The sequence below is a fragment of the Actinomadura montaniterrae genome (genome assembly GCF_008923365.1).
GTDB lineage: Bacteria > Actinomycetota > Actinomycetes > Streptosporangiales > Streptosporangiaceae > Spirillospora > Spirillospora montaniterrae.
Genome location: NZ_WBMR01000060.1, coordinates 1 through 46,900, shown reverse-complemented (window position 1 = coordinate 46,900; position 46,900 = coordinate 1). Strand labels below are relative to the sequence as shown.

The 46,900-nt window shown below is 69.3% G+C and carries 42 protein-coding genes, 1 tRNA gene and 3 pseudogenes; 22 read left to right on the top strand and 24 right to left on the bottom strand.

Going from position 1 to position 46,900, the window contains the following annotated elements; all coding sequences use genetic code 11:
• Nucleotides 1–1,257: 1,257 nt before the first annotated feature.
• Nucleotides 1,258–2,478: a WD40 repeat domain-containing protein gene (locus tag F9B16_RS21340; RefSeq protein WP_151541868.1), complete on the bottom strand. Its 1,221-nt coding sequence runs from the start codon at nt 2,476–2,478 to the stop codon at nt 1,258–1,260.
• A complete protein-coding gene (locus F9B16_RS21335) occupies nt 2,475–3,002 on the bottom strand; it encodes a SigE family RNA polymerase sigma factor (protein WP_151541867.1) in 528 nt (175 codons plus the stop codon). Before F9B16_RS21335 ends, F9B16_RS21340 begins: the two co-directional genes overlap by 4 nt.
• 689 nt (nt 3,003–3,691) lie before the next feature.
• On the opposite strand from F9B16_RS21335, the gene F9B16_RS21330 reads away from it, so the two are divergent.
• From F9B16_RS21330 to F9B16_RS21295, 9 genes and pseudogenes are all read left to right on the top strand, one after another.
• On the top strand, nt 3,692–4,576 hold the full coding sequence (locus F9B16_RS21330) for an IS3 family transposase (RefSeq protein ID WP_225991823.1): 885 nt from the start codon (nt 3,692–3,694) through the stop codon (nt 4,574–4,576).
• Nucleotides 4,521–5,108: a transposase gene (locus F9B16_RS21325; RefSeq protein WP_225991822.1), complete on the top strand. Its 588-nt coding sequence runs from the start codon at nt 4,521–4,523 to the stop codon at nt 5,106–5,108. Before F9B16_RS21330 ends, F9B16_RS21325 begins: the two co-directional genes overlap by 56 nt.
• Before the next feature lie 131 nt (nt 5,109–5,239).
• Nucleotides 5,240–6,163: pseudogene (locus tag F9B16_RS53905) on the top strand (HAMP domain-containing protein); the annotation flags it as partial.
• Nucleotides 6,164–6,207: 44 nt separating this feature from the next.
• Nucleotides 6,208–6,651 carry a sensor histidine kinase gene (locus tag F9B16_RS51030; RefSeq protein WP_318839251.1) on the top strand — a complete coding sequence of 148 codons (444 nt, stop codon included), beginning with the start codon at nt 6,208–6,210 and terminating at the stop codon, nt 6,649–6,651.
• 20 nt (nt 6,652–6,671) lie between these two features.
• Complete coding sequence (locus tag F9B16_RS21315; protein WP_151541865.1) at nt 6,672–7,205, top strand: hypothetical protein; 534 nt, start codon at nt 6,672–6,674, stop codon at nt 7,203–7,205.
• 631 nt (nt 7,206–7,836) lie between these two features.
• Entirely contained in the window at nt 7,837–8,088 is a 252-nt protein-coding gene (locus F9B16_RS21305) for a hypothetical protein (protein ID WP_151541863.1), read from the top strand.
• A 273-nt stretch (nt 8,089–8,361) separates the two neighbouring features.
• Nucleotides 8,362–8,897 (top strand): annotated as a pseudogene (locus F9B16_RS52780) (transposase family protein); the annotation flags it as partial.
• On the top strand, nt 8,864–9,718 hold the full coding sequence (locus F9B16_RS21300; protein ID WP_225991820.1) for a hypothetical protein: 855 nt from the start codon (nt 8,864–8,866) through the stop codon (nt 9,716–9,718). The pseudogene F9B16_RS52780 and the gene F9B16_RS21300, both read left to right, overlap by 34 nt.
• Before the next feature lie 1,443 nt (nt 9,719–11,161).
• A complete protein-coding gene (locus F9B16_RS21295; RefSeq protein WP_151541861.1) occupies nt 11,162–11,566 on the top strand; it encodes a hypothetical protein in 405 nt (134 codons plus the stop codon).
• A gap of 389 nt (nt 11,567–11,955) precedes the next feature.
• On the opposite strand, the gene F9B16_RS21290 is transcribed toward F9B16_RS21295, so the two are convergent.
• On the bottom strand, nt 11,956–13,098 hold the full coding sequence (locus tag F9B16_RS21290) for a YbfB/YjiJ family MFS transporter (protein WP_151541860.1): 1,143 nt from the start codon (nt 13,096–13,098) through the stop codon (nt 11,956–11,958).
• A 133-nt stretch (nt 13,099–13,231) separates the two neighbouring features.
• On the opposite strand from F9B16_RS21290, the gene pdxR reads away from it, so the two are divergent.
• Nucleotides 13,232–14,590 carry a MocR-like pyridoxine biosynthesis transcription factor PdxR gene (gene pdxR, locus F9B16_RS21285; protein ID WP_225991819.1) on the top strand — a complete coding sequence of 453 codons (1,359 nt, stop codon included), beginning with the start codon at nt 13,232–13,234 and terminating at the stop codon, nt 14,588–14,590.
• 34 nt (nt 14,591–14,624) lie between these two features.
• Here the strand turns inward: pdxR and F9B16_RS21280 are convergent, their stop codons facing one another.
• Together F9B16_RS21280 and F9B16_RS54155 are read right to left on the bottom strand one after the other, a co-directional pair.
• Nucleotides 14,625–14,870 (bottom strand): transposase, encoded by a 246-nt coding sequence (locus tag F9B16_RS21280; RefSeq protein ID WP_225991818.1) that lies wholly within the window; start codon nt 14,868–14,870, stop codon nt 14,625–14,627.
• Nucleotides 14,871–15,874: 1,004 nt separating this feature from the next.
• A pseudogene (locus F9B16_RS54155) lies at nt 15,875–15,976 on the bottom strand (transposase); the annotation flags it as partial.
• Nucleotides 15,977–16,126: 150 nt separating this feature from the next.
• Between F9B16_RS54155 and F9B16_RS21270 the strand changes: the two are divergent.
• Nucleotides 16,127–16,978 carry a transposase gene (locus F9B16_RS21270; RefSeq protein ID WP_151541858.1) on the top strand — a complete coding sequence of 284 codons (852 nt, stop codon included), beginning with the start codon at nt 16,127–16,129 and terminating at the stop codon, nt 16,976–16,978.
• Between the two features lie 970 nt (nt 16,979–17,948).
• A complete protein-coding gene (locus F9B16_RS21265; RefSeq protein WP_151541857.1) occupies nt 17,949–18,254 on the top strand; it encodes a hypothetical protein in 306 nt (101 codons plus the stop codon).
• Nucleotides 18,255–18,676: 422 nt separating this feature from the next.
• On the opposite strand, the gene F9B16_RS21260 is transcribed toward F9B16_RS21265, so the two are convergent.
• Complete coding sequence (locus F9B16_RS21260) at nt 18,677–19,324, bottom strand: hypothetical protein (protein WP_151541856.1); 648 nt, start codon at nt 19,322–19,324, stop codon at nt 18,677–18,679.
• A gap of 763 nt (nt 19,325–20,087) precedes the next feature.
• Between F9B16_RS21260 and F9B16_RS21255 the strand changes: the two genes are divergently transcribed.
• The gene (locus tag F9B16_RS21255; protein ID WP_192808916.1) at nt 20,088–20,390 is read left to right on the top strand and encodes an MDR/zinc-dependent alcohol dehydrogenase-like family protein; all 303 of its coding nucleotides are present in this window, start codon (nt 20,088–20,090) and stop codon (nt 20,388–20,390) included.
• A 339-nt stretch (nt 20,391–20,729) separates the two neighbouring features.
• Here the strand turns inward: F9B16_RS21255 and F9B16_RS21250 are convergent, their stop codons facing one another.
• From F9B16_RS21250 to F9B16_RS21240, 4 genes are all read right to left on the bottom strand, one after another.
• Entirely contained in the window at nt 20,730–21,776 is a 1,047-nt protein-coding gene (locus F9B16_RS21250; protein ID WP_151541854.1) for a hypothetical protein, read from the bottom strand.
• Between the two features lie 1,654 nt (nt 21,777–23,430).
• Entirely contained in the window at nt 23,431–23,604 is a 174-nt protein-coding gene (locus F9B16_RS51025; RefSeq protein ID WP_192808915.1) for a hypothetical protein, read from the bottom strand.
• Nucleotide 23,605: 1 nt separating this feature from the next.
• On the bottom strand, nt 23,606–23,905 hold the full coding sequence (locus F9B16_RS21245; RefSeq protein WP_151541853.1) for a hypothetical protein: 300 nt from the start codon (nt 23,903–23,905) through the stop codon (nt 23,606–23,608).
• Between the two features lie 380 nt (nt 23,906–24,285).
• The gene (locus F9B16_RS21240) at nt 24,286–24,852 is read right to left on the bottom strand and encodes a TetR/AcrR family transcriptional regulator (protein WP_151541852.1); all 567 of its coding nucleotides are present in this window, start codon (nt 24,850–24,852) and stop codon (nt 24,286–24,288) included.
• Between the two features lie 124 nt (nt 24,853–24,976).
• Here F9B16_RS21240 and F9B16_RS21235 point away from each other — a divergent pair, with 124 nt between their 5' ends.
• Nucleotides 24,977–26,071 (top strand): saccharopine dehydrogenase family protein, encoded by a 1,095-nt coding sequence (locus F9B16_RS21235; RefSeq protein ID WP_151541851.1) that lies wholly within the window; start codon nt 24,977–24,979, stop codon nt 26,069–26,071.
• A gap of 351 nt (nt 26,072–26,422) precedes the next feature.
• On the opposite strand, the gene F9B16_RS21225 is transcribed toward F9B16_RS21235, so the two are convergent.
• From F9B16_RS21225 to F9B16_RS21215, 3 genes are all read right to left on the bottom strand, one after another.
• Nucleotides 26,423–26,635 carry a transposase gene (locus tag F9B16_RS21225; RefSeq protein ID WP_404800511.1) on the bottom strand — a complete coding sequence of 71 codons (213 nt, stop codon included), beginning with the start codon at nt 26,633–26,635 and terminating at the stop codon, nt 26,423–26,425.
• Between the two features lie 345 nt (nt 26,636–26,980).
• Nucleotides 26,981–27,463, bottom strand: coding sequence for a hypothetical protein (locus F9B16_RS51020; RefSeq protein ID WP_192808914.1), 483 nt, complete (start codon nt 27,461–27,463; stop codon nt 26,981–26,983).
• Nucleotides 27,464–27,655: 192 nt separating this feature from the next.
• Nucleotides 27,656–28,567 (bottom strand): alpha/beta fold hydrolase, encoded by a 912-nt coding sequence (locus F9B16_RS21215; protein WP_151541849.1) that lies wholly within the window; start codon nt 28,565–28,567, stop codon nt 27,656–27,658.
• Between the two features lie 91 nt (nt 28,568–28,658).
• Between F9B16_RS21215 and F9B16_RS21210 the strand changes: the two genes are divergently transcribed.
• From F9B16_RS21210 to F9B16_RS21200, 4 genes are all read left to right on the top strand, one after another.
• The gene (locus F9B16_RS21210) at nt 28,659–29,225 is read left to right on the top strand and encodes a TetR/AcrR family transcriptional regulator C-terminal domain-containing protein (RefSeq protein ID WP_151541848.1); all 567 of its coding nucleotides are present in this window, start codon (nt 28,659–28,661) and stop codon (nt 29,223–29,225) included.
• A gap of 205 nt (nt 29,226–29,430) precedes the next feature.
• Nucleotides 29,431–29,586: a SigE family RNA polymerase sigma factor gene (locus F9B16_RS53900; RefSeq protein ID WP_318839250.1), complete on the top strand. Its 156-nt coding sequence runs from the start codon at nt 29,431–29,433 to the stop codon at nt 29,584–29,586.
• A gap of 29 nt (nt 29,587–29,615) precedes the next feature.
• Nucleotides 29,616–29,885 (top strand): sigma factor-like helix-turn-helix DNA-binding protein, encoded by a 270-nt coding sequence (locus F9B16_RS53895; RefSeq protein WP_318839249.1) that lies wholly within the window; start codon nt 29,616–29,618, stop codon nt 29,883–29,885.
• A 287-nt stretch (nt 29,886–30,172) separates the two neighbouring features.
• A complete protein-coding gene (locus F9B16_RS21200; protein ID WP_151541847.1) occupies nt 30,173–30,397 on the top strand; it encodes a hypothetical protein in 225 nt (74 codons plus the stop codon).
• A 564-nt stretch (nt 30,398–30,961) separates the two neighbouring features.
• Here F9B16_RS21200 and F9B16_RS21195 read toward each other — a convergent pair.
• Nucleotides 30,962–32,419: an MFS transporter gene (locus F9B16_RS21195; protein ID WP_151541846.1), complete on the bottom strand. Its 1,458-nt coding sequence runs from the start codon at nt 32,417–32,419 to the stop codon at nt 30,962–30,964.
• 91 nt (nt 32,420–32,510) lie between these two features.
• On the opposite strand from F9B16_RS21195, the gene F9B16_RS21190 reads away from it, so the two are divergent.
• Nucleotides 32,511–33,428: a LysR family transcriptional regulator gene (locus tag F9B16_RS21190; RefSeq protein ID WP_192808913.1), complete on the top strand. Its 918-nt coding sequence runs from the start codon at nt 32,511–32,513 to the stop codon at nt 33,426–33,428.
• A 403-nt stretch (nt 33,429–33,831) separates the two neighbouring features.
• Here the strand turns inward: F9B16_RS21190 and F9B16_RS51015 are convergent, their stop codons facing one another.
• On the bottom strand, nt 33,832–34,347 hold the full coding sequence (locus tag F9B16_RS51015) for a hypothetical protein (protein ID WP_192808912.1): 516 nt from the start codon (nt 34,345–34,347) through the stop codon (nt 33,832–33,834).
• Between the two features lie 493 nt (nt 34,348–34,840).
• On the opposite strand from F9B16_RS51015, the gene F9B16_RS53890 reads away from it, so the two are divergent.
• Nucleotides 34,841–35,062 carry a helix-turn-helix domain-containing protein gene (locus tag F9B16_RS53890; RefSeq protein ID WP_318839248.1) on the top strand — a complete coding sequence of 74 codons (222 nt, stop codon included), beginning with the start codon at nt 34,841–34,843 and terminating at the stop codon, nt 35,060–35,062.
• A gap of 392 nt (nt 35,063–35,454) precedes the next feature.
• On the opposite strand, the gene F9B16_RS21175 is transcribed toward F9B16_RS53890, so the two are convergent.
• The 3 genes from F9B16_RS21175 to F9B16_RS21165 form a co-directional block, all read right to left on the bottom strand.
• Nucleotides 35,455–35,526: transfer RNA gene (locus F9B16_RS21175), tRNA-Val, on the bottom strand.
• A gap of 80 nt (nt 35,527–35,606) precedes the next feature.
• On the bottom strand, nt 35,607–36,632 hold the full coding sequence (locus F9B16_RS21170; RefSeq protein WP_151541844.1) for an ABC-2 transporter permease: 1,026 nt from the start codon (nt 36,630–36,632) through the stop codon (nt 35,607–35,609).
• 24 nt (nt 36,633–36,656) lie between these two features.
• A complete protein-coding gene (locus tag F9B16_RS21165) occupies nt 36,657–37,034 on the bottom strand; it encodes a PGPGW domain-containing protein (RefSeq protein ID WP_225991816.1) in 378 nt (125 codons plus the stop codon).
• Between the two features lie 327 nt (nt 37,035–37,361).
• Here F9B16_RS21165 and F9B16_RS21160 point away from each other — a divergent pair, with 327 nt between their 5' ends.
• Nucleotides 37,362–37,775 (top strand): SsgA family sporulation/cell division regulator, encoded by a 414-nt coding sequence (locus F9B16_RS21160; protein WP_151541842.1) that lies wholly within the window; start codon nt 37,362–37,364, stop codon nt 37,773–37,775.
• On the opposite strand, the gene sthA is transcribed toward F9B16_RS21160, so the two are convergent.
• Complete coding sequence (gene sthA / locus F9B16_RS21155; protein WP_151541841.1) at nt 37,776–39,188, bottom strand: Si-specific NAD(P)(+) transhydrogenase; 1,413 nt, start codon at nt 39,186–39,188, stop codon at nt 37,776–37,778. It lies immediately after the preceding gene.
• A 132-nt stretch (nt 39,189–39,320) separates the two neighbouring features.
• On the opposite strand from sthA, the gene ppgK reads away from it, so the two are divergent.
• Nucleotides 39,321–40,073: a polyphosphate--glucose phosphotransferase gene (ppgK, locus tag F9B16_RS21150; RefSeq protein WP_151541840.1), complete on the top strand. Its 753-nt coding sequence runs from the start codon at nt 39,321–39,323 to the stop codon at nt 40,071–40,073.
• A 42-nt stretch (nt 40,074–40,115) separates the two neighbouring features.
• Here the strand turns inward: ppgK and F9B16_RS21145 are convergent, their stop codons facing one another.
• The 5 genes from F9B16_RS21145 to F9B16_RS21125 all read right to left on the bottom strand — a co-directional run.
• A complete protein-coding gene (locus F9B16_RS21145) occupies nt 40,116–42,824 on the bottom strand; it encodes a glycoside hydrolase family 38 N-terminal domain-containing protein (RefSeq protein WP_151541839.1) in 2,709 nt (902 codons plus the stop codon).
• 14 nt (nt 42,825–42,838) lie between these two features.
• Nucleotides 42,839–44,038: a CehA/McbA family metallohydrolase gene (locus tag F9B16_RS21140; protein WP_151541838.1), complete on the bottom strand. Its 1,200-nt coding sequence runs from the start codon at nt 44,036–44,038 to the stop codon at nt 42,839–42,841.
• Nucleotides 44,035–45,159 (bottom strand): ABC transporter ATP-binding protein, encoded by a 1,125-nt coding sequence (locus tag F9B16_RS21135; protein ID WP_151541837.1) that lies wholly within the window; start codon nt 45,157–45,159, stop codon nt 44,035–44,037. Before F9B16_RS21135 ends, F9B16_RS21140 begins: the two co-directional genes overlap by 4 nt.
• Nucleotides 45,159–45,986, bottom strand: a complete 828-nt coding sequence (locus F9B16_RS21130) for a carbohydrate ABC transporter permease (protein WP_151541836.1) — start codon at nt 45,984–45,986, stop codon at nt 45,159–45,161. Before F9B16_RS21130 ends, F9B16_RS21135 begins: the two co-directional genes overlap by 1 nt.
• Nucleotides 45,983–46,900 (bottom strand): carbohydrate ABC transporter permease (locus F9B16_RS21125; protein ID WP_225991815.1); only part of this gene is annotated, 918 nt, incomplete at its 5' end. The genes F9B16_RS21125 and F9B16_RS21130, both read right to left, overlap by 4 nt.

Here is a 46,900-nt window from a genome sequence, read left to right as displayed (position 1 = left end):
CTGCAGGCCGGGCGGCAACGCCCGGCCCTTGCTGCCGATCTTCTTGCGGTGCCGGCGGACGACGCCGGTGGCGTAGGTCAGAGTCTGGCGCGACAACGGCAGCGAAGCACGATACAAAAGCATGCGGGGCCTCTGGTGCGGACGAGGGATTGTGAGAGATCAACCGTCCTACCAGGGGCTCCTTGACGTTCCGGGGCAGCCACACCGACCGCGACCACCATGTGATCAGCAGACCCCGCACGGCTGCTGAAAAAGGGTTCCGTGTATTTCCTTCCCGAGTCATCTATAGCAACTCTATGAGAGCACTCTTCAAGAACGGCTGGACTCTTGCGGCGATTCGGTTGGGTGCCGCTGAATCACGATGACTGAGGGGTGGGGCGCACAGAGATGTTCGGCGCGTCGGCGACGAGGGATGTTCGCAGCGACGACCCAATGGGTTGTTACGACTTCGGGCGATCGACGGCCTGCCGGTCCAGAGCTGTCTGCGCCTCTGGTGGGAGCTCGGCGCCGTCGAGTTCGAACATCAGCGACCGGATGGTCGTGGGCGGATCAGTGCGACCGGTCCCCCAGTGACCGGTGAGAAGTAACGGCCCCTCACATGCCCGCACCGCGTCACCCACACCGTGACCCGTACGCAATCCCCGCGGCATAGCGCGTTCCTGTTGGATGGTCGGTGAGTTCGGCCATGTCCGCACGACCCCAGACCGGCGCATGGGCATCGCCTGCGGGGCAGCGTCCGCCCCGGTCCACCAGGGCCAAAGGGCCGCCTGTGCGGGACTTCGCTCGCAGCCAGAGCCGAAGCGATGAGGTCGTTGTCACGGAAGGAAGCCGACGCCATGTCCGCACGGTACGCCAACGCATTCCTGACCGTGACCAGTACGACAACTGGCGCTCCAACACGGCCACCTGATGCCGCAACACCAGAATCCCGGTTTCCTTCTCCCGATCAGTCAGCGGGAGAAGGCGGAGGGCCGCGAAGGTGTTCGTCACCGGTCAAGTAGGCCAATCGCAACAGCACAGCCACCCATCATCCCGCGACACAGCGGCGTCGTGCCCCACCCCGAAACCGTCCAAGTCAGGTGCCACCGCATGCCAGGCACTACGTCTCTCACCTGTGCGGACCTAGTTTTCAGAAAGCACAGGACCGGCCTTGCTGACCGGGCCTCCGTTCCCGGCGAAGCCGGCACACATCGTCTTCCGCCAGTGCGGGGCTGCGGTGCGATGCCGACGCTCGCGCGGAATTCATTCAGCAGACATTCAGGAGAGGAAGCCTCCAAAGGCCACTGTGGACTGCCACGCCTGGAATTTGAAGGTGGGCCCCCTATAGGTGAACTTGCCAGTGGCCAGGTCGACGATGGCGCCGCGCTTCTCCTCGGTGGGGATGTCGTTCCTACCGCGCGGTTCGAAGGCACCGGCCGGGCTCCTCACGCTGAAGTACTTCGTCGGTCCCGCCCAGGCCAAAACGGCTCCGACTCCTCCGCGCACCGGGCGCACGGAAGTGACCTTGCCTGTGTGCGCGTCTACGAGCACGGCTTTGTCCAGGGTGGGCGAGGGAGTGACCAGAGTGCGTCCGTCAGGTGAGAGCAGGTTGCCGGGGACGCCGGTCAGCTTGACCCCGGAATCGAGGCTTATCCGAACTCGCACGGCGCCGTCCGGGGCGGCGAACACAAGAGGCTTTTCCTTCCGGCTCCAGACGTTCCCGAGAACGATCGTCGACGCGTCCTGGTCGAAACCGATCAGGTCGCCGGAGGGAAGGGCCGTGAGGGCGCCGCTGCTGACATCGGCCAGCAGCGTGCGACGCTGGCCGGGCTCGCCCGAGGTGACCGCGAGCCGCGTTCCGTCATTGGAGAACAGCAGGCTGCCGGGCGCCCTGGCCAGCTGCGGACCGGTTGTTCGCTGTCCGATCAGAGTCGCCTTGCCCGTTGACAGGTCACGGACAACGAGGCGCCGGTCCGCTGCCCGGTAGTACGCCAGGCGCAGGCCGTCCGGGCTGATCGCCATCCCCGCGTCGCCGCTCATGTAATCGTCGGGCTTTACCACCATGGAGCCGATCCCGTCCGCGAGCCGCCACTGCTTCCCAGAGCGGCCGACCACCCGCCACTGGGCACAGTCGCCCGAGACGCTCGTGGTCTCCTCGAGGCTCTGCTTCCTGCAGTGGTCCAGGAAGGCGAACATGATCGGCTCGACCATGCCCGACGGCAGTGGGCCGGGCAGTACACCCGGGGGGTTAAGGATCTTGCCGGGCTCGGTGACCAGAGGCGGGGCCGGCTGTTCGATGGGTTCGGCAGGCTCGGTGCCGCGCCCGACGAGCGTCGCGCCGATGAGGATCGCGGCGGCAATGGCGGCGGCAACGGAGGGGACAGTGATGAGGCGGACGCGCCTGCGGCGGTGCACACCGGCGAGGACCCGGTCGGCGCTCACCTCGCGCGGCGCCCCCTCGGCCAGCTCGTGCAGTGCCTCGTGCAGGTGCGGGCTCATCGTGCCACCTCCGAGATCTCGATGTCGGTCAGGAGATAGACAAGGCCGGGTTCGAGGGCGCGCAGCCGAGCCAGGGCACGGTGGGTCTGGCTTTTCACGGTGCCGATCGAGCAGCCCAGCAGCCGCGCGGTCTCGATCTCGGAGCGGTCCTCGTAGAAGCGCAGCACGATCATCGCGCGCTGCTTGGCGGTCAGCCTCCCGAGCGCCTGGCCGAGGAGCATCGACCGTACGGCGCGGTCGGCGATGTCCGGATGACCCGCGGGCTCGGGCGGCGCCGCGGTCGGGTAGCCGTGTCTGCCCCGCCGCTTCCACCAGTTGAGGTGCTCGTTGTAGAGGATCTTGCGGACGTAGGACTCGGGGTCACCGCCGCTCGATACCCGCTGCCACCGGGGCGCGAGCTTGACCAAGGTCGTCTGCACGAGGTCCTCAGCGAGATGCCGGTCACCGGTGAGCAGGAACGCCGACCGCAGCAGCGCCGGGCCTCGAGCCACAACAAACTCAGGCAAACCGTCGTATCGCACCATCCGCCTCCTTATCACTCGTTACACACACCTAAGAGGCGGCAAAGGTTGGCACCCGGATGAAATTTATTTGATCAAGGCTGGCCATCCGGCTAGGGCCTGGTTCTTGGGTCAGGTGCGGAGCAGGATGGGCAGTTGATGGCGCGGTCGAGGGCGTTCGGCGCTTTAGTGCCCGAGGTCGAAGCCGGGTGGTTGGCCACGGCGGCGTCCCTGGCCGCGGCAGCGCTGCTCTTGCTCGGCCGGCACGGAAATCGTGCGTCCGATCCGCGTCGCCACAGGCACGCGCGGCTGGCGCGCGAGGAGTAGGTCCTGTCGGCCCGCACGAGGTCGGGGCGACGGCACGGGCGGCTCAGCTGGCCGTGCAAGGTTGACAACGTTCACGACGGCGAGGAACTGCAGGCTACCCCTCGACCGAGCCCCCAAGAAGACGCTTCGAAGCCATCGCGGTGATAGCCGGTGAGGGGCTGCCCATCAAGGTCTGCTGCCGCGTTCTGGGCGTCTCTGAGTCCGGGTCTCCACATGTGGCGCAAGCGGCCACCCCTCGATGCGATCGATCCGGCACGCCTGGCTGACCGAACAGATCCGCCGGGTGCACACCGACTCCCGCGGCACCTACGGCGGACAGCGCGTGCACACCGAACTCACCCTCGGCCTGGGCACCCAGGTCGGCCACGGGGCCGCAGACGACGCTGATGCGCCGCGCCGGCCTCCGTGGCCTGCCCGCCTCCCGGCGGCGCCGCCCGATCCACCAGACACCGACAGCAGCCGACCCGGTCGGTTGTCGGTTCGTCCGCGACCGACCCGACCAGTTGCGGGTCACCGACATCACCGAACACCCGACCCGCGAGGGCAAGGTCTACTGCTGCGTGGCCCTGGACGCCTTCTCCCGCAAAATGGCCGGCTGCTCCACCGACTCGGCACAGACCGCCACGCCGGTCACCAACGCCCTGGGCATGGCCATCCAGAACCGCCGACCCGAGCCCGGGACCTTGATCCACTCCGATCACGGAGTGCAGTCCGCCCAGTTCACCTCCTGGATGTTCACCCAGCGTGCCAAGGCCTCCGGACTGGTCGCCTCGATGAAATCGATCGGCGACTGCTTCGACAACGCGGTCATCGAGTCGTTCTGGGGCCGGATGCAGGTCGAGCTGCTCAACCGGCAGCGGTGGCGCACCCGAATCGAGCCGGCCAACGCGATCTTCGAGTACCTGGAGATCGTCCACAACCGCCGACGCCGCCACAGTGCCGCAAGGGATGCTCAGCCCCATCGAGTACGAAAGACACCACTCAGCCCAACTGATCGCGAGAGATTCCAGCATCCCGACCCCACAAAACTCGGGGTACATCACGGACCTCATCGAACCCGGTGGGCTTCAGATCGGGTCCTACTCGCCGCGTTGTCGCGGATGCTGCCCGCGGCACGTGGGAGCACGTTCATGGTGACGCCCGCGACGTTACTGCGGTGGCACCGTGAGCTGGTCGCCCCGCCGGCCACCGGTCCAGCAGGAGATCCGCCGGCTGGTGCTGCAACTGGCCGGCGAGAACTCGGGGTGGGGCCATCCCCGCCTCCACGGTGAGTTGGTCGGGCTCGGTTACCGGGCGTCGGCGGTCACGGTGTGGCGGATCCTGCGCCGCGCCGGTGTGGAGCCGGCACCGCGACGGACCGACGCGCCCTGGGCCGCGTTTCTGCGCGCCCAGGCCTCCGGCGTCCTGGCCTGCGATTTCTTCACCGTCGATACCGCCTTCCTCCAGCGGATGTTCGTGGTGGAGATCGCTACCCGCCGGGTCCACATGCTGGGCTCCACCCGCAACCCGACGGGCGCGTGGGTGACGCGCCAGGCTCAGAATCCGCTGATGGACCCGGAGGCGAGCGCAGGGTTGATCGGCAGCCTCCGCCGCGAGTGCACCAACCGGTTACTGATCTTCTCCCGACGCCATCTGGAAGCCATGCTCAGGATCAACGCCGATCATTTCAACGGCCGTCGTCCACATCGTTCCCTGGGACAACGACCTCCCACTCCAGCGATCACCACGTCTGAAGCGACACGGAGCCCCAGGTCGAACGCAGAATCCGATATCGAAGCCCCACAGGAGGCCACGAGCCGGTGATCTGCGCAAGCCATCGGGCGAGCGTGATTCCGGAAGATGTCTGGATTTCGGGACATAGCCGCTACACGATCACGGTCGTTGGATACTTGCCCGGTGATGAGCGTTCTCTACGTGGTGGGCGATCGGTCGGCATGACGAGCCTGCGGATGCGGGCGGCGGCCGCGTTCGCCGCCGTGGCGCTGCTCTCCTCGGCGCTGGCGTCCGGGGTCGGGTATCCGTTGATGCGGAACGCGACGCTCGAACGCACTCAGGACGCGGTGACGTCCCAGGTGCGGCAGACCGTCGCGCGGCTGGTGCCCGTGCGGATGCCGGTGGACGCGGGCCGGACGCTGGCGGGGACCCTGGAGGCGGCGCTGCGCAGCGCCGACGGCCGCCAGCGGGCCTGCGTGGTGACGCCGCCGCTGACCCGGCCGGCGCTTTCGCCCTCTCCCGGGTGCCTGCATGTGCCAGTGCCGGGCGCTTTCGCCGCGCGGGCCGCGCGGGCCATGGTCGTCCAGCGGGTGCGGTACGCGGGCGGGCTGTACATGCTGGTCGGGACATCCGTGGCCGGATACCGCGTGGCCGACGCGCGGCGCACCACCCCGCCGATCGTCCTGGTCAGCGTCGACCTGGACCGGGAGGCCGCCGACCTGCGGTCGTTCACCCGAGCGATGGCTACGGCGGATGCCGCCGCGCTGCTGTTCGGGCTGGGGCTGGCGCTGGCGGCCGCGCACGGGCTGCTGCGCCCGGTGCGGCGTCTCGGCGCGGGGGCGCGGGCGCTCGCCGAGGGCGAGTTGACGACGCGGGTGGAGGTCCGGGGTCACGACGAGCTGGCCGACTTGGGTCGCGCGTTCAACCAGGCGGCGATCGCTCTGGAGACCACGGTAACCGGGCTTCGCGCGGTGGAAGCGGCGGCGCACCGGTTCGTGGCGGATGTCTCGCACGAACTGCGCACCCCGCTCACCTCGATGACCGCGCTCACCGACGTGCTGGAGACCGACCCGGACCCGGCGGCGGCGCGGCTGGTGGTGACCGAGACGCGCCGGCTCGGCACTCTGGTGGAGCACCTGATCGAGATCAGCCGATCGACGCGGGCGCGGCCGCGCTCGTCACGGACGAGGTGGTCGTGGCCGACACCGTCGCGGCCGCTCTCGGCGCGCGCGGCTGGTCCGACCAGGTTACGGTCACGGTCCCCGACGACCTGGTCGCGCGCGTGGATCCGCGCCGATTCGACGTCATCGTGGCCAACCTTGTCGGCAACGCGTTCCGGCACGGACGGCCGCCGGTGCGCCTGGAGGCCCGCCGCCTGCGGCGCGACGGCGTGCCCGGGTTCCAGTTGTCGGTCGCGGACGCCGGACCGGGTGTCCCCGACGACCTGCTGCCGCTGATCTTCGACCGGTTCGTCAAGGCCGGCGCGGCCCGCTCGGCGAGCGAGGGCAGCGGACTGGGCCTGGCGATCGCGCGAGAGAACGCCTTGCTGCACGGCGGCACGCTGGAGGTGTCCGCCGGACGTGAGGCGGGTGCGGTGTTCACCCTCTGGCTGCCCCTGGAAGCAACATCATGAGGAGCAGGAACGCGCTCACGGTGCTCATCGTCCTGGCCATGGTGTGCGGGTGCGGCCTCCAGCCATCCGACGCCACCAAGGTGGGGTCGCTTCCCACCGCGCGGGGCCCGGTCGTCAACAACACCGTCTACTTCGTCAGGAACGGCAAGCTCGTGCCGGTGGTCCGGCCTGGACTACCGGGTGCTCCGCTGATGCCGTTGTGGCAGCTCGGGTACGGCGTCACCGACAAAGAACGCAGCGCGGGGCTCAGCAGCACACTGCCCGGTGTCGGAATCGTCACCGGACTGCCCGACCCGTCCTTGCACGAGATCGATCCACCCGAGGCCCCACCAAGGGCCGTCGGCGAAACAGGCGACTCCGACACCATCACATTGGCCCTGCAGACCACCATCCGGCCGGAGAAATGGCCCCGCGTCTGGCAGGCGCAGATCGCCTGCACCGCGCAGGCGATCCCCGGCATCAACCAGGCCGAACTGAACATCTTCGACGGCCGACCAGGCCGCACCGTGCGATGCGCCGACTACCGCGATCTGCTCAGCCCCGCAGCCAACTGATCCATTGCCCAAGAGGCACCCGGCTGATCGATCGCAAGTTCACAGTTCCAGCTCCCCTGACCGAGCTGTGACGGCGGCATCGCCTACCTTCCCAGTCGGGAAGGATCGATCCCTCCACCGCGCAACCATGATTTGACCTCTAATGAGGGCCCAACTACCGAATGATCGGTCGCTGACCATCGCCTGCGACCACCTGCGCGACCGGCTGCTGTTCGCGCTGCTGCTGGACTGCGGGGTGAGAATCGGCGAGGCGTTCGGCCTGCGGCACGATCCGGCCGGTCGCAGCCTCCAGCACCGAACGCGCGGACCTGTGGCGCGCCCTCGATGCCGAACCCGAGCCGGGCTGCCCAGCCGCCGCACCGGCCCCGCCGTTCCTGGCCTACCTGACCACCGACGCCCCGCAGGCGAGGGCGATCGGCGCAAGGCGGTGCGGCTGCGCGGTCGCGTCATGACCGCCGCGCGCAGCGCGGCCGAATAGCACCGCACCTCGTTCTCCGCGACCGAGTCCACCGTCACGATCGGCATCTACGGGCGCGACGCCGACCTGTGGATCCACCCCAGCTCCGCGCCGCATGCTGGGCTGGCCCCGTGTGTGCCTCGCCGCCCCGAGGTCTCCTTTACCGACCCTGAGATGAACACCTGGGGCGACTGCGAGGGCAAACTCTTGGCGGACGCCACGTCATACGTCCTCGTCGAGCGTTACGGCCATTGGGCCGTGGGCTGGCGATGGGCCCGCGACGAGGGGGACTTCGACCGCAGCCCGGTCGGCAGCTGGCGCTGCCCGCGGGACTCGATCACCACGCCGGAAGAAGCATTCGGCCGCGTCGTCGCGGGCGCTGTGCGAGTGGCGCGCGTGGCTGGAGATTTTCGCCGATGGGTTTGAGGCCTACCCGCTGGGTCCGGCCGCTGTCGCCGACCAGCGGAGCCTGTGGGAGCAAGCCGCCCGGAACCTGATCCTGCAGGCCGTTGACCGCACCGGCCATGGCGGCTGGAACGCGCACTGTGCACAAGTGCTCACCTGATTTCCCCAACGCTGGCATGTTGCAGCCGAGGACGCGGCGGCTCAGGTCGACGACGCCGCCGAACGGCTCTCCCACTCCCTGCATCAGGTCGGCACCGCCCTTCCTTTTGAGCCCGGCTCCGGTGAGCCCACACCATGAGCGCTGGGTTCGCTGTGTCGACGTCCACCGCCTGGCGCTATGTCAACGGACCCTCGACGCGCTGGGCAGACCGCTCGCCCAACCTGGGCGCCGTGTTGTCCCGGGCATGCCGTGACCGGCTGGGGTACCTGATCCTGCACGGCACGCTCATTTGCGATTGATCGGGTGGCTGTCGACCGACCCTTCTACTCCGGAAAGCATCGCAAGCACGGAAGGAATTTGCAGGTCGTCGCCGATCCGAACGGCGAACTGCCGTGGGTGTCGAGGCCGTTGAGCGGGGCGGTGCACGACCTGGCGGCCGCAAGGATCTGGGGCATCGTCCGCGCGCTGACCGGTACTCGCCTGCCCGTGCTGGCAGACAAGACCTATCAGGAGCCGGCGCGCACGTCCTCACGCCGCACCGGGGACGCGGCAGGCCCGAGTCTCAAAAGACCGCCAATCGTGCGCACGCGCGGCTGCGCGGGCAGGGTGAACGCGCCAACGCCCAGCTCACAAAGCATGGCGGCTCCTGCACAAGCTACGTTGCTGCCCCTGACGAGCCAGCAACATCGCCAAAGCCGCCCACGTTCTTCACCCTACGCGAAGCTGCATGCAGAAAAGGGACTCATCGACCCATCAAAGCAGCTGTATAATCAAAGGGCATCGCATGGCCTTGTCTGGAGTTTCATGTCCGAATGGAAGAGGGATTTCTTTACTCGTCGTCCCATTTGCGGACTGATCACGTCGCTCGCCGGTGGATCACCGGACCCCATAGAATGGGAAGTGCTACGTTATCAACGTCTTCTTTGCCCTGACTATATAGAAACGGCTTTCAGTTCCGCCAGAGTCGACTTTGTCGCAGCCGAACTTGACTATATGTCACAGACCCATGAGGACACCTTGCTCGCGCAAGCCGGGTCCAGCGTGCAGTCGACCTGGCAGATCGCAGCACGGGAACATGCGGGCAGCATTCCCGGTCTGCTCGCCCTGCTGGCGCAACTGATGCGACAGGTCGGCACGAAACCACCGCCGGACTTCGACGAGGTGCCATTGGGCAGATGGGAGGCCATGGAAAGATATCCTCGACTCTTCAATCTGGCCGAACTAGTCAAGGAATGCTCGGTATCGAGCGAACACGCCATCACCAATGAACATCCCCAGGGATGTCAATACTATGTATCGCCCATGATAGCGGAAGCCCTGGAAGCACTTGCCCTGTGCCAGCAATACCGAAAGTTCCGCAGACTATTCCGTCAATTCGTTTATCTTGAAGCCGAAGAGCTTGCTGCGATCGCGGATGCCGCATTTGAGCACATGAAAGTCCACCATCGCCGAAGAACCTGGATCTCACCGGCCGACTTCAGTCGATTTTAAGAGCGCATCCCACGTGATCATGGGGCTTTCTGCAGAATAACGCAAGATCGTGCTGTCGAGTCTTGCGCTCAGGTTGGCGCCAGACGATAGTGCCCTGGACTTGTTGGATTGCGAGCCTCGACAGTGCCAAGGTGATTTCAAAGTCGTTGGGTGAACTCTGCCCCTGACGCTAGGTGAGTAGCGGAGAGCTCGTAGAAAGTTCCGGTCGATCGTTTGCGCGGCCTACTTGATCTGGATGACGCTGTCGGTGCCGAACAGGCCGAGAGTAAGGTTGCGGGGGTGGCCATGGCGCGAGGGCCGTTGCCGGTCCCAGGCTTGCTGGTCATCTTCTCGCCAGGCGGTGTCTTTAGCCGGCGTTCGAGATCTCGATTCCCTGGCGGCGGCGTTCGAAGTGTTCCGGTGGGCGATGGCGGCCGGGGGACGGCGATGGTCACGCGGCCGGGCGAGCAGCGAGCTTTCCTCAGGATGCGCCAGCCTTTGAGCGTCGCCGTACCCTGCTCGCCCGCGTGCGGACCTGGGCGTGGTGTCGTGAACAGCTTCTTGTGCTTGCCGGGTTGTGGCTCTTACGCCCGACGTGACGTTCACGGCGCTCCACCTTCGGCAGCAGCGGCTCGGTCCAATCCCACAGGCTGCCGGCACGATCCATGGGGATCGCTCACCCTTGCGCACCCCACACCATACCGGCCATCACCACATTTCGCATCACATACACTGGTGGTTGTAGAATCGCTTCGCCGTAAGGGCCGACTCTTTTATAGAGGCGTGCCTAGGTCAGTGCCTTGAAAATGAGCTGTCGGCTTCGGCGGCGGGGCGCTCAGCTTCCGCTGCCCACTTGACGCAGGCTCGCGCACAGACTTTCTGTGCCTTTCGCATGAGTTGTCGGCCGGGCGGCGGATCACCAGAAGCGGTCCGAATGAAGAACGTCCTGGTGGTGGGATGAGCCGGTGAACGACACGCCGCTCGCCTCGTGCTGGCCCCTGCCTCCACGCTGCCCCGGTGTCCAGTCGTTGCCCCGCCGTCCAAGGAACTTGGGGCGGCGCAGTGGTGCCCGAAATGGGCCACGTAGTGACTTGGTAGGAGTTTAACCGCGCTAGCCAGCACGGCCTATACCAGTGATGTTCAGCAGCTCCGCCCGTCACCGACTCCGTGAGCGACAGGAGAAGAGGCGACGTGACCATCAACGACCCGCACGGCTTGGGAGGTCTGGGTGGGCGTCGACACCCATCAGGGACATCAACATTGCGGTCGCCCTGGGCGAGCGGGGCCGCAGACTCGGCGACGTCACGGTGCCGACGACCGGCGAGGGCCACACCACATCGCTGGAGTGGCGCACTCGCGCGGCGAGGAGCTGCGCGGCTTCGCGGTCGACGTCGACGGCCTGCGCGCGGCCAGAGCGCTCTGGCCGACTAGCTCGACACCGCACCCAAGCACCGCGACGGCGACGTGGAGGCTCAGGCTCTGCGGACCCTCCAGGTCGTCAAACGCGGAGCCATCAAGGCCCGCACCTCGGCGATCAACGCCATACGTTCCGTCCCTGTCTCCGCATCTGATGAGTTGCGCGACCGGTCCCGCAACGTCAGAAAGAGTGACCTCATCGAACACTGCTTGCGGCTACGCCTCGGCACTGACGGCCCGGACGCCAGCGTGAAGAAGGCGCTGCGCCGCCTGGCGCGCTGTTGCAAGATGCTCAACGAGGAGCGGGCCGACGTCGACGCCGTGATCGACGTGCTCGTCCACCGCTGCGCGCCCGCGTTGCTGGAGCTGGACGCCATCGGGCCGGGCATCGCGGTCACGCTGCTGGTTACGGCGGGCGACAACCCGCAGCATTTGCGCAGCGAGGCCAGCTAGCCCATATGGCCGGGCCCACGCCACTGCCCCTGCCCACCCGGCAGCAGCCTCACCAGCGGCTGGCACCGCTTCAACCGCGGCGGCAATCGCCAGACCAACAACGCCCTCTGGACGATCGTGCTGACCCGCGTCCGGATGGACCAGTGCACCAAAGACCACGTCGCCCGCCGCACGGCCGAGGGCAAGACCAAGTAGGAGACCGTCCCCTGCCTCAAGCGCTAACGTCGCGCGCGAGGTTCACCAGATGATCATTCGCTCGACGGCACTCCGGCCACCGGTTGCGCAGACATAGGAGCGTCATTCTGTTGTGCACCCTAGCCAACCCGTGGACACGCTTGATGGAGGGAGTCGGGCGTATCGAGAATCCATGCTCCCGCGAGATGGAAGCATCACCGCGGATTTGTCTCGGTGGCCGGCTCAGCTGCGAGGGAAGAGAGGGACGGGTGGAACAGGGCGCACGCCCCGCTCGCCGCCAGCAGCACTGTGCCGGTGAGCAGGCCAGCCCGCAGCCCGTGCGGGCCGTCGGCCACTGCTCCGCTAATGACCGGGCCAGCGCACTGCCCGATCCCGAAGGCGGCGGTGAGGCCAGCGATTGCGGGCGGCCACTGGGTGGGTGGCAGGCTCCGGCGGGCGGCTGCGGTGACGGTGGCGCTGACTGAGAAGAAGCTGCCGAACAGTGCGGCGGAGGCCAACTCGGCCGTGCTGCTGCTCGATAGAAGGGGAAGGCCTGAGGCCAGCGCGGTCGTCGCAACTGTCACTGCGATGCCTCTGCCTCCGCGGATCCGGCTCAAGGGCGCGGCCAGCGTCAGACCGATCACGATGCCGGCCACACCGAGGGCGAACCAAAACCATTCGAGTTGGCTCGGCGTTCGCCCGTTGGCGCGCAGATAGGCGACGGAGAAGGTCATGTAGGTGATGTAGCCCGCGCCGAACAGCCCGTAGGAGGCGAGGAGCGCGCCGACGCGACGGCGTTCCCACGATCGCGGGCCGCTCAGCACTGGCTGCGCTAGCGGCATCCGTGCAAGCACTGGAGCGACCAGCGCCAGGCACGCCGCACACAACACGCTGTCCAATAGCCAGCCCGTCCGCCAGTGGCCGGCGACCGCGATAGGTGTGACGAGGAGAGCAGAGGCCGCAATACCCAGCCCGGGCCCGGCGAAATACAAGCCCAAGGCACGTGTCTCGCGTTCGGCGGTGAGCCTCGTCAACACTGCGGCACCCGCCACGAAGGCGACAGCGCCTGCAGCCCCCGCTACCAGCCGGAGGACTGCCAGCGCTATGACGTCGCCGGTCGCGCCGCACGCAAGGACGGTCAGCGTGGCTACGGCGAGCGGGCCGAGAACGGCGTTGCGCTCGCCGAATACCGTCAGGGCACGGTCGGCGATGATCGCGCCGATCAGATAGCCGACAGAGTTGGCGGCGCTCAGCGAGCCGGAAGTGAGGCTGGACCAGCCGAGATCGTTCTGCATGGCCGGAACGAGCAGTCCGTACGCGAACCGCCCCAGCCCGTTCGCGGCAGCCGGCACCAGCATCAGTGCAAGTATCCACGCCCGAGGGCTCTTCACCGCGTACCTCCCCAGTCGATCGACTAGGAAGGACGCTAGGAGCGAGCATGGCCTGTGCTCATGGTCCAATCAGGATATGAGCTCTTGGGCCAAGCAGGGCGTGGACTTGCACCTGCACGTGGAGCGGACCTGCGGAACCGGCCTGCGTGCCGGGCTGGAGCATGCGCTGCGAACCGCAGTACGCGGCGGCCGACTTGAGGCGGGAACACGTCTGCCTTCCTCCCGTCAGCTCGCGGTAGAGCTCGGGGTCGCCCGCAACACCATCGCCGATGTCTACACCCAGCTCGTCGCTGAGGGGTATCTGACGAGCCGTCGCGGCGGGGGCACGTACGTCGCGGGAACCCCGAGCCGCACCACGGCACCCGTAACGAACGACGAGCAGGCCGGCCCGCGGTACGATCTGCGCCCCGGCCGGCCGGATCTCGGCATCTTCCCGCGTGCCGCATGGCTGGCGGCGACGCGGCGCGTGTTGGGCGCGGGGCCGTCCGACGCCCTCAGCTACGGTGACCCGCGGGGCCCGCAGACTGCCCGCCGTGCGCTTGCCGCCTATCTTGCCCGCGTCCGCGGCGTGGACGCCGACCCAGACCGCGTGGTGCTGTGCACCGGGTACCGGCAGGCGGTCGCGCTGGTGGGCGCCGTGCTCGCGCGGTCCGGCGCCATGAGGGTCGCGGTCGAATCTCCCGGCCTGCCGGAGGTGTCCCAATCGCTGGTCCGAAATGGCCTGACCCTGCTGGACCTCCCCGTCGACGACCACGGCGCCCGCACTGACCTGCTTGTGGCGCTCGAGGCGGACATGGCCGTGCTCACGCCAGCGCATCAGTTCCCGACGGGGGCGCAACTGTCCGCGGAACGGCGCGCCGCCGTGCTCGAATGGTGCCGCCGCACCGGCGGTCTCGTTCTCGAGGACGACTACGACGGCGAGTTCCGCTATGACCGCCAGCCCGTCGGTGCTCTGCAGGGCCTCGCCTCGGACCACGTTCTCTACGCCGGATCGGCCAGCAAGACCCTCGCGCCGGGACTGCGCCTGGGCTGGCTGGTCGTGCCGCCGCGCCTGCTCGACCCCATCCTGGCGGAGAAGGTTCTCGCCGACCGTCATTCCAACGTGCTCGACCACCTGGTCCTCGCCGAACTCATCAACCGCGGCGACTATGACCGGCACGTACGGCGAGCACGCCTGCGCTACCGGCGGCGCCGAGACGAACTCGCCCGTGCCCTCGCAGAGTGTGTGCCCCCGCGCCGGGCCGCGGGCGTCGCGGCCGGCCTGCATGCGGTGGTGCCGCTGCCTGAGGGCGCCCACGACGTGCTCGCCCGCCTTGACCGAGCGGGCGTGGCGGTGAACAACATGAGCCGCTACACCAGCGCACCGACCCCGGACGCCCTCGTTCTCGGCTACGCGACGCCACCAGGCCACGCTTGGCCAGCTGCTTTGACTGCTCTCACCACCGCTCTCGGCTCCTGACCTTGTCCCTGCCGGAAAACCTCGTCCGTCCAGGTCAAGCGGCATGTTCGTACTCGTTGAGAGTTCCGCCCAGACGCTGGATTCTTCGGACGTTCAGGTGGGCGATCTCGTCGGGTTCGCTGATCGGTAGAGGCAGTGGCGTCGGCGGGCGGGCGTTGGCGATGCCCTGGTGAGGCCGACGCTGGTTGTAGAAGGTCTCGAACTCCCGGAGGCCGTGGAGCAGGTGCCGCTGGTTCCAGATCAACGTGCGGTCCAGGAGGTCGCGGCGGCAGGTCTGCAACCCACCGCTCCATCACCGAGTTCATCCTTGGCAACCGCCCCCCGGTCAGCATCACCAGGGCACGGGCGAGGTGCTAACCGTACCGGGGGCCCCATAGCAAGCGAGCAATCACAAACAGACCCACGATCAAGGCCGGTGACAGCCATGCGGCTACAGGCGAACGGCGCCCAATGTTGATCAAGACCACCAGAGCGGGGGTCGATGAGAGGCCGAGGATCAGGCCTAAGGCTTCACCCAAAGGCACCGGAAGACAGTGAGACTGACCTTGGACCCCGGGCAGACTGCAGTGAATCCCGTGTGGGAGCGAGACCCCGCCGAACAGGACACCCCTCAGGAAGAACCAGAGTCCGCCCAGGAGCCACGCACCCGTGCCGAGCATCAGGCCGAGAACGCGAACCAAGCTGGGCCTAGCGTCCACACCGCGGTTACGTCGAGCGTCGATCACCACCAGAGCCCAGAGAGCCCCGAGCGCAGGTACCTCGGCCAGCGTTACCCAAAACCAGAGCCGGTATCGGTAATCTGCGTCCGGCTCTGTGTTGCAGACGTTGGCTAACCACGTCGTCGCCGTTATCGTCGCCCAGCCCGCAACGATCGAGGCCACCTGGAGCCGTGTCCCTGGCCACGCTGCGGCGTATTTGATCACGGCAAGATGTTAGACCGGTTTACCCGCCTATCCGGTTGAGAACCAACGGGAACGCCGGGTAGTTGGAGCACGTTCGTTCGTAGAACGTCCTGTGCATGGGCCAGACAGCAAAATCAGCAGACGTCGCCATACGTGATCAAACCCCGCCATGAGGTCACCACCGCGAAGCTGGCCAGTGACCTTGAACATGATGAAACTGATAAGGATGAGAACCCGTACGCCGACAGGCGTCGATGATGCCGGCGGAGGACTCGGTGGCACGACCCCCCGGACGCGCACCAGCGGTGCAGCAGCCCGGTCAGTAGGTTGAAGACATCGTCGTTGCGCCGCGGGAGTAGCCGTAGACGGTTTGCCAGGGCCGTTAGTCGTGCGGCAGATAGCGCCAGGGGATTTCGGTGCGGTCGACGTAGAGGATGGCGTCCATGATCGTGCGCAGGTGGTGTTCGGGTGGGCGGCGTCCAGTGCTCCGGCGCGGCGCCGGTCACGACAGGCGGCCAACGTAAGTTCGATCAGCTCCCAGCGGGCGTCGGACATGTCGTTGGGGTAGCGGCGTTCGGGTGCCGGCACCACAGGGCAACGCCGTGCCGACGGGTCCGCCCAGAGACGCGGCGACGTGCACCAGGGTCACGCCGCCAAGCCCTCAGCCGCTGCGATCGACGCCCAATGCGTCAAGACCTCCACCAGTGTTCCTACCGCCGACCAGGGTGTCAACGCCGCCAAGAAGATCGTCGGCCGCAATGCGGCATCGTGGTCGACACCCTCGGACTACTGCTGGCCGTCCTGGTCACCGCGCCTCCGTCCAGGACTCGACCGCCGGCACCACCCTCATCAACCAGATCGCCGCCATCCGAGCCTCCGCGCCACCTGGGCGGACGGCAGCAATCGCCAATACCTGGTCGAACACACCGCCGCGCTCGGCATCGGCATGCAGATCGCCCAACGCCGACCGGGCACCCGCGGCTCCACTCCACTGTCGCACCGCTGGGTCGTCGAGCGCACCCTGGGCTGGCTCATGCTGCGCTGCCGCTTGACCCGCGACTACAAAACCCTGCCGGCCAGCTCCGCCGCCATGATCCACATCGCCATGACCGACCTCATGACCGCCGCCTCACGACCTAGAAGAAGCCCGGCCCGCTCATTACAGCGGGCCGGGCTTGGTCCATCGAAGCAGACGCCGACTAGGCGTGCTGACCGCTCACGTTGTGGATCAATTGAAGTGCAGGGATTTGAAGCTCACGCCCGACCCGAAGACCAGAACCTCGTTGCTGCGGAATGCGAAGTGCTTCCCGTTACTCCTCCTCGCGAGCCACCCACTGTCGTCTCCAGCGGTTATCGCGACGACCTTACGGTCGGGCATGCTGTAGGTAACACCCGTTCCTTTCTCACAGACGGACCGTGGAGTACCCGAGACGAACTGGATTTTGAGCGTATGGACGGTGCAGGCGTAGTCGGCGTGAGCCGGTGAAGCTAACAGCACTCCGGCGGTAAGTGTCGCAGTTCCGGCAACTCCGGCGGCTACAAGTTTCCCGAACAACGTGCTCCTTGGATCTCGGTTCTTCGAGGCGAGGCCTACACATGAAGGATCATCCTCGTGGTGCATTTCGAGGTTCTTACTGTGAAAGTCACCGCAGATTCCCTATCCGAGTAGGCACTCTCGCGCCTTGGCGTGTCCAATCGCTGTGGAAGCGGACACACCATCACAGTCCGCGAACGGAGACAACCCGCAACTACGACTGGCGAGTAGTGCTCTCCTTGGCCCGATAGCAAGCCGCTTTCGTTGGCCACCTGGGCCAGCAGGCCTTGACTGTCCACCGAACTACTGCGCGACCTGGAACCGCTGCTGCACGATCGGCGGGCCGTCCTACGACGGCAGCGCGATCATCTGAGCGGGCTGCTGCCCGGAGACGATCGCTGGCGATTCACGATTCCTCCAGGGGCCCGCCCTCTCGTTGCGACTGACCACCATGCGGGCCGATCTCGTCCCGAAGCACGCCCGCACCCACGGGCTCGAACTCTCCCCTGAGCCGTCGTTCGCCGCCGACACGACCCACCCTCACCATCTGCGTCCGCCCTACACCTCACCGATCAGCGCTGGACCGCATCGCCACCGTTCTGCATCTCGCATGCGGCAATCAAGGCGCAGGAGGAGCCGATGTGCTGCGCGCGTGCGCACGACCATCAGCGCGACTACTGGACGAATGTCCGCACGGCCAGCACGGCGATGAGGGCCCGGCGCCCCCTCCCGTGACCAGCCGTCCCCCGTACCCGGTGAGCCGGCGGGGATCAAGGCGGAGAGCGGAGCCGGCGCGGCTGGTCACTCGCCCGGCTCGCGGACGCCTCCGGGGTATCCCAGCGATGATCAGCAAAATCGAACGGACGAGAGCAACCCGACCGCCATCGTCGTCAGCAAGCTCTCCGCCGCACTGGAACTGACAATGACCGCGCTGCTGTCACCGAACGAGGGGCGCACCGACCAGGTGCGGCGCGCCGCCGACACCCCCCACTGGACGGATCCCGCCGCCGACCACTTCCGGCGTCAGACATCGACGCCGGGCTTTCCGGTCGACGTCACCGAGATCGTACTGCCCGCAGGGCAGCCGCGTCTGTCCGTTGTGCGGGACACACCGCTTGCGGCGGGTCGGGCCTTTGCCGCGGCGGCGGTTGGTGCCAGGCACGATGCCTGCGGCATGCAGGAGCAGTGCGGCGGTCTTCTCGGCTGCGGTGTGGGCGACCTGGGGTAGGACGCGACGCCCCCTGGGGTGAATGCTGCTCGATCTGCGCGTCGAAGGCTCCCATAGCGCGGCCGCATCACCCGGTCCGCCCAGTTCGGCTCGGATGGGAAACCGCGGCCGCCACCCTTTCGGATCCGCTCGAGGGCTCCGCTCGCCGCTGCCAGGTCGTGGGCGAACACGACGGCGACAACGACGCCGTCGTGCCCGAGGCGTCCCGCAAGGGCTCGGCCGATTCTCCCTGCTTCCACCGGTGACGAGCACAACCTTGCTCTCCAGGGCACGCGTGGGCATAACCGTGACTCCCATCATTATTGGATGACTATGCAGTAACTGTAAGACAATTGTGGATTCCTCCCGGACCCGAGGGCATCATTTTCTTACCAGCGACCCAGGTGCGCCACCCCGGCGGACCCGGTTTTTCTTCGGCCTGGTCAACCGGTGTAGAGCGTGGGCGGGCAACTGTCGCCCATGGGCTGGTCGACCCGGACCTTGACCGGATCAAACGAGACCGAGCGTTCCGTTTTTCCCTCGCCACCTTCCTGGCGGATGACGATGGTGTTCGCACCAGCAAACCACACCGCGTCCAGCCAGTGGGCTCCACTGTCGGACAAACAGCCGAGATAGGCCCTCTTACTGAAAAACCCCTCTCTTGTTTGCAGGTAGAGACCGTCAGGTCGATCAGCAGGGTGGGGATATTGGGGAAAATCATAGTTCAGAATGACTGCGAATTTCCCGTCAGGGGAAACCGTCGCAACCCGCTGTTCATTCGAATAATCGATGAGAAACGTGATGAGGTAACTCCAGGAGATGCACGCGACGCCCGCCAGTGCCGTACAGCCGGCGCAGGCCACCAGCAGCCGGCGCCAGATGCCATGCCGCGCCTTCGCCAGCAGAACACTCGCCATGCCGATCAACCCGAACCCGGCGACCGCCAGCACACACCAGAGCCAGATCCTGTCCCCCAAGCCGACAAAGCGGCAGGGATTGATCAACGCCGTCCCCGCGGCGCCGGCCAGCAGCGCACCGAGAACGAACATGCAGCAGACCCATCTCGTACCCGGCGCGATCAGACGTTTCATGGCGGCCCTTCACTCGCAACGACGACAGTGCACCGGAGGACACCGTCCGGGACGGCGTCCGGACGGCCACCGCACACCCGGTCAAGCCGGTGGGCCCAAGCAAGGTCCGGCTGCGACCACGGGCGAGCCGAAGTCAAAGCGCAACTTCGTTATATAGTCTACTAAGAAACTATCCACTAAGGTCTTAACTGTCATCGTCGCCGCCAGCCCCAGCGGCGCCCATGTCCACGCGTGCTCTCATCGTCGCCCCGTACACCCCCGCGAGAATCGGATTCGGGGAGGTCGCCGACCCGGTCGCCGACCCGGGGTAAGTGCTCGCCAACGTGCTGCACACCTCCCCCAATTATGCGAACCCCAACAACGTGCGCAATGGACGCGTTCCGGTCAGAGCGCCCCTGGGCCTCGACGCGGCCGGGGTCATCGTGCGGGAGGCGGCGGACGGCGCCGGGCCATCGGCCGGAACCCGTGTCGTCCTCTTCACGGACGGTGCGTTCGCGGACCGGGTCGCCGTCGCTGTGTCGGCGTTGGCCAGATCCCGGACGGCGTCGGGCTGGCCGACTGCCGACTGCGGGCCTGGCCACGCTCCGTTCGCCGCGGAGCGCGGCGGTCGCACCGGGAAAGCACCTGCTGGTGACCGGCGCCTCGGGCGGCGTGGGACGCAACGCCGTGCAACTCGCCGCCCGTGCCGGCACACGTCATCGCCTCGGTCGGCTCCCCCCGGGGAGGCGACGGCCTCGCCAGCGCGGGCGCTGACGAGGTGGTCGTGAGCTCGGACGACGTCAAGGAGCCCGGCGACATCGTCGTCGAGTCGGTCGGCGAGGTCGACCTGGTCACGGCATGGAGCCTCCTTGCTCCCGGCGGGAGTCTCCAATCCGTGGGATGGACCTCGGGAGAGTCTGCCGTGTTCCCGCCCTTTACCACGGTCGGGACGCTCAAGACACTCGTGCCCTATGTCAACGAGTTCGTGGCCGCCGACGATCTGGCCGAACTGGTGCGGCTCGTGGCCGATGGCGCTCGGGTGCCCGAGATCGGCCGGCGCGTTCCCGGGATGGCGGTCTTCGACTGATATCTGGTCGCTCCGAAGCCCGACACCTCGGCGGTGCGCGGCACGGGCGACGCCTACTAGACCGGAAGCCTGCCCGGCGGCCGCCACAGGCACGTCCTCGCCTTCAAGGCCACCGGCGCGGGCAGCACCGAAAAAGGTCCTGCTGCACTGCCCCGTCTCTGCCTGCACCGGCGGTACGGAGTCCGCCCGGGGGACGCCGACCGTCTCTGTCTCCCTTCCCACCCCCGAGCGGATCACCTACACCTGCGGCCGCCACCTGACCCGCGCCACTTGCTGTGCCGCAGCCTTGCCGCCGAAGGCCAGGCCCATCGCACGCCGCGCCGGCTGGTGTACGACTGGTCACCGAGGCAGCCGCAGGCCCGTGCAGCCGTGCCGTTGGACGGCGTGTTCGGCGAAGGCGCGCAGCGACGTCGTCAGGAACCGCGCCGTCGGGTCCGCGTATTCGGTGGCGCTGACGGAGAACAGCGCCCGTGCGCCGTGTCCCGAACAGCGTGCGGTCGCCCAAGCGTGGTCGCGGGAGCGGCCGAAATCGGCGCCGGTGCGAAAGAGGGTGCTTTCCCCGGAGCCGCTCGGGGCGGTCCGCAGCGCCTGCGCGTACGGGCCGTAGTTGGCCTGGAAATGGTAGGCGGCCGAGGAGAAGGCCACGGTCCTGCCAAGAGTGCACCCCTCGACCGGTGCGTTTCCGCTGCCGGCGCTTTCCTTGATCCAGTTGACCTCGCCGGTCTCAACGACCGTCTTGACCGGGATGCCGGCGCAGGTGCCCCCGATCGTCTCCGGCGACATCTCCTTGGCTGGTTGCGACAGGGGTGGTATCGGACCGCCGGACTTGGCGTCACAGCCGCCACGGTGGGCGGCCCGTGCGGCGGTGGCGGTTACGAGCCGGGCGACCTGACGCGCTCGGGCATCCATGAGCGACCCGTCGGAGACCGCGGAGACCACCACGGAGGCGTGCCGGTTGGTGCAGCCCATCACCACTCCGGTGTTGCGCAGGTCGGTGTAGCCCTCCCAACCGCCGCCGATCGCCATCGGAGTCTCGTCGTTGTCGTCCAGCCCCTCGAGCAGCAGAGTGAAGAATCCATTGCGGATGCCGGAATTCACGAGCGTCTCACCGACGTCGCCGATGGTGAGCCGCAGGTCGCCGACATCACACGACTCCCAGCGCAGTCCATCGTCGTCCACGTGGTGTTCGTCATGCCGCAGGGCCTTTTCCTCGTGGTCGGTGAAATCGGCGGACTCGGCCTCGGGTATGAGCCCCTGGCAGTAGCCGGCGAGCTTGTCCTGGTAGCCCCTGCTCGTATCGCTGAGCCGGTACCAGCTGAACGCCGCGACGGCGATCAACACCAGCGGTAGCACCACGAACAACCCCACCCGCCGCAACGCCAGCATGCGATCCGCTCCCCATTTCCCACCCGGCACGACACTCAGGGTGTTCGGTACGGCACATTTCGTACCGAAAGCTGAGCTTCAGGTCAAGGGTTCCGATGGAGCGACACGGTGGAGAAAGAGCCGGTAATCAGCGGCTTGGGCGGCCGCGGGCGGCGGCGTCCGCTCGGCACGTCGCATCAGGCCGAGCAGCGCATCAGAGGTGGGCGCGCTGAGGATGACGTGATCGCCTCGGTCCCGCGGGGGCAGAGCGACCATAGAGAGCATGCTCACGCTCGCGTAGATGTACCATGCCGCTCAACGCGGCCGAGTGCCGCCACCAGGCGCCTGAGCTCGGCCAGCCGGTCCGCTGCGGCGTCGTGATGTCGGGTCGGAACCGAGGTGGGGCGGTGGCAGCGACCAAAGGATCGCAACAGGCTTCCCCACAGGGCGCACTCATGCTCGGCGCAAGCCCCCCGGGCGGCGAGCTGGTCCAGGCCCGGAATGTGTACGTCACGGCGAGGCCGAGTCCCAGCGCCCGGTTGGCCAGGTAGTGCGGCATGCGGCCGCGTCATATCCGCTGAATCGCGTGATGCCTCCAGCACTCCAACGTCACCTTGTCATGCGACATGCGCAAAGGATCATGGCGCATCCGCATGACAGCGCCGGACGGGTCGGCATCGAAGGGCGCGTCACCATGGCGGACTCGCGGCCTGCCATCTCTGAAAGGAATCCGGACGATACCCGCAAACGACGATGGCCCGGCTGCGGAGCGCAAAGGCGCCGGTGCTGCAAGCCGCTGAGCGCCCCGGTGGGTCCGCGCGGCCCGCGACGCCGGCGGGTGAGCCCGCTGGAGATCGCGTGAGCCTGGGCGGTCAGGAACTGCCGCCACGCCGGGCCCGCCCGGCGGGGTGCGGGGGCGATGCCGCGGCGTGAAGGATCTCCCGGACGGTGGACGCGGCGATCGTGCACCCGAGCCGGGCCAGCTCACCCGGATGCGTCTGTGCCCCCCAGGTCGGGTTCTCTCGCGCCATCCCAACAATCAGCGTCTTGATCGAAACGCCGGTAGGCGGCCGTCCCGGTCGGCGCCGGTCAGTGTAGGTCCACTTCCGGGCGACCAGGCGGCGGTGCCAGCGCAGGACCGTGGCCGGGGTGGCCGGGAAGACCTCAGCCCACCGGCGGCGGAGAACCAGCCGGGACAACGCCGCCGCCCAGAGCCGGTCGAGGTGATCGCACTGTGGTCGGCCACGCACCTGCGAAGCAGCATCACCAGCAAGCCGAGCAGACACCGGAGCAACCGGTAGATCAGCGACAACAACACCTCGAGATGGTCCCAGCCACGGCACTGATCCTGCAGCGAAACCCCAGGTCGCAGCACGAAGCCGAGTTTCCGAGCGGCACAGGGTCGAGATCGGTGTCCTTCGGACGCGAATGCTCGTACCACAGCCGGAACTCGCTGGGAGGGCTTGTCGTTCGGCGCCGCAGCATGAGCGTTCAACGACCACATCACCCTGCCTCGCACCCAAGATCACCATCTAGGAGCGGCAGGGGTGTTCACGCCTGTCATCCTCCCCGCGCTCGATGCTGCCCGGCCGCGTCACCCCGGCGCAGGCCTGGGACGACGACCCCGGACCGCAGCGCTTCGATGGAAACCAACCCAGCCGCTCCCTTTGGAGCATCATCTCGCGCGGTGTCGCTTCTTCCATTCGGCGACGACGGCCTCGACGTGTTTGCGGATGTCGTCGCTGCGGTCCGTGCTGCCGTTGATGTCGCGGCACGCCTGGTCGTACTCGGCCCACAGGACATCGTCGGCGAGTCGGAACTTTCGTTGCGGGCTGCCGTGTGTAGGCATGTCAGCCGCTCAGCTTCGCGATCAGCGAGCGCAGGTGAGGTGCTGCGGCGTTCTCCTGGCCGCGCTTCGCCCACGCTGCGATGTGGTCGCTGACCAACTCGGCGAGACTCGCTCGCTCGTCGTCGCTGAAGTCGACCGTGGTCGTGGTGTCGGTCCGGCGGTCGTAAGCGGTGAAGAGGATGTCCCCGACCGCCTGTTCGGCCGCGGAAGGCTTGCGGTTGCGCTGGGCATGCCAAGCGGCGCTGTTGTTGACGACGCCCCAGCCGTGCAGGGCCTCGTAGTTGGTGAGTTCGAGCCTCATGGGGGCCGGCACCTCTCGCCGCCAGGGTGTGGCCACACCCTACGCGCCGCACGCACCCCACGAGGTACGGCCACACCGACGCCCCGAGAAAGCAGGACGGGCAGGGCCGCTTGCGCGGTCCTGCCCGTCTGCGGTCTGCTGCCGACGCGCGTTGTTAGAGCGCGCGGCTTGTCGGCGTTGAACCACTTCACGGTTCCTGAGTCATGTGGTGTCCGCCCTCTGGGCGACGGGCCACGCGGCTGCGAGGCCCGGGCCAGGGCACGACCCGGCTGACGGGGCAGGGCGGTCTCGGCCGGCGGCTAGGCGGGCCGACCCCCGCTCAGGGACCCTGCCCGGCGTCCTGGGTGGGGCTCTGGTCGAGGTTCGGGCAGACGTCCCTCTCACGTCCCGGCGAGAGCGGCTCGCAGTTCATCGGTCACCGTGTGCAGGCAGCTGCCGAAACTCGCACGCCCTTCGGCCTCGATCCAGTGCCGGAAGGCGTTCTGGAAGGCCACCGTGGCGAGCTGCGCGACCAGTTCGGCCGTCTCGGCGTTCACCTGACGTTGCTTCAGGGCGTCGCGGATCGCAGCGGTGATCGCAGCGGTCTTGGTCCGTTCGCGTTCCTGCAACTCGGGGCTGGCGTCGATCACCGCCCGGCGCTCCGTCGCGCCGTCCACCTGCTCGACGAGCTCGGCATCCACTCGCGCCAGCGCGTCGAGGACGGCGGCGAGCGGGGCAGCGTCCGGGTCCGCCGCCCGGACCGCCTCCGCCAGGACCGGGGGCAGGCGCTCCGAGCCGGCGAACAGGACCTCGCGCTTGTCCGGAAAGTAGCGGAAGTAGGAACGCCGGGTGAGTCCGGCCCGCTCGGCGATATGGGTCACCGTCACGTTGTCGTAGCCGCGCTCCAGGTACAGCTCCAGAGCCGCCCGCTTCAGGCGCTCCTCCGCTCCCGGATCCCACCTCGCCACAGCCCGACGGTAACAGGTGATGGCGCACTGTGCCATCGATGCTAGCTTGCACTCATGACACACTGTGTCATCACTGGGGATGCTCGTCCCCGGTGCGGCCCGGAAGAGGCAGGGTGACATTCACATGACCGAGACCAGCGAGGTCAGGACGAACGACGAGGTGTGGGTCGTCGGGGCTACCGGCCGTGTCGGCCGAGGTGTGACCGCGCGACTGGCTGCGCGGGGGCTGACGGTCGTGCCGGTCGGGCGCAGCCGGGAGCGGATGGTCGCTGCCGGGGCCGGAGCCGGTCTGCCCGGGGATGCGAAGGTGGTCGTCGCCCACTCGGCCGAGCGGATCGCGGAGGAGATCGTGCGGGAACGCCCGCGGGTGGTGGTGAACACGATGGGCGCTTTCGCCGCCACGGCACCGGTGATCGCCCGTGCCTGCATGCCCGGCGGCCACTACGTCGACCAGGCCAGCGACCTGGTCGCCGTGCAGGGGCTGCTCGCCCTGCACGATGAAGCGGTGCGGGCGGGCAGCACCCTGGTCACCGGCGCCGGATTCGGCGTGCTGGCGACGGAGGCGGTGGTGGCGAAGCTGTGCGAAGGGCGGCCCGCGCCGCACCGGGTGCTGGTCGACGCGGTGGGCTCAGTGGCCGTCGAGGCGGGAGTGCTCGGTGCCGCCTTGGCTGCCAGCATGGTGGACGTGCTCACCACCGGTGGGCGGCGGTACGAGAACGGGCGGCTGGTGACGTCGCGCCTCGGCGCGGACCCGCAGCGACTCGCTTTTCCGGACGGGGAGTCGGCGAAGTCGGCAGGTGTCGCGTCCGGCGAGCTCGTCGCGGCGCATACGGTGAGCGGGGCAGCGTTCGTCACCGCCACTTCCGGTCTCGTGCCGACCGCTCCGCTGCTCCGTGCCCTGCTCCCGCTGCTGGGCCGATTGTTGTCCGTTCCGGCGCTGCGACGCCTCGCCGTCGACCGGCTCGGCCAGGTACGGATCAAGGCCGCGCCCCGTCCGCGCAAGCACTCCTGGGGGCACGCCGTCGTCGAGTGGGCGGACGGCACCCGGCACGAGGGATGGCTCCGCGCCGGCGACGGTATGGACTTCACGGCCGACGTCACCGCCACCGTCACCGAACTGCTGGCCCGTGGCGTCGGCAGGCCCGGGTCCTGGACGCCGGCAGCCGCCCTCGGGGCTGACCTGGCGACGCCCGCGGGCGGCGCCTTCATACTGGACTGAGGAGCGCCGACGCCCGCCGTCCGGCGGTTGCCGGGGCCTCGGCGAGTGCCCGCGACAACCGCCAGGGCGCAACGGCGGCGGACTTCAGCAAGGCACTCCGGGACTGCGTGGACGTTGCACTTGCCGGAGATTACGTCCGTGCAGGTCAAGCGGCATGTTCGCACGCGTTGAGGGTTCCGCCCAGACGCTGGGTTCTTCGAACGTTCAGGTGGGCGATCTTGTCGGGTTCGGTAATCGGTGGAGGCAGTGGCGTAAGCGGGCGGGCGCTGGCGATGCCCTGGTGAGGCCGATGCTGGTTGTAGAAGGTCTCGAACTCACGGAGTGCATGGAGCAGGTACCGCTGCTTCAAGATCAACATGCGGTCCAGGAGCTCGCGGCGGCAGGTCTGCCGTGCAGCACGAACAAGATCCCGCACAACACCCTGCGGTCGTCCAGCCGCTTACGCCCGGCATGGCGCTTACGGCGCTCCACCCTCGGTAGCAGCGGCTCGATCCGCTCCCACAGGCTGTCAGGCACGATCCACGGGGGTTGCTCACCCTTACGCACCCACCAACACCACACCATCACTACATGTCGTGCTACATACACATTTGGTTATGACCTCTAAGTTGGGATATGCCAGTCGGGGGCGAGGACGGTCGCGTACCGCTCGCTGTGTCCAGGCGCACCGCGTCCAGGATGCCCGGGATCGCGGCGAGCGGGTCAACGCCGTCAAGGGCGCGGCGGACGAGTTCGTGGAAGTTGGCGGTGCCCTCCCAGGCCACGCGGTCGCCATGGGCGAGGGCGGCGATGCGACAAGCCGCGTCCATGGTGGCCTGCTGCCCGGCACGTGCGAAATAGACCGCCGACGTAGCGCGTGGATCGGTTTCCGTGGTGGCCGCCAGTGTCGGCCGTGCGGCCCCGCCGCGCCTAGAAGGGATCCAGGTAACTGGCCATCTTGTACTCTCCGCTATGTGGAAGATAGAACCAGTTTGTTTCGAAACGGGCCGCCGGCCAACCGGCCAAGGAGCACTCTGCATAGTAGCTGCCTAGAGGGCGATGGAGGGCATCATAAATATATCCGCCTTGATATATGGTACACCACCATGCATATGTGCCTTGCTCCAGGTAGATATCACGGCCGCCCTCTGATCGTTCGACATAGAATGGCGAGCTGCCGTCTGTCACGGCGAGCCCGAAATGCCAATGATAGTACCCGCCGTCCAAGATGATGTCTCTATGCGAGTCCGCCTGTGCCCCTCCGTTGGGGTTTGCGATCAGATACAGCGTCCGCTCCAGCCGGGCCGTGGGCAGAGAGCTGTCCGCGCTCGCTGCAGGGGCCGCGATGCCAAGCATCGAGGCGGCGACGACGGTTGAGACCACTTGCCTGTATCGGCGCTGGATGCGATTCATTTCTGCGCTCCTGGGCGGGTAGGTCGGCCTGGGTGTCACGGCAATGCCGGCGAGATCGAGATAGGCGGACGATGGTTCGGCGTGGCCGGCCTTCTGGCTGGCATCTGCGGCGCGGGGGCGGCGGCGGTCGGGCGTTAAGCGGACCGCGCCGCCGCAATCACGCGTCCGGAATCTGGGTGCCGGAGGGTGTGGTCATGGCGGCGGTTTGGGGGTGGAGCCGGTGGTGCGGTCTTGCGCGGGCTTCTCGGGTGTGAAGAACGTGCGCAGTTGTGCTGCGACGGCGGTGGGGTCTTCGTCGTTTTCGGGTCCTGAGTGGCCGAGGCCGTTGAGGGTGACGCGCCCGGAGTGCGGGAGGACGGCGGTGAGTTCGTCGAGCGCGGTGGTGAAGTAGGCGGGGCTCTTGGAGCCGCCCATCAGCAGGACCTGTGCCTGTAGTGCCTTGTAGTCGGCGGCGGTGTCGGCCATGTCGCGGATGATGCGCAGGTCGTAGCTCATGGTGGGGATGAGGTCGGCGATGGGGGCCTCGTCGGCGCCCGGGCGTTGCAGGCGCGCGCCGGCCGCCAGCAGCGCGACCAGGACGGGTCGTGGGATGCGGTTCGCGAACGGTTCTGTCCGCAGGCCCTTGAAAATGGTGACCAGTGCGGAGACGAGCCGTCCGGCGGCGATTTCGCGTTCGTAGCGCGGCTGCCAGTCCACCGGTGCCGAACCGTCCACTGACAGGGGTGGCTCGTACAGGGCGATCCGGTCGAGCGCGGGGGTGGCCAGGGCCGTGCGCAGCGTGACGAGCGCGCCGGTGCTCAGCCCGAACACATCGCGCGCGCCCGTCGCTCGGACGATGGCCTGCAGGTCCTGCACCTCGCGCGTGACATGGAAGTCCGGGCCGTGCGGACCGCTGGTGCCGCGGCCGCGCCGGTCCGGCACGACGACGGTGCGGGCGTCGGAGAGGGCGTGGGCGAGGCCGGTGAGGTTCTGCGCGGCGAGCATCCCACCGTGCATCAGGACCAGCGCCGGGCCGCGGCCGTAGATCCGGTAGCCGATCGTGGTCCCGTCGGCGGAGCGGACCCGGGCTTGGTCGAAGTCGCGCGCCTGTTTCGTGGACGTCATTGGTGTCCTCCAAAGTGAACGTCGTTCACGTGAACGCCGTTCACGTGTACAGTGTTCACGGGACGGTGCGGGCTGTCAAGGAAGGAGATCGATGAGTCGGCGCGATGAGGTGCTGCAGGCGGCGATCGACCTTCTCGACGACGTCGGGCTCGACGGCCTCACCATGCGCACCCTGGCCGATCGCCTCGGCGTGCGCGCCAGCGCCCTGTACCGGCACTACCCGAGCAAGCAGGCCCTGCTGGACGCCATGGTCGCCCACCTGGTCGCCGTCCACCTCGATGCCGCGCAGGACGAGCCGTTCACCGCGCCAGGCGCGCCCTGGCAGGAGCGGCTGCGCGGACTGGCCCGAGCGACCCGCGCGACCATGCTCGCCCACCGCGACGGCGCCCGCCTGATCGCCACCGTCGCCGACCCCGGCGAACAGGCCACCGCCGCATTCGGCGACCTCATCACCGCCCTGACCGCCGCCGGAGCCCCCACCGAGACGGCCATGCACGCCGTCGACACCGTCCTGGCCTACGTCAACGGCTTCACCATCGAGGAGCAGGCCCGCAAGGCCGGCTCCCCTCAATGGCCCCGCACCCGCCGCGACCTCGCATTCAACGCCGGCCTCGACCTGTTCGTCACGGGAATCCAGTCCTCGATCCCCACCACCTGAGCAGTCACCGGCGCGCCGTGCGGGCCGCCGCCGGACGCGGAAGCCGATCACCGCCACCCACGTCCACAGGGATGGCGGGTCGGTACCGATGGGCTGGTCTGAAACCTTGAGGTGCAGGCATGGCCGCGATCCTCCGAAGGCGTCTCAGGGCCGACCCGCAGAGCGGCATTTTCGCCAGTTCGTTGAGACCAGGTCGGTCGCGCTGATGCGCCTGGCGTACCTGCTCACCGGGGGCGATCAGCACGCGGCCGAGGGCGTCCTGCAGATCGCGCTCGCCAAGACGGCCGGGCGCTGGAGCGACATTGACAACCCGAAGGCGTACGTACGGCGCGTGATGTACCACCAGGAGGTCAGCACCTAGCGGCTCAGTGGCGCCGACGCGAGACCGCGGTGGCCTCGCTTCCCGAGAAGGGCGCGAACGACGACATGTCGACGGTCGACCTGAAGCTCACCGTACGGCGTACCCTGGCCCGCATCGCACCCCGGCAGCGGATGATGCTGGGCCTGCGCTTCATGGAAGACCTGCCGGAAGCGGAGGTGGCACGAACCCCCGGCTGCAGTGGCGGCACGTTGCGCAGCACGACGCACCGCTCGCTCGCCTGGCTGCGGCGCTTGGCACCCGAACTCAACGAACCCGACGTGGCCGAGGCGGCCCCGTGATGAAGCCCGAGATGATCACCAGGGTGCCTGCGAGGAACGGGCGGCGGCGGCGCGGGTCTCCGCCGACCTGGCCGACCGGGCGCTGTGGGCACGCCCCAGTCCGCGCTCGTTGCCTTCGGCTGCGGCTCGGCGCAATCCCGGCCTGAGCGCGCGTTCGATCCGGTCACGACACGAGCGGGTGACGTAGCAGGCGAACGAAAGTCCCGCTTAGAAGCGTCGGGTGCTCCGGTCTGGCAGGGACTGGTAGTTCCGGAGCTACCGGGCTGTGGTTCCGGGACGATGTGGGCATGTCTGCGGATAGCTTGATCTTTGGCGCGTTGAAGTCAGTTGGGGTGGTGCAGCGGGACGGCTTCACCATGCCTGCCTTCGATCCGGAGACCGGTCGGCCGACGGGGTCGGTCGGTGTCCATGAGGTCGCGGCCGAGTTGATCGAGTGGCTGGATCTGTGTCGCGCGCACGGTACGACCGACTGCGCCGAGTGCGCCCCGAAAGATACCGACGACGGATCGTGAGCGAGAGTGATCGGCGTGCGGCGCGGCGGTTGGCTGGGCGGGCACATGAGGTCGATCGGGTGTCGGGGCGTGAGCCGTTGCGGGAGGCTGCTGAGGGTTGGCAGCCGAGATACAGCGAAATCCGGCAATAGCGATCTTGAAAGACACTAGGGCTGCTGTCGTGAGCTGCGGCGTGGCGGCGGCCGACGACGTATGCCCGGTCACCGGCCGCGGCGCCCAGCAGCCGCTCTACCCGAATGTGCGGGTTCGACCGGTCCCGTGTCGGGCGGGCTTGCAACCGGTCAGCCGCCGCGGCGGATGGGCCGCAGGAGCTTCTGACGCTGCAGGCACCGTGCAACTACCGACGTTTTCCGTCGCCAACGGCGCGCTGACTGCCATCTGTAGCGGCAGAGCGAACACATGGGTGGTGGCGCCCCGGGGCGCTTTCCACTCGTCGTCGGTCTGGAGGTCGGCGGAAGGTTCGGCGATTTCGGTGGCCGGAGTGTCTTAGTCCGTGCGGCCGGGGTGCCGAGACGGTATTTCATCGACAGTGGGGCGGGTGTCTTGTGGATGAGGCGGCTTTCGTCAGTGTCGGTGCGTGGAGCCGAGTACATCCGCGACGGCGGCCAGCAGCGCGGCCCCCACGAGGGCGACCGAGGCGAACACGCCTCGGCCTGCGGCGAGGGAGAAATCGCGGTGGGATGTGGCGAGCGCACCGAGGAACGTCGATGCGACGACCGCAAGGCCGAACGCCGAGCCGAGCCGCTGTCCGGTCTGCAGGACCGCTGCCGTGGTGCCGCCCTGGGCCGGTGGGACGTGCTGGAGGGCGAGGGTCAGGTTCGGCCCGATGACCATTCCGCTGCCGACGCCGGCGATGAGGAGCGGTCCGGCGAGAACCGCCCACGTCCAAGTCCCGCCGTCGAGGCGGATCAGCAGGCCGACGGCCGTCAGGGCGAGCACCACGGTGAGGGTGCCGGCGACGACCAGCGGACGGCCGAAGCGGTACGTCACACGGCCGCTGAGCGCGGCGCTGGCCGACGATCCGATCGAGAATGGTGCTCCGGCCGCACCCGCGGCGAGTGCGGAGTACCCCAGGCCCTGTTGGAAGTACAGCGACAGCACGAACACCAGGCCGGTGTAGCCGGCGAAGTAGACGACCCCGATGATGGCCCCGATCGCGTAAGGCCGATGGTGCAGCAGGTGCAGGTCGACCAACGGCGTGCCTTTCCTGCGGCCGTAGTCCCGTTCCCAGGCGACGAAGCATGCCAGCAGGACGACGCCGAGCCCGACCCGCGTCCACGGCACCGACCGTCCTGCCCCTTCGGCCTGGATCAGCGGCAGGATGACCGCGGTGATCCCAGCGCCGAGCAGGACGACTCCGACCAGGTCGAGCCGGGCTCCGCGCTCACGCCCACGATCGCGGGGAAGGAGCCGGACCCCGAGAGCGAACGTCACCACGCCGATCGGCAGGTTCACGAAGAAGACCCAGCGCCAGCCACCCGCCGAGCCGGCGATCTGGATCAGCGAACCGCCGATCAGCGGGCCGACCGCGGTCGCAGCGGCGACCATCGAGCCGTAGAACCCGGCGGCGGTGCCGCGTTCGCGCCCTCGGAACAGCTGCTGCATCAACCCGATGATCTGGGGGGTCAGCAACCCGCCCGCAGCGCCCTGGCCTAGCCGGGCCCCCACGAGCCAGCCTCCCGACGCTGACAGTCCGCACACCGCACTGACCAGCGTGAACGCGGCCAGGCCGAGCAGGAACACGCGGCGCCGCCCGAAACCGTCACCGAGTCTGCCCGCAGGAACCAGGGCCAAGCCGAACGCCAGCGTGTAGCCGGCGACCACCCACGACAGCTGCGCCGGCGAGGTCCGCAATCCGGCCTGCACCGACGGTAGCGCGACGTTCACCACGCTGACATCGAGCAGCGTCATGAACCCGGCCATCAGACAGACCGCGAACGCCCGCCATCGTCTCGGGTCAGCCTCCGGGGCGGGCGCTGCTGCTTGCACCAGATCTCCTCCGTCGCACCTCGCCGAACACATGTACGGTCCAGTGCAGCGGTGCCCGAGCGCGGCCATCAATCAGCGAATCCACCGTGGAACAATCACCGATGGGAATCAGTGGAGGTCACGAATGGAGGTCCGCCAGCTTCGCTACTTCGTCGCCGTCGCCGAGATCGGCCACTTCGGCAGGGCCGCGGAGTCGCTGCACATCGTCCAGCCGGCCGTGAGCAAGCAGATCGCCGCCCTCGAACGCGAACTGGGACTCGCCCTGTTCGACCGCTCGCGCCGCCAGATCAGGCTCACCGCCGACGGCGAGGCTTTCCTACCCCACGCCCGCCGCGCGCTCCGAGGCGTCGACCGCGCCGCGAAGGCAGCCGCCGACTTGGCCGCCGGCGGCACCGGCACCCTGCGCGTCGGCAGCGCACGCGGACTCGGCAGGCGCCTGGAGGACATCCTCGCCGCTTTCCGCACCGCCCGCCCCGACGTCACGATCGAACTGACGACCATGCCGTCGGTGCCGGCCAAACTCGCCGCGGTCGCCTCCGAGGACCTGGACGCCGCGTTCGTCTCGGCCCCGCCGCGCGGCACCTCCGGTGTGGCCACCCACCACCTGTGGGACGAGCCGCTCCTGCTCGCCGTCCCCGCGCAGCGAGCGGCCACCGCCGCCGATCTCGCGACCCTGGTCGACCTGCCCCTCGCCCTCGCCCCGCGCGAGGAGGACCCCGGCACCCACGACCTGATCACCGGCGCCTGCCAGGCCGCCGGTTTCACACCCACCCCCGGCCCCACCCTCACCCACGCCCAGGACATCCTCGCCGGCCCCATCGCCGCAGGTCACTGCTGGGCGCTGCTCCCCACCAGCGCCGTTCGCACGGACTCGGCGGCGGTCTCCTTCATCGAGCCGACCCCGCCGATCCTCGTGCCCACAGCACTGGCAGTCCCCCATCCCGCCCGGCGCGCACTGGCAACAGACCTGCTCACCGCCGCCAAGACGTCCGTTGGCAACGACCAGGGCTCTTGCCGAAGTCCGGTGCATGACGGTGTGTGACGGTGCGTGTTGATCGTTGAGCAGTGCGATCTCTGGTGGAGGGTTACAGACCAACGAAAGCAGAGCCACCGGAGACCTCGTGACCGTCCGAGCCGACGGACATCTCGGGAACGTTTATGGGGCGTGGCGAGTTCCGAGGTCCCGCCGGTGTCCCAGTTGTGGTTGTGGGCCTCGAGCAGCAGGATCTCGCCTTGGGGTGTGGCCGTCGGTGGTGATGGCCATTTGCACGCGGCTCCCTTCGGCGCGGAAGTTGCGAGCGGTGTCGAGGTAGGTGCGGGCGGTGGCTCGTCGAGCAACTCGGCCGTGGCGGGCACGTCGGTGTCGGTCCATTTCCTCAGGGTCAGTCCGAGCCCGATGATGGCGATGTCGTCGCTGGGGATGGCTGTGCCCGAGGAGTGCTCGTTCACCGGTCCGGTCCTTTCGGGCTCGGGCGGGCAGGGGGAACAGAGGCGATCAAGGCAAGCAGGGCAGGGCAAAGGGGCTGGGCGTGGGCGGACAGCGCGGCGTCAGGCCCCTTCGGCGAGAAGCCGCAGCCCGTTAAAGCCGACGATGATGGTGGAGCCTTCGTGTCCGGCGACGCCGGGGCAGCGGCAGGATGCCGGCGAGTGACGAACGCAGCGGCGATGGCCAGGTTCCGCACCACAAGCCGCCAGGCCCGCCGCGAGAGGTTGATAACGGCGAGGACGGCGGCCAGTTCGTCGCGGGCGATGACGGCGTCGGCGGTCTCCAGCGCGAGGCCGGGCCCGGCGCGGCCCATCGCGATGCCTGTGTGCGTGGCGGCCAGCGCGGGCGCGTCGTTGACGCCGTCAGCGACGACCAGCCCCGTGCGGCCCTGCTCCTGCAATTCGAGGACGGCGGTGACCTTGTCGTGCGGGAGCGGTCCCACGCGGACGTCGCCGATGTCGGTTTCGGCGGCCAAGTGACGCGGCGGCGCGCGGGTTGTCGCCGTTGACCAGAATTGGGCTGGTGCCGGTGAGATCGGTCAGCGCGGTGACGGTGGTCGTGGCGTCCGGCCGGAGCCGGTCGATGATCCTGGGCACCCCGGCCGGGGTGCCGTCGAGTTCGACCAGCACCGCGGTGTGTCCCTACTCCTCCAGTTGCGCGGTGACCACGGTCGCGGGGTGCCCGCCGGCCTGCAGCCGGGCGGGGCTGCCCACTACGACCAGGCGGCCATCGATGGTAGCGGTGAAGCCGGTGCCGGGGGTGGAGGCGAAGTCGACCGCGACGGGGACCTCCAGGCCGCGGGCGCGCGGCGTCGACGATGGCGCGGACGAGGGGGGCTCGCTGGGATGCTCAGCTCCCGCCGCCAGCCCTAGTAGCTCCTCCTCGATCAGGCCCGTCGCCGCCAGCGGGCGGATTTCGCTGGCCTGCGGAACGCCCTGGGTGAGGATGCCGGTCTCGTCGAGGGCGACTTGGTCGACCTGCCCAACCTCGGCCTGGTGACCAGCACCCGCCAGGGCCGCTCAGTGCTGTACACGCTGTACGACGACCACGTCGCCGAACTCCTCGACCAGGATCCCTACCACATGGAACACCTCGACATGGGCCTCGGTGACGCCGTCCCCGAGGTCGCAGCGGCAGTCTCCGAGGTCGAGCCCATCACAGAGCCCATCAGCGCGGCCGTGAACGAGTGACCCCTCGCGAGCGATGGACGGGCCTTGGGGAGACCCCCATTCGGATCTACGAGGCGACCCACGATCTTCAATAGCCTTCTTGGGCTCAAATGATCAGTCATACGAAAAGTTGATCTTGTGGTGATGGGGGGTCGTGTGCGGGACCACGGGTTCTCGCCAACTCAGCAGGATGAGATCTGGCAGCGATGGCGCGCAGGTGAGTCGTTCAACTCGATGGGACGCGCGCTGGGCCCGGCCGGCCCCCGACGCAGTCGGTGAGGCCGGCGCGGCTTGGGCGACTTCTTCGGGATCCCCGAAGCGGCACCCCGATTGGCTCCCGAATCTACGAAGAGGTCAGCGGGAAACCGCCGGAATCAACGACGAAACGTGCCCTGACCTGCGGAAACTTGAGGTGGGCGATACTGGGTTCGAACCAGTGACCTCTTCGGTGTGAACGAAGCGCTCTCCCACTGAGCTAATCGCCCCGGCGGAACGGGTTGTGGGGTGTTCCGACGTCGGAAACTCTAGCGCATGTCGGGGGGTGCTCGCTCCTCGAGCGGCGCGGTCAGCGGGCGTGGGCGGGGGTGGTGTCGCGGCCGCCGGGGTGGCGGTGGCGCCAGATGAGGAAGACGGCGGTGGCGGCGAGGGACCAGGCGGCCAGGACGATGAACGGCAGGACGTGCTGGTGGGCGTGGAAGTAGATGGCGGTGTGCTGGGCGTTCACGGACGCGCCGGGCGGGAGCCAGCGGCCGATCACGCCGAGCGGGGACGGCAGGAGGGGCCAGGAGACGGCGCCTCCGGACGACGGGTTGCCGATCAGGACCATCAGGCCCCAGGTGGGGATCATGGCCCAGCGGCCGACGAGGGTGTTGAACATCGTGAAGACCATGCCGCTGGTGAACATGGTGAGCGCGCAGATGCCCCAGGATTCGCGGAAGGGCAGGTCGAGGACGCCGAGGAGCCAGTCGACGACGGCGCAGATCGCGAAGCCGCCGAGGACGGCGTAGGCGGCGATGAAGCAGATGCGCTCGCCGGCGTTGAGGGCGCGGGCGTGCACGCTGAGCTGGATCGCGCCGACGAAACCGATGATCACCGAGGCGAGGGAGATGTAGAAGATCGCCAGGCCCTGGGGGTCGGTGGGCTGGAGCGGCTTGATGTCGAGGACGGTGAGGGGCACGCCGGTCTTCTTGCCGGCGATCGGGGCGGCCTGGGCGAGGAGGCGGGAGACGGACGCGCCGGCGGCGGCCGCGACGTCCAGCTGGGCGCGGTCGCCCTGGAGGACGAGGATGGCGAACTCGCGCTGCTCCTCGACGGCGGCGCGGGCGGAGGCGTAGGCGGCGTAGTGGCGGACGGACAGGGAGGTGTCGAGGCCGGCGTCGAGGGCCTGGACGAGGTGGGCGGACTCCCCGTGGCCGGTGACGGCCACGGGGATGTGGCGGGGCGCGGGGTTGGCCATCGCGTAGCAGTAGGAGCCGGCGAACAGGCCCGCGGCGGCGGCGAGGATGAACAGCAGGACGACGGCGGGGAGGAACGGGGACTCCCGGAAGGCCGTCCAGTGCTCGCGGGCCGTCCGGTGACGGGCGTGATCCATGGGATCACGCTAGGTGATCGATGATCAGTTCCAGAAGGTGAGGTCCTCGACGTTCCACGGCAGGGCGAAGCCGTAGGCGGCGAGGTAGCCGACGACGAGGGCGCCGGCGAGGACGCCTCCGGTGGCGCCGAGGACGGTGTTGCGGCGGCGCTTGCGGGGGTCGAGGGCCTTCTCCTTGGCGCGTTCGGCGGCGGCCTTGGCGCGGTGGAGGGCGGTCTGGGCCCAGGCGAACTCGGTGGCGAGGATGGCCAGGCCGAGGATGATCCCGACGATGCCGGGCCCCGGGGTGACCATCATGACGAGGCCGCCGGCGAGGACGGTCGCGCCGACGGCGAAGACGCCCGCGCGCCATGCGGTGTTGAGGATCGGGTTGCGCCGGATGGACTCGCGGAAGCGCTTCACGGGGCCGGGTTCGCCCGGTGGAGCATCCTTTTCGTCATTAATTGTCACAGTTTTACCCTTGGCCGGGAGATCGCCGCCTCACCCTGCGAGCCTACCCGCCCCGAGCGGGCCGCCGACAGAAGTCGATCTTCTGGCGAAGATCCGCTTTTGCGCAGGTCAGAAGGCGGTTTTGCGAGAGTGAGATGGATCACAATGGCCGGGGGGCTTGGAATGTCGGACCGCGCCGCGGCAGTTAGGCGTCATAGATCGGGGGGACATCCGAGTGAGGGAGAAGCACTCACCGGAGCACCCCGCGAGCCAGCGGGACCGACGTAAGAGGGAATGGCCATGAACAGCAGTACCACAGTCTCAGCGGAGCTGGGCCTTCGTCTCGTCGTCCCCGACCGCACGAGCGTCCCCCTGCTCGCCGGGCTGGAGTACGCGGCCGACGACCCGTACGCGATCCGGATGGCGTTCTACGTGGGCGACGACGAGCCGGTGGAGTGGATCTTCGCACGGGAGCTGCTCACCGTGGGGATCGTGCGCAAGGTCGGGGACGGGGACGTCGAGGTCTGGCCGGCCCGGGACGACGGCACGCTGAACATCGCGTTGTCGTCGCCGTTCGGCAACGCCCTGTTCGAGGTGCCGCTCCCGCCCCTGGCCGACTTCCTGCACCGCACCTACCAGGCCGTCCCGGCCGGTGAGGAGAGCGAGTTCATCGACATCGACGACGAGCTGGAGAACCTGCTCTGGCCGTCGTGATCACTCGCTCAGCCGGGCCATGTGGCGCATCTTGTTCATCGCGTCCAGGGCGGCGACCTTGTAGGACTCGGCCAGGGTCGGGTAGTTGAACACCGCGTTGACCAGGTAGTCGACGGTGCCGCCCAGGCCCATGACCGTCTGCCCGATGTGCACCAGTTCGGTGGCCCCGGTGCCGAAGACGTGGACGCCGAGGAGCCTGCGGTCGTCCGGGGAGACCAGCAGCTTCAGCATCCCGTAGGAGTCCCCGATGATCTGGCCGCGGGCCAGCTCCCGGTAGCGCGACACGCCGACCTCGAACGGCACCTTGGCCTCGGTCAGGGCGTCCTCGGTCCGGCCGACGAAGCTGATCTCCGGGATGGTGTAGATCCCGATCGGCTGCAGGTCGATGATGTCGGACACCGGCTCGCCGCACGCGTGGTGGGCCGCGAGGCGCCCCTGCTCCATCGAGGTGGCGGCCAGGGACGGGAAGCCGATCACGTCGCCGACCGCGTAGATGTGCGGGACCTCCGTGCGGTAGTGCTCGTCCACCTTGATCCGGCCGCGGTGGTCGGCGGCGAGCCCGGCGGCCTCCAGCTGCAGGTCGTCGGTCATGCCCTGGCGCCCGGCGGAGTACATCACGGTGTCGGCGGGGATGCGCTTGCCGCTCTCCAGGACGGTGATCGCGCCGCGCGCCATCCGCTCCACGGACGCGACGGTCTCGCCGAACCGGAAGGTGACCGCGAGGTCGCGCAGGTGGTACTTGAGGGCCTCGACGATCTCCAGGTCGCAGAACTCGAGCATCCGGTCGCGCCGCTCGACCACGGTGACCTTGGTGCCGAGCGCGGCGAACATCGAGGCGTACTCGATGCCGATCACCCCGGCGCCGACCACGACCATCGTCTCGGGGACGTGGTCCAGGTTGATGATGCCGTCCGAGTCGATGATCGTCTTCTCGTCGAACGCGACGCTCTCCGGGCGCGCCGGGCGGGTGCCGGTCGCGATCACGATCCTGTCGGCGGTGACCTTCTGCTCCCGCCCGCCCGGCTCGCGCCCGCCGGAGACCGCGACGGCGTTCGGCTCGACGAACCGGCCGGTGCCGGGCAGCACGGTGACGTGGTTGCGGGCCAGCTGGCTGCGGATCACGTCGATCTCGCGGCCGATGACGTGCTGGGTCCGCATGCCGAGGTCGGCGACCGTGATGTCGTCCTTGACCCGGTAGCTCTGGCCGTACAGCTCGCGCTGGTTGAGGCCGGTGAGGTAGAGGACGGCCTCGCGGAGGGTCTTGGACGGGATCGTCCCGGTGTTGATGCAGACCCCGCCGAGCATCTCGCGGCGATCGACGACGGCCACCTTCCGGCCGAGTTTGGCGGCGGCGATGGCCGCGCGCTGCCCGCCGGGCCCCGAACCGAGGACGAGGAGATCGAAGTCATTCACGTCCCCAGTCTGACCGGGGCGCGCGCCAGGCATAAGGGTTTCCCGCGGACGAATCATGATCTTCACGGCCTACCCTGGCCGTCGAGCGGGCACAGACCGGTCAGGAGCCGGGGGCAGGGGTAGGTCATGAGGATGCGGATGCTGGGAATCGACATCGGCGGGTCGGGGATCAAGGGCGCGCCGGTCGACCTGTCCACCGGGGAGTTCACCGCGGACCGGTACCGGGTCGCGACGCCGCAGCCGTCCAGGCCGGACGCGGTCGCGAAGGTGCTCGCGGAGGTGGTGGAGCACTTCGGGTGGGACGGCCCGGTCGGCGTCACCTACCCGGGCGTGGTGATCGACGGGGTGACGCTGTCGGCGGCGAACGTGTCCGAGCACTGGGTGGGGCTGGACGCGGCGGCGCTGATCGCGGACGCGACCGGGCGGGAGATCACCCTGCTCAACGACGCGGACGCGGCCGGGGTGGCGGAGATGCGGCTCGGCGCGGGCCGCGGCCGCAAGGGGACGGTGGTGGTGCTGACGCTCGGGACGGGCATCGGCAGCGCCCTGTTCACCGACGGGGTGCTGGTGCCGAACACCGAGTTCGGGCACATCGAGATCCGCGGGAAGGACGCCGAGGTGCGGGCGTCGGCGAAGGCCCGCGAGGAGCACGACCTCGGCTGGGAGCGGTGGGCGAAGCGGCTGAGCGAGTACATGGCGCGCCTGGAGGCGCTGATCTCGCCGTCGCTGATCATCGTGGGCGGCGGGGTGAGCAAGAAGGCGGACCGGTTCGTCCCGCTGATCGAGGGCGTGCGGGCGCCGATCGTCCCGGCGCGGCTGGTGAACAACGCCGGGATCGTGGGCGCGGCGATGGCGGCGGCCGCCGCGCACCCGGCCCCCCGCTGAGTCGCGGCGGGTCGTCGTCATGGCGGCCGCCATGACGACGACTCAGCGCGGGCGGAGGCGGACGGTGGCGATCTCCCAGGGGCGCAGCGCGAGGGTCGCGGTGCCGTCGTGCACGTCGAGCGGCAGGCCGGGGCGTCCGCGCAGGTCGGCGCGGGTGGCTTCGGTGAACGTCCCGCGCAGCACCGCGGTGGTGGGCTCCGCCGTCTCGGCGACCATCCGGGCCTCCAGCCAGCCGTCGCCGCGGGGGCGCAGGGAGGTCATGGCGACGCCGGGGCCGGTGATCGCGATGCCGTCCCGGGAGGGCGGGGCGGGCGCGTCCGCCGGGCCGTAGCCGGCGGCGGCGAGCAGGTCGTGGCGGTAGCGTTCGGCGGCCGCGACGACGTCGTCGCCGGGCCGATCGCCGTCGTAGGGCATGATCGCCAGCCCGACCGTCCGCTCGCCGCGGGACTGGGCGCCCGGCGTCGGCAGCTGCGGGCCGGCGGGCTGGTCGCGGTAGGCGTTGCGGTCGCGGGACAGGTAGCCGATCGAACGCATCAGCGTGAGCGCCATCTCGCGCCCGCCGCCGGTGACCTCGTACTCGGTGACGTGCTCCAGCAGGACGGCCAGGCCGCCCGCGGCGGCGAAACCGTTCGCGGGGTAGGTCGGCAGCGGCCGTTCCCCGAACCCGCCCTCGGCGGTCAGCCCGCGCTCGACGATGGCGAACTGCCCTTCGGCGAACGACGACTCCGCCTGCCGGGGCAGCGGAGTGTGGAGCCGGACGCGGTGGTCCGCGCACCGGTTGTCGAAGGTGACGCGCAGCCGCAGGAACAGCTCGCCGGCGCGCAGCTCGGCGCGGGTGACGACGGTGACGTCCTCCTCCGCCGCGGACCGGGCGTCGGCGGCGACGTCTCCGGACGCGGGCCAGCGGTACGTCCGGACGATGTCGAGCGCGGCGGCGAGCGGCCCGTCCCAGACCGGCTCCACCCGCACCGACACCGGGTCGCCGACGAGGCGGTCGGCGGCGGGCGGGGCGTAATTGTAGGAGTCGCCGAGGTCTCCGCCGTCCACGATCCGGCCGATGCCCTCGACCACGACGCCGCCGGGCGTGCGCAGCCCGACCGTGCCGTCGTCGCGGACCTCGGCGCGCAGCAGCCCGTTGTCCAGGGCGTTCCCGTCAGCGGAGACCGGGGCGTCCGGGGACGCGATGGGCCCGCCGGGGCGGACGGTCACGAGCCCCAGCGGCGGCGCCTCGACGAGCGCGGCGACCGTCCGGCGCGGGTCCGCCAGGATCCGGACCCGCCACTCGCCGTCGGCGCCGTCCAGCGCCGCCCGCACGTCGCCGATGTCGAACGGGGTGGCCGCGCGGGCCGTGACGTGGAAGGTGAGCGTCCGGTCGTCCCGCGACACCGACCAGTCGCGGATCTCCTGCCCGAACAGCACCCGCCCGTACACGCGTTCCAGCAGGACGGGCAGGGCGGACGCGGGGTGGACGGCGTCGTCCAGCACGGTCGGCGCCGTCTCCAGGACCTGGACGGGCACCGGGCGTCCGTCGCCCGTCTCCAGCCCGGCCTCGCCGTCGTCGGGGACGTCGAGGAACACCAGCCCGGTCCGGACGTCCGGGGTCGGGTTGAAGACCAGGTGCGCGCCGAGCGGGACGGCCGCGGCACGCTCGGCGGTGACGAGGTCGCAGACCGCCCGCCCGAGCTGCTCGGCCTCCGCCATCCGGGCGGCGACCTGCTCGGCGGTCTCGTCGCTGCCGCAGCCGGTGACCGAGTCGTGGCAGCTGACCTCGATGAGCCGCCGCCACGCCAGGTCCAGGAACCGCTGCGCGTCGTCCGCGTACCAGAGCGCGGCGAGCGGTTCGGCGTACCGTTCGACGAGCCGCTCGGCGCGTCCCATCAGCTGCTTCAGCCGGGGCCGCACCGAGATCACGCCGGGCAGGATGTTGGCGCGGGCGTGCGAGCGCAGCTCCCCGCGCACGCGCGGCAGGCCGTCGGTGGACGGGTCCTGCGCGGCGAAATACCCGGCGAGGGTGTCCAGCCGCATCTCGACGCCGGCGCCGCCGACACGGTCGGCGAGGTCGGCGGCGGGCGCGGTGTGGTCGGCGCCGTACATCGCCAGCAGCGGCCCGTCGTCGGGGTACCAGCGGCCCATCGCCTCGGCGAACCCGGCGGCGCGGCCGGGCAGCAGCGACGCGCCGTCCGCGAAGTCCTCGAACATCGACGCGGCGTTGCCGTAGCCGCCCTCGGGCAGGTACTGGGTGCGGATCGCGGTGCCGTCCGGCGCCTCCCACGCGAACGACCTGGTCCGGACGCGGTCGGGGACGCCGCGCCACACGCACGCGTGCTCGATCCCCGCGAGCCGGAGGATCTGCGGCGTCTGCGCGCAATGTCCGAACTGGTCGGGCAGGTAGCCGACCATCATCGCCGCGCCGAGCTCCTCGGCGCGGCGCATGCCGAGCTCCAGGTTCCGGACGATGTTCTCCCCCGAGCAGAGGAACTCGTCGTGCAGGATCTGCCACGGCCCGACGGCGAGGCGCCCGTCCCGGACCAGCGCGGCGACGCGCTCGCGCCGCTCGGGGCGGATCTCCAGGTAGTCGTCGACGGCGGCCATCTGGCCGTCGAGGGTGAAGCGCCAGCGCGGATCGGCCTCCATCCGGTCGACGACGCCGTCCATCAGCGACACCAGCCGCAGCCGGAACCGCTGGAACGGCAGGTACCACTCGCGGTCCCAGTGGGTGTGGGGGACGACGACGATCTCAGGGGCGTCCATCCGCGCACCGTCGGTCAGCCGCACAGTGCGATCACCTCGTTCTCATGCGATTCCAGGCGGTGCATCCCCGGTCCCTCGGCCGGGATCCGGACCTTGTCGCCCCGGACGGCGACGCGCCGCCCGTCCGGCCGGCACAGGACGGTGCCGTCGGCGTCCAGCGCGATCAGCTCGTCCTCGACGCGCAGCAGGACCGGCGCGTCCGGGCCCGCGGAGATCGCCACCCGCCCGGCGGCGAGCGCGTCGAGGACCCGGTCCTCCTCGGCGAGCGCCCAGGTGACGGGCTCGCCGAGGTTCTTGAACTGCTCAGGGTCGTGGAAGTCGCTGCCGCCGAGCGGGACGACCCCCGTCGGCCGCCACACGTCCGCCCAGGCCAGCGGGGCGCCCCAGCGCCGGTCCCACCAGGACGGGTGCCAGATCTCGGCGAACCGCGGCCGGGACTCGGGCGGCAGCGGGCGGCGCCACGCGCAGTCGCCGCTGAGCGGATGGTTGATCGACATCAGGCCGCCGCGCGCGTCCGCGAACGCGGCCCAGTCGGCGCTCGGGCGGCGGAAGTCGACCCAGCCGGTGTCGCCGAACACGTTGGCGTGCCCGAGGTCGGTGGTGACCTCCTGGCCGGGCAGCAGCAGGACGCCCGCGTGCGCGCCGGCGGCGGGCAGCTCGGGGTGGTGGCTGACGGTGTTGTGGTCGGTCACCGCGAGGTAGTCCAGACCGCGCGACGCGGCGAGGCAGGCCAGCTCGTGGACGGTGAGCGTGCCGTCGCTGTGCACGGTGTGCGAGTGCAGGTCTCCCGCGAGCCACCGCATTCCGGACGGCGCGGGCAGGTCGCGGCGCGGCGGGCGCTCGGGACGGGGCGGCGGCGCCGGCGCTTCCGGACGCGGCGGCAGCGACGAGGATGTGGTCACCGTGACCTCGTACGGGACGCCGTCGGGCGGGATCCGGTGCAGGCCGAGCCAGACGTGCCAGGTGCCCGGTTCCAGCTCGCCCGGCAGGTAGCCGGGCGTCGCCCAGTCCGCGGCGACCGTGTAGGCGCGGCGGGCGCCGCCGGACCAGCCGCGGAACCCGCCGGGCCCGCCGCAGCCGAGGTCGATGACGCCGCCGTCGAACGACAGCTCCACCGTGACCGCGGCCGTCCCGGCCGGGACGTCGAACGGCAGTTCCCGCAGCCCCTGCTCGAGGCGGTCTTCCAGGGTCCATCTCCCCCGATGAACGGTCATCCGTTCTCCTTCCCGGTCGGGGCCATCCTCGGTTCCGGCACATCGGACTCGCGGGGCGCGGTCACCAGCTCGCCGTCCCGGTACAGCAGGACGCGGCCGGGCCGGGGCAGCGCCCAGCCCTCGTCGCCGGGCGCGGGCTCGCGCCCCTCCCCCACGACGACATGCACCGGTTCGCCCTCCACGTCCAGCGTCACCAGGGCGCTGCCGCCCAGGTGCTCGACCACCGACACCCGCCCGGCGAACGCGCCGTCGGCGGGCCGGTCGGTGTAGTCGAGGTACTCGGGTCGTACCCCGCAGACGATCTCCTCCCCCGCCGTGAGCGCGCGCGCTTCGTCCGGCAGGGGCAGGAGGGCGCCGGCCGCGACGACGTGCTCCCCCTCGACGCGGCCGGGCAGCAGGTTCATGGGCGTGGAGCCGATGAACGACGCGACGAACAGGTTCGCGGGGCGCCGGAACACCTCGGTGGGCGTGCCGAGCTGCCGGATCCGGCCCTTCTCCATGACCGCGATCCGGTCGGCGAGCGCGAGCGCCTCCGCCTGGTCGTGGGTGACGAACACGGTGGTCACGGCCAGTTCCTTCTGCAGCCGCTTGAGGAACGTGCGGGCCTCCAGGCGCAGCCGCGCGTCGAGGTTGGACAGCGGCTCGTCCAGCAGGAAGATCCGCGGTTCGGCGACGAGCGCGCGGGCCAGCGCGACGCGCTGCTGCTGGCCGCCCGAGAGCTCGCCGGGGCGCCGCTTCCCGAGCCCCTCCAGGCCCAGGTAGTCGGCGGCCTCGGCGGCGCGCGCGTGCCGGTCGCCCCTGCCCCGCTTCTTGATCTTCAGCGGGTAGGCGATGTTGTCCAGGACGCTCATGTGCGGGAAGAGCGCGTAGTCCTGGAACACCATGCCGACGTCGCGGCGGCCCGGCGGCAGGCGGGTGACGTCGGCGCCGCCGAGCGCGACCGTCCCGGACGTCGCCGACTCCAGCCCGGCGACGGTCCGCAGCAGCGTGGTCTTGCCGCAGCCGGACGGGCCGAGCAGCGCGAAGAACTCGCCGTCCGCCACGTCGAGGTCGAGCGCGTCCAGGGCCCGCACGCCGCCCGGATAGACCTTGGTCAGCTCCCGAATGGTGATGGCCGCCATCAGCGCTTGATCCCTCCGTGGAAGCGGAACCCGTACCGGCGGCTCACGAACAGATACATGACCACGACCGGCAGGGAGTACAGCAGCGAGAACGTGGAGATCAGGGGCAGGTCGGGCTGGCCGCCCTCGGTGTAGAACGTGTACATGATCACGGACGCGGGCGCCTTGTCCGGGTTGCGCAGCAGCAGGAACGGCATCAGGAAGTCGCCCCACACCTGCGCGACCGTCCACACCCCGACCGTGGCGAGGCCGGGGCGGATCACCGGGACGACCACGTGCCGCAGGATCTGCAGCGGCGACGCGCCGAACACCCGCGCGGCCTCCTCGTAGGATGTCGGCGTCGCGTCGGTGAAGTCCTTGAGCAGGAAGATCGCGGCCGGAAGCAGCCCGCCGGTCAGCACCAGGACCACGCCGAGGCGCGAGTCGATCAGGTGCAGGTTGAAGGCCAGCAGGAAGATCGGCACCATCGCCGCCGTCCCGGTGATGATGGACGACAGCAGGAGCAGGACGTACAGCAGCGCGTCCCGTCCCGGCACCCGGACGCGGCTCAGCGCGTACGCCGCGAGCGCCGCGCACACGACCACGAGCAGCGCCGTCGCGGCGGCGAGCAGCACCGAGTTGCGCATCGACTCCAGCGCGTACGGGTTGTCCATCAGGATCTTGAAGTTGTGCAGGGTGAAGTCGGGCAGGGACGCCGCGATGCCGGGATTCGCGTCGAACGGCGTGAACGCGAGCCACAGCAGCGGCAGCGCGAAGAACCCGAGGACGGCCGACACGAACGTGGCCAGGCCGATCCTGCGCAGCGTCTCGCGGACGACCGTGTTCACGCCGCCACCGCCTCTCGCGGCTCGCGCCGGCCCCGCTCCCGGCGCCCCCGCTCGCGCAGCGCGCGCAGGTAGACCAGGGCGATCACGAGGTTGATCAGGATCATGATCAGCGAGATGGCGGCGCCGAAGCCGAGCCGGCCGTCGCCGAGCGCGGTCCGGTACACGTACACCGACATGATCTCCGACCGCCGGTCCGGCCCGCCGGCCGTGATGAGGAACGGGGTGAAGTCGTTGAACGTCCACAGGCTGATCAGCAGCAGGCTCGTCAGCACGTGCCCGCGGATGCGCGGCAGCACCGCGTCCCGCAGCGTCTGGAGCGTGGACGCGCCGGCCAGCCTGGCGGTCTCCAGATGCGACGGTGGAACGTTCCCGAGCGCGGCCCCGTACAGCATCATCGAGAACGCGGTGCCGTGCCAGACGTTGAACACGATCACGCACGCCATCGGATGGTCGATCAGCCACGCCGTGCCGGGCGTGCCGAGCAGCGCGTTCAGCGTGCCGCCGTCGCGGTCCAGCAGCGCGATCCACAGGAAGGCGATCACCGACCCCGGCAGGATCCACGCCAGCAGCACCAGCGCCTCCACGACCCGCCGGACGAGGCCCTTCCGGTCGCGCATCACCCACGCGATCGCGAACCCGAGCAGGGTCTGCCCGATCACCGCCGAGCCGAGCACGAACTGCAGCGTCAGCCACAGCGAATGGTGGAAGTCGCCGTCGCCGAGCACGTCGCCGTAGTTGCGCACGCCGACGAACTTCGGCTCGCTGGCGGCGATCCCGGTCAGCCGGTAGTCGGTCGTGCCGAGGTAGAGCGTCCAGAGCGCCGGGAAGACGAGGAACACCGCGATGAGGACCAGCGCGGGCGCGACGAACGCCGCCGCGCGCCCGCGTCCGAGCCCCGCCGCGTCCCCGCCGGC

Coding starts and splice junctions, on each gene's coding strand:
- F9B16_RS21145 (WP_151541839.1), bottom strand. CDS start 42,824: ATGGACGCCCCTGAGATCGTCGTCGTCCCCCACACCCACTGGGACCGC.
- F9B16_RS21290 (WP_151541860.1), bottom strand. CDS start 13,098: ATGCTGGTGCCGGCTGCCGCGAACGGGCTGGGGCGGTTCGCGTACGGA.
- F9B16_RS21235 (WP_151541851.1), top strand. CDS start 24,977: ATGACCGAGACCAGCGAGGTCAGGACGAACGACGAGGTGTGGGTCGTC.
- F9B16_RS21300 (WP_225991820.1), top strand. CDS start 8,864: ATGGCGGCTCCTGCACAAGCTACGTTGCTGCCCCTGACGAGCCAGCAA.
- F9B16_RS21335 (WP_151541867.1), bottom strand. CDS start 3,002: ATGGTGCGATACGACGGTTTGCCTGAGTTTGTTGTGGCTCGAGGCCCG.
- F9B16_RS21160 (WP_151541842.1), top strand. CDS start 37,362: ATGAACAGCAGTACCACAGTCTCAGCGGAGCTGGGCCTTCGTCTCGTC.
- F9B16_RS21215 (WP_151541849.1), bottom strand. CDS start 28,567: ATGACGTCCACGAAACAGGCGCGCGACTTCGACCAAGCCCGGGTCCGC.
- F9B16_RS21305 (WP_151541863.1), top strand. CDS start 7,837: ATGAACACCTGGGGCGACTGCGAGGGCAAACTCTTGGCGGACGCCACG.
- F9B16_RS21135 (WP_151541837.1), bottom strand. CDS start 45,159: ATGGCGGCCATCACCATTCGGGAGCTGACCAAGGTCTATCCGGGCGGC.
- F9B16_RS21225 (WP_404800511.1), bottom strand. CDS start 26,635: ATGGTGTGGTGTTGGTGGGTGCGTAAGGGTGAGCAACCCCCGTGGATC.
- F9B16_RS51020 (WP_192808914.1), bottom strand. CDS start 27,463: ATGAATCGCATCCAGCGCCGATACAGGCAAGTGGTCTCAACCGTCGTC.
- F9B16_RS21260 (WP_151541856.1), bottom strand. CDS start 19,324: ATGAAACGTCTGATCGCGCCGGGTACGAGATGGGTCTGCTGCATGTTC.
- ppgK (WP_151541840.1), top strand. CDS start 39,321: ATGCGGATGCTGGGAATCGACATCGGCGGGTCGGGGATCAAGGGCGCG.
- F9B16_RS51025 (WP_192808915.1), bottom strand. CDS start 23,604: ATGCCTACACACGGCAGCCCGCAACGAAAGTTCCGACTCGCCGACGAT.
- F9B16_RS21340 (WP_151541868.1), bottom strand. CDS start 2,478: ATGAGCCCGCACCTGCACGAGGCACTGCACGAGCTGGCCGAGGGGGCG.
- F9B16_RS21170 (WP_151541844.1), bottom strand. CDS start 36,632: ATGGATCACGCCCGTCACCGGACGGCCCGCGAGCACTGGACGGCCTTC.
- F9B16_RS53900 (WP_318839250.1), top strand. CDS start 29,431: ATGCGCCTGGCGTACCTGCTCACCGGGGGCGATCAGCACGCGGCCGAG.
- F9B16_RS21140 (WP_151541838.1), bottom strand. CDS start 44,038: ATGACCGTTCATCGGGGGAGATGGACCCTGGAAGACCGCCTCGAGCAG.
- F9B16_RS21250 (WP_151541854.1), bottom strand. CDS start 21,776: ATGCTGGCGTTGCGGCGGGTGGGGTTGTTCGTGGTGCTACCGCTGGTG.
- F9B16_RS21210 (WP_151541848.1), top strand. CDS start 28,659: ATGAGTCGGCGCGATGAGGTGCTGCAGGCGGCGATCGACCTTCTCGAC.
- F9B16_RS21265 (WP_151541857.1), top strand. CDS start 17,949: ATGACCGCGCTGCTGTCACCGAACGAGGGGCGCACCGACCAGGTGCGG.
- F9B16_RS21245 (WP_151541853.1), bottom strand. CDS start 23,905: ATGAGGCTCGAACTCACCAACTACGAGGCCCTGCACGGCTGGGGCGTC.
- F9B16_RS21190 (WP_192808913.1), top strand. CDS start 32,511: ATGGAGGTCCGCCAGCTTCGCTACTTCGTCGCCGTCGCCGAGATCGGC.
- F9B16_RS21200 (WP_151541847.1), top strand. CDS start 30,173: ATGTCTGCGGATAGCTTGATCTTTGGCGCGTTGAAGTCAGTTGGGGTG.
- F9B16_RS21195 (WP_151541846.1), bottom strand. CDS start 32,419: ATGTGTTCGGCGAGGTGCGACGGAGGAGATCTGGTGCAAGCAGCAGCG.
- F9B16_RS21330 (WP_225991823.1), top strand. CDS start 3,692: ATGCGCCGCGCCGGCCTCCGTGGCCTGCCCGCCTCCCGGCGGCGCCGC.